The sequence below is a fragment of the Streptomyces sp. NPDC001002 genome, from assembly GCF_053599215.1.
Genome location: NZ_JBSFLV010000001.1, coordinates 224,827 through 280,667, shown reverse-complemented (window position 1 = coordinate 280,667; position 55,841 = coordinate 224,827). Strand labels below are relative to the sequence as shown.

The following is a 55,841-nucleotide window of genomic DNA, read 5'->3' as shown; positions in this document are numbered from 1 at the left end:
GGTACCCCAAGTTGTGGGAGCGCTTCAGGGGCTAGCCCCGTCGCTCACTCCGACTCTCAGGCTGCGTGCCTGCGGCGGGTCGTGTCCGTCGGGATGTAGGCCTGGTTCTGGTCCGCCCGTACCGCGTGGTGCATCGGGGCCGCGTTGGCCTGGTCGAGCGCGGACGCGGTGACGGCGGCCGGGCCGAGGATCACCGTGGCGACGGCGCATACGACCGCCCAGGGGCCGCGTGCGGACTTGGTCCAACCGGCCGACTTCTCCGTGGTGTTGGTCTGACTGCTGTTCATTTTCCCCACCTCCGGTCAGTGCGTGTGCATGACGATAGGAAGGCCGCCTCGGGGGACCCGGTGAGCCGCCTGCGAGAAACCTGTGAGCGCGGCACGGGTGGCGCCGTTCCGGTGCCCGTCGCCGGTCGTTCGCCTGGACTGCCCGTCCGGTACACCGGACCCGACTGGGATACGGGGAGCGGGTGGGGTTGGAGTTCACAGTCGTGACGTCTTGACCCGTCCGGTGCGCCCCGGCTTACGGTGGCCGCCGCCGAACAGGAGCGTCGTGCCCATGACCAGCCCGTACGTGAAGGGGATAACCCGCCGGGAGCACCTCGACCATCTCTGGCTGCACCCGGACGCGAGCCATCTCCAGATTCCCGAGTGGGCCGGCGTGAAGCCCGACTGGACGGCGGAGAGCGTCGGTTGGTTCGAGGACGACGAGATGGTCGCCGCCGCGCTCGTGCTGTACCGGGCGTTCCCCGGGACCGGGCGCTCTCTCGCCTACCTTCCCGACGGACCCGCGATCGACTGGCACAGCCAGCGCCCGGAGCGGTACCTGGACCCGCTGATCGAACACCTGGAGAAACAGGGCGCGTTCTCGGTCCGCATCGGGCCACCGCTCGTGGTCCGGCACTGGGACGCGGCCACCGTGGCGGCGGGCATCGCCGACCCCGCCGTACGGCATCTGCGGGATCTGCCCACGGACGGGATCGACGGGTACGCGCTGGACACCGCCGAGCGGCTCAGACGGCTGGGCTGGCGGCGGTGCAAGGAGAACGAGGGGAGCGGCTTCGGCCTCGGGCAGCCTCGCTACGGGTGCCGAATCCCGTTGGCGGGACGGTCCGTTGACGACCTGCGCCAGGGCCTGGCCCCGCACTGGCTGCAGGCCCTCCAGACGGCCGAGGGAGGCGGTGTCGGGGTCTTCTGGGGTTCGGCCGACGATCTGCCCTCCTTCCACCGCCTGTACCGCGCGACGGCCGAACGCGACGGTTTCAAGGCCCGCCCCTTGGACTACTTCCGGCGGATGTGGCAGGCGCTGAACGCCGAGGAGGCCGACCGACTGCGGATCTACCTGGCCGTCCACGACGACGAGGTCCTGTCGGCCGCGCTCATGATCGGCGTCGGCCACCACGTCTGGCACTCCTACCCCGCCTCCGGCCGCCGGGGCCGCGAACTCCGCCCCAGCAGCATCCTGTTGTGGCGCATGCTCTGCCAGGCCCTGGACGACGGCGCCCAGACGTACGACCTACGCTCCATCACCCCCTCCCTCGTCCAGGAGGACCGCCTCTTCGGCCGCCTCCTCTTCAAAACCGGCACGGGCGCCCAAGCAGTGGAGTACCTGGGGGAATGGGAACGCCCGGTGGGCAGCCAGGGAAAGGTCCTGCAACGGGCGTTGGCGGTCTATCTAGCCCGCAGGTAGAAGCGTCGGGGGGGGCAGGGGCGAAGCCCCGCCCCCCAGGGGCGCGGGGAACTGCGCGACCAGCCCCCACCACCCCGCACCCAACACACAACCGAGCGGGGGTCCGGGGGCGCAGCCCCCGGGATGGGACGGGTAGGGGCGGCGGGGGCGATCAACGCCCTTGAAGACGCGCCGCTTCCTCACGGATGAACGGAAGCTCAAGATACAGAGCGGCCCCAGGACAACTCGTCATGTACCCGTCCTTGTGCCCCGCCAACGCAGGAAGCCTCGCAGCCGTACCGGACGCATACCGGCTGAGGCTGTTACTGGACACCAGCCGAGCCACGCCCCGCGGATCGACATCCCCCAGCCCCAACTTCCACGCGGCCACCGCAGCGATCGCCCGCGTCATAGCGGCCGGCACCTCCGCCCCCGCCGTGAACGTCCCGATCGCCGCGATCCCAGCCGTCCGGTGGTTGAACCCCTGCGTATGCGCACCGGTGACGGGCCGGTCGACACCCCCCGCCCGCCCCTCGTACACCGTCCCGCACCGGTCGACGAGGAAGTTGTACCCGATGTCGTCCCAGTCGCGCGCACCGGTCTGCCCCGCGTAGAGATAGCGGATGATCCGGGGCGCGTCCGCGCAGGCGTAACCGTTGGGCGAGTCGGTGTGGTGGACGAAGACGGCGACGACCTTGTCGTCGTAGCGCGGAGGCGGCTGCGCGTGCCGCGAGAGCGCGTCCAGCCAGGCCGAGCGCGGCACGATGTGCGGCCGCGCGGCGGCGTGCAGGGTGACGGGCCGGGCCGCGACCGGACGCGGCGGCACCGACCGCCCGTGCCCGATGCCGTCGGCGCACAGCACGAGCCCCACGGCGGCGGCGAGCCCCGGCACACAGGCGACCGCGATCCGCACGCCGCGGGGCATCCGGGCCGCGACCGCCCGCCGGGTTCCCGGCGATCTTCGGACACGCATGACCCCACTCTCGGCCGGATCCGCTCCGACCGCGATGTGTGCTGTGCCACCCGGTGGAACCATCGTCCTGGTCCGAGGCGTTTTCCCGGTTGCACGCACGCGTGACGGCTTCCGGGGTGCCACGCGTGCGCGTGGCTGATCATCGGGACCGTCCCGCCCGTAATAGGGGGTCCGACAGAAAGGCGGCTCCGTGGACCTGCTCGACATCGTGCTGTTGCTGGTCGTGGTGGTGTACGCGGCCTCCGGCTACCGGCGTGGCCTCGTGGCCGGCTGTGTCTCGTTCGCCGGGTTCGTGGGCGGCGCGGTCATCGGCGTGTGGGTGCTGCCCTGGATGATGGATCTCGCGGACCCGGGGACGACGGCGGCGACGGTGACGGCGGTGCTGACCGTGCTGGTCCCGGCCGTGGTGGGGCACGAGTTGGCGGGGCGCCTCGCGCTGCGGCTGCGCAGGGAGCTGGACCAGGGGCCGCTGCGGGTGGCCGACGGGGTCGGCGGGGCGGTGGCCAACTCGGTGGCGGTGCTGATCGTGGCCTGGGTGGCCGCGAGCGTCCTGGGCGCGTCCTCCTCGTCCCTGCTGACGACGGCGATCCGGGACTCCCGGGTGCTGGGCACGGTGCAGGACGCCATGCCGGACACCACCCCGGGCTGGTTCTCGCGGGCCACCTCCGCGCTCACCGAGGCGGGCTTCCCGCAGGTCTTCAACCCGTTCGAGAACGAGTCGACGGCCGAGGTCGCCAAGCCCACCGGCGACAGCGTCACCGCGAGCGCGACGAACGCGGCCAAGCGCAGCACGGTGAAGATCGAGGGCGTCTCCGGCGACCAGGGCCGCGAGGGCAGCGGCTTCGTGTTCTCGGACGAGCACGTGATGACCAACGCGCACGTGGTGGCCGGCATCGACGACCCGACCGTGCGGATCGGCGGGGTGGGGCGGTCGTACGACGCACGGGTGGTGCTCTTCGATCCGCAGAAGGACGTGGCGGTGCTCTATGTGCCGGAGCTGAGCGCCCCGGTGCTGCGCTTCGACGACAGTGCCGCGCGCGGCGACTCGGCGGTCGTCGCGGGCTATCCGCAGGACGGCGATCTGAACCTGCAGGCGGCGACGGTCGCCAACCGGGTGCACGCGACCGGCCAGAACATCTACAACGACGGCACGGTGACCCGCGAGATCTACTCGATCCGCTCCACGGTCCGCCCCGGCAACTCCGGCGGCCCGCTGCTCACCACCGACGGCCAGGTCTTCGGCGTCGTCTTCGCCCGCTCCACCTCGGACAACGAGACGGGTTACGTCCTGACGGCGGACGAGGTCGCCTCCGACGCCCAGCGCGCCGCGAACGCGACGGCGGCGGTGGACACGGGCGACCTGGTCACGTCGTAGCGCGGCCGGTCCTTCAGAGCGAGCAGCCCATGAGTACGTCGTCGACGTACTCCCCCGCCAGCAGGAACTCCTCGGGCAGGATGCCCTCCACCACGAAGCCCTCGGCCTCGTAGAGCCGGCGGGCGGGTGTGTTGTGCCCGAGCACCCGCAGGGTCAGCCGGCGTGCGCCCTGGCGGCGGGCCTCGTCCCGTACGGCCCGCAGCAGCGCCCGTCCGACACCCGTGCCGCGCGCTTCCTCGGCGACGGCGAGACCCTGGATCTGACGGACATGGGCGTTGCAGACCAGCGGGGTCGGGTAACCGAGCCGTATGTAGCCGACGACCGTGCCGTCGAGTTCGGCGACCAGATGGTCGCGCGGGCCGAACCGCTCGTTGTAGAAGGGCTCGTAGGGCGGTTGGGGGCGCGGCTGGACGGAGTGCAGCGGGGACCAGGTGGCTCGGTCGAGGCGGCCCAGTGCCTCCTCGTCGTCGAGGGTGGCGCGGCGTATGTGCGGAACGGGCATGAGCGCCACCCTACGGTGGGGCACCGGTTCCAGACCGGGACCTTATGTACGCACCGGGCAGAATGGGAATCATGGAAAGTTCAAGAATCTTGGTGGCCGGCGCGTCCGGTCTCATCGGCAGCGCCCTGGTCACGTCCTTGCGGGCCGACGGGCACGAGGTGGTACGTCTGGTGCGCCGGGCGGCCGCCGGCGCGGACGAGGTCTGCTGGGACCCCGACGGGCGGTACGTGGACACCGCGGCGCTCGGCGAGGTCGACGCCGTGGTCAATCTCGCGGGCGCGGGAGTGGGCGACAGGCGCTGGACGGACGCGTACAAGAAGAAGATCCGTGACAGCCGGGTGCTCGGCACCACGGCACTGGCCGAGGCGGTCGCCTCGATGGACAAGAAGCCGCGGGTGTTCGTGAACGGCAGCGCGCTCGGCTACTACGGCGAGACCGGCGACCGGGCGGTCGACGAGAGCGCGCCGCCCGGGACCGGGTTCCTGCCGGAGCTGTGCGTGGAGTGGGAGGGCGCGACGGCGGCGGCGCGGGAGGCGGGCGTACGGACCGCGTTCACGCGCACGGGACTGGTCGTGGGCAAGCACGGCGGCGCCTGGGGGAAGCTGTTCCCGCTGTACCGGGCAGGGCTGGGCGGGCGGCTGGGCGACGGGCGGCAGTTCTGGTCGTACATCGCGCTGCACGACGAGGTGGCCGCGATCCGGCACATCGTCGAGACCGACGGTCTTGAGGGGCCGTTCAACCTGACCGCCCCGAATCCGCTGACGAACCGTGAGATCACCGCCGCGATGGGGCGGGTGCTGCACCGGCCGACGCTGTTCGCGGTGCCGGCGCCGGTGCTGCGGACCGTGCTCGGCGAGATGGCCGGGGACATCCTGGGCAGCGCGCGGGTCGTGCCCAAGCGGCTGCTGGAGTCGGGGTTCACCTTCGCCTTCCCGGACATCGAGGGGGCGATCCGGGCCGCGCTCTGAATCTCCGCGCGACCGAATGTGACCGCCACACGGCCGCCATGCGACCGCTGTGCGACCGTGCCCTGTCTCTGCGCGACTTCCCTTGACCGATCTCAGCCCTACCCTCGACCCGAACTCGGGTATTTCTGGGGCTTGTTGGGGGCATGACGTCCCCACCGGCCGCGCAACCGCGAGGAGGGGCACGTGCTTGATCCCGTGTACCGGGCGGACGTCGTCATCGTGGGAGCCGGGGTCGCCGGTCTGTCGGCGGCACATCGGCTGAGCAGCGCTGGAGTAACGGTCGCCGTCCTGGAGGCCGCCCCTTACGTGGGCGGTCGGATGTCCACCGAGAAGGTCGACGGGTTCCGGCTCGACCGCATCGGCCAGCTGCTGTCCACGGCCTACCCCGAACTGCGCCTGACCCCGGGCCTGGACGCGCTCGTCCTGCGTCCCTTCGCGCCGGGCGTCCTGCTGCACAGCGACGGCCGCCGGCACCAGGCGGGCGCCCAGATGAGCGCGGGGGGCGCAAGGGGCGCACTCCACGCCGTACGCGCCCTGGCGAGCGCCCCCGCCAAGAGCACACCCCGGTCGGGCTCCCCCCTGGGCACCGCCATCGACCAGGCGCGGCTGACCGCATCCCTCGCCCGACTGGCCGGCACGCCCGTCCAACGACTCCTCTCCCGCCCGGAGTTGCCCGCCGCACAGGCCCTCGCGGCACGCGGCACGCCCGCCCGTACCGTCGACGGCTTCCTGCGCCCGCTGCTGGCCGCCCTGCTCTGCGACCCCGAACTGACCACATCCAGCCGCTGCGCGGACCTGGCCCTGCGCTCCTTCGCGGCCGGCCGCCTGTGCCTGCCGGAGGGCGGCGCCGAGACGCTCCCGGAACTCCTCGCGCGCACACTGCCCCCAGACACCGTGCACACCGGCGTCCGGGTCACCTCGATCGCCACGAACACGGTGACGACCGCCGAACACGGCGAGATCCACTGCCGGGCGGTACTCCTCGCCACCGACGCCCGAGCCGCCGCCGACCTCCTGCCGGGCCTGCGCGTACCGGACTTCCACCCGGTGACGGTGGTCCACCACGCGACGGACGAGCCCCCGCGGACAGGCGCGGCCCTGCTCCTGGACGCCGACCGAGGCGGCCCGGTGGCCCACACGGCGGTGGTCAGCGCGGTCGACCCGTCCCGCGCCCCCGAGGGCCGCGTACTCGTCTCGTCCACGGTCCTGGACGCACCGCCCCAGTCCGTGGACACAGCGGTCCGCATCCACCTGTCCCGCCTCTACGGCACCTCCACCACCCGCTGGGAAACCCTCGCCGTCCACCACACCCCCGAGGCGGTCCCCACCATGCGCCCACCCCACGACCTCCACCGCCCGGTCCGCCTCCTGGCCGGCCTCTACGTCTGCGGCGACCACCGCGACACGAGCACGGTCCAGGGAGCCTTGCACTCGGCGCACAGGGCAACGGCGGCAATTCTGAGGGACTTGGGAGCGGCGGGCTCGATGCACAGGGCCGACCCGATGCCGACAACGCGGGCGGCGTAAGAGGCTTTTGCTTTTAGGGGCGCGGGGAACTGCGCGACCAGCCCCCACGGTGGCGCGCAGACCTCGAACCGGTCGGAGTTACGGCGGGATCTACCCCAGTGCCGCGACCTTGTCGCGATACCCCCGCACAGGCGCCGCATCCTTGTACGGCTCCAACCGCCGCTCAAAGTCCCGCACATACTCGACCGCTCTAACAGACCGCATCTCCACAGCCGCGCCAGCCGCCTCCGCCCCCAACTGACAGGCCTGATCAAGCTCCCCGAGCCCCAGCCGAGCAGAAGCAAGAACGACCCGACAGAACAGCCGACTACGAGCAAACGCAGGCGCCCTCAACTGAAGCGAACGCTCAGCGTGTTGCGCCGCCGCACGGAACTGCTGAAGATCCCGATGCGCATGCCCGAACTCATCCGCAAGCTGCGCCTCATCGAAGAACCGCGCCCAGTACGGCACTTCATCCCCCGCCCGAGCCGATTCCAGCGCCCGCTCGGCCCGTACGAGAGAGGCGGTACAACTGCGCACCTCGCCCAACACCCCATGCCCCCGAGCCTCAACGGCGTGCAGCAACGCCTGCACCACGGGCGGCGCGTTCGTCCCCACCCCCTGCTGCGCCACGCGCGCGAGCTGGACGGCCTCCCGCCCGTGCCCGAGATAGACGGCCTGTCGGCTCATGGTGACCAGCACGTACGACCCGTACGCCCGATCCCCCGCCGCCTGCGCGAGCCGCAACGACTGCACGAAGTACCGCTGGGCGAGCCCGTGCGCCGCGATGTCGTACGAGGTCCACCCGGCCAACCGGGTCAGATCAGCAGCGGCGGCAAAAAGGCGCCGACCGGTCTGCTCGCCGTACGTGCCGCGCAGCATCGGCTCGCACTCATGCTCCAAGTACCGCACGAGGGCCTGGCGGGCGTGGCCGCCGCCGTACATGTTGTCGAGGGTGCGGAAGAGCTCGCCGACCGAGCGGAGGGCGGCGATGTCGCCGGGGGTGACCTTCTGGCCGGGGCCGCGCTCGCCCTGGACGCGCTGGCGGGGGACGACCTGGCGGCCCTGGGAGGGGACCCGGGCAGGCTGCTCACCGCGGGCCACCTTGTCGTCGGCCCGGCCGATCAGCCAGTCCCGGCTGGGCACGACGAGCCCGGCCGGGGTGAACGCGATCTTGCGGAGCTCGGCGTGGCTGCCGGAGTCCTTGCGCCACAGCCCGCCCACGATGTCGACGGCCTCCTCGGGGCTCGCGGCGAATTCCAGCCCGGCGTACACCGGCGCGCACGCGTCGAGGCCGAGGTCTTGGGCGGAGAGCCGGCGGCCGAGGCGACGGGTGAAGACCTCGGCGATGAGGGCGGGGGTGGTGCCCCGGGGCTGCTGGCCGCGCAGCCACCGGGTGACCGATGTCTTGTCGTATCTCAGATCAAGCCCGTGTTCGAGACCGAGTTGGTCCACGCGACGGGCGAGCCCCGCGTTGGAGAACCCCGCTTCTGCGATGAGCGCGGCGAGCTGTCGGTTGGGAGTGCGCTGCGCGGGTCGTTCCGTCATCTGCGGTGCGGTCTCCTGCCTTTCGGGCCTCCAGGGGCCGCTACCGGCCCTGCTGTGCCCGGATTGCCTGTGAGCAGCCCTTATGGCCTTTGTGAACGGCGCGAATGTAGCGGAGAGTGAGCAGGCGATCGCACATTTCGACGTTCGTTCATCCGATCGTGTGAGGATTGGCCGCGGGGCTGACGCGAGACGGTCGGTCGTACAGTGGCGTAGGCACGTTTCGTGCCTTACGACTTCGCAGGGAGGCGTTTGCCGTGAGTGAGCTGCGGTTCGTCCGCATGGGGTTCGGTACCGAGGCCGTGGAGTACCAGGAGGCCTGGGACGAGCAACGCCGGGTGCACGCGGCGCGCTTCGCCGACGAGATCCCCGACACCGTGCTGCTCCTCGAACACCCGCCGGTGTACACGGCGGGCCGGCGCACGGCGGACAACGAGCGCCCCCTGGACGGCACCCCCGTGATCGACGTGGACCGCGGCGGCAAGATCACCTGGCACGGCCCGGGCCAGCTGGTGGGCTACCCGATCCAGCGGCTCCCGCGCCCGGTGGACGTCGTCGCGCATGTACGTCGCCTGGAGGAGGCGCTGATCCGCACCTGCGCGGAGTTCGGCCTGACGACCTCACGGGTCGAGGGGCGCAGCGGGGTGTGGGTGCTCGGCGACCCGGTCGAGCAGCGGCCGGCGCTCGGCGGGCTGTCGCTGGACTTCGACCCGCGCCTGGCGGACGACGAGTTCGACCCGCGCCTCAACGGACCCGAGTACGCGCCCTCCAATGCCGGCCAGCGCCGCGAGGACCGGAAGATCGCGGCGATCGGCATCCGCGTGGCCAAGGGTGTGACGATGCACGGCTTCGCATTGAACGTGAACCCGGACAACAAGTGGTTCGACCGCATCATCCCGTGCGGCATCCGGGACGCGGGGGTCGCCTCGCTGGCGGCCGAGCTGGGCCGGGACGTCACGATCGACGAGGTGCTGCCCGTCGTGGAACGGCACCTCAAGGACGTACTGGAGAACGCGGAGCTGAAGCCGCGGGAGATCGAGAAGGCGTCCGCCTGACGCGGGAATGCGCCCCTTTGGCCTGAGGTTGCCCTCAAGGCGGGGGCGGAAAGCACGGGCGTACCCTGGTGTACGCCGAAGAATCGAAGCTACAGGGAGCCGATGTGTCCGCAGTCACCCCAGACGGACGCAAGATGCTGCGCCTGGAGGTCCGGAACGCCCAGACCCCCATCGAGCGCAAGCCCGAGTGGATCAAGACCCGGGCGAAAATGGGCCCCGAGTACACGAAGATGCAGAACCTCGTGAAGAGCGAGGGCCTGCACACGGTCTGCCAGGAAGCCGGCTGCCCGAACATCTACGAGTGCTGGGAGGACCGCGAGGCGACCTTCCTCATCGGTGGCGACCAGTGCACCCGGCGCTGCGACTTCTGCCAGATCGACACCGGCAAGCCCGAGGCCCTGGACCGTGACGAGCCGCGCCGCGTGGGCGAGTCCGTGGTCACCATGGACCTGAACTACGCCACCATCACCGGCGTCGCCCGCGACGACCTGGAGGACGGCGGCGCCTGGCTGTACGCGGAGACGGTCCGTCAGATCCACCAGCAGACCGCCGAGCGCGAGGCCGGCCGCACCAAGGTCGAGCTGCTGGCCCCGGACTTCAACGCCGTGCCGGAGCAGCTGGCCGAGGTCTTCTCCTCGCGCCCCGAGGTCTTCGCGCACAACGTCGAGACGGTCCCGCGGATCTTCAAGCGGATCCGCCCGGGCTTCCGTTACGACCGTTCGCTGAAGGTCATCACGGCCGCCCGCGACTACGGCCTGGTCACCAAGTCGAACCTGATCCTCGGGATGGGCGAGACCCGCGAGGAGGTCAGCGACGCGCTCCGGCAGCTGCACGAGGCCGGCTGCGAGCTGGTGACCATCACGCAGTACCTGCGCCCGTCCGTGCGCCACCACCCGGTCGAGCGCTGGGTGAAGCCGCACGAGTTCGTGGAGCTGAAGGAGGAGGCCGAGCAGATCGGTTTCTCCGGTGTGATGTCGGGGCCGCTGGTGCGTTCCTCGTACCGCGCCGGGCGCCTCTACCAGATGGCCGTCGAGAAGCGGGGCGCGTACATCGCCTCGCAGGCCGTGTGAATTCAGGCACAAGAGGCTACCGCACAGTAACTACCGTATGACCGCGGCCCTGACCCGTCCTCGCAGTTGAGGGACTCGTCAGGGCCGCGTCAGTGTTTCGGGCCCGCGCGTCAAGGCTTCATTGGCGTTTGACCGGTCGGTCACGCCCTGGTAACACCAAACAGTGACCCTGGTATCACAGCATGTACACCCAAGATCAGAGCCGTTCCGAGGGGGGACCTCCACCATGCAGGCCGCGCCCGTCCGCGCCACAGCCATTCCGTCCTTCACCGACGCACTGCGTGCGGTCGAGTCGCTGCTTCTGAGCAGCGGCCAGCGCACCGCCCGGCGCAACGCGTGGACCTCCGTCCTGGAGGACCGTCGCCGCGCCAAGGACCGTGTCGAGGCCCAGCGGGTCCTCGAAGAGGTCACCTCCGCCCGTCTCTGAACCCCGCACTCCGCTTCCTCGTACCCTCCCGTCGGGCACTGCCGTCGTCGGCGCTCCCGGGGCCACGTAGACTTCACGGCATGGCGAGGAAGGACACAGCAGCGGACACCGCTGCTAACCCCGGGCGACTGAAGCAGATCGCTCTGACGTACAAGATGACCCGCAAGGCCGACAAGAAGATCGGTCTTGTACTCGCGGCTGTCGGCATCGGCATCTTCGGTGTTTTCCTCGCGATCGGCTTCTTGATCGGTCACCCCATCTATCTCGGCATCCTGGGCCTGTTGCTCGCCTTCCTCGGAACGGCGATCATCTTCGGGCGCCGGGCCGAGCGGGCCGCGTTCGGGCAGATGGAGGGCCAGCCGGGCGCCGCCGCGGCGGTGCTCGACAACATCGGCCGAGGCTGGACGACGACCCCCGCGGTGGCGATGAACCGCAGCCAGGACGTGGTGCACCGGGCCGTCGGCAAGGCCGGCATCGTCCTGGTCGCCGAGGGCAACCCGAACCGGGTCAAGAGCCTGCTGGCCGCCGAGAAGAAGAAGATGAACCGCGTCGTCGCGGACGTACCGGTGCACGATCTGATCGTGGGCACGGGCGAGGGCCAGATCGAGCTGAAGAAGCTGCGCACGGCGATGCTGAAGCTGCCGCGCGTGCTGACCGGGCCGCAGGTCACCGCGACCACCGACCGGCTGCGCGCGATGGGCGACCTGATGAGCAACATGCCGCTGCCGAAGGGGCCGATGCCCAAGGGCATGAAGCTGCCGAAGGGCGGCGGGAAGGCCCGCTGAGCGTCAGGCCAACGTCCTGAACGCCCGGTCGTAATAAACCATCGGGGATCCCTCCCCCAGTCGCACACCCGTCACCCGGCCGATCAGGACCGTATGGTCCCCGGCCGGGTGTCGTGCGTGTGCGGTGCAGTCCAGTTCGGACAGGGCCCGGTCGACCGTCGGCAGGCCGGCCGGGCTGAGGCCGAGGCCGCCGGACGCGAACTTGTCGGCGCCCTTGGTGGCGAAGCGCGTGGCCAGCGGCCGGTGGACCGGGGCCAGCACGCTCACGGCGAAGCGGTCGCAGCACTCGAAGGCGGGTGCCGAGTCCGCCGAGGTCGCCAGGCAGACCAGGACCATCGGCGGCTCCAGCGAGACCGAGCAGAAGGAACTGGCCGTGAATCCGCGCGGTGTTCCGTCCTCGCAGCACGTGGTCACGACCACGACACCCGAGGGGAAGCGGGCCATCGCCGCCCGGAAATCCTCGGACGCCAGCGCGGCTTCGGCTTCCAGTACTTCCTGACGCTCCGTCATGACGGTGCACCACCTGTGGGGGCTTCGCTCACCGACGGTGATCCAGATCGTCACCCGGTTCCAGATCGACTATGCGGTCACCGCCCCGGACCGGCAACCGGGGCCGGTCAGCGCACGGCCCCCGCCCGGTCCTCGCCGGACAGTGCCCAGGCGCCGTAGGCCGCGCCCGTGGTCTCGAAGGAGAGGGCGACGTGCGAGGCGGCGCTGTTCACGTCCCGCCAGAAGCGCTGGACGGGGTCGGACGAGGACTGTCCTGAGGTGCCGCCGGCCCGGAAGACCCGGTCGACGGCCGAGACCAGCAGTTCCACCGCCAGTGCGAGGTCCCGGGCGCCCCGGACCGCCGCCTCGCCCTCCGGCGGGGACTGGGTGCCGTCGGCGACGGCCGCCGTACGCAGGATCAGCAGTTCGGCGGCGTCGATCTCGGCCGCCGAGCGGGCCAGGGAGACCTGCGTCGAGGGCTTCTCGCCCACGGACTGTCCCCGGCGGTCGACGCGCGACCCGGTCCGCGCGATCCAGGCCCGCAGCGCGCCCCGGGCGGCGCCGACCAGCGGGGCGGCGAACGGCAGGGCGTTCACGGCGTGCATCGGGACGAGGTGGCAGCGCGCGTCGGAGGCGGGCGCCCGGCCCGCGTGCACGGCCGACCGCGCGAGGGTCCGGTGCTCGGGCACGAAGACGTCGGAGAGGAGAAGGGTGTCACTCCCCGTTCCGCGCATCCCCACGGTGAACCAGCTGTCCTCGATGGTGAAGTCCTCCCGCGGCACCGCGAAGAACCGCACCTCGGGCCGCGCCTCGGGATCCACCGGGCCCTCGGCGGGTACGGCCGCGCAGGCCAGCGCCCAGTCGGCGAAGTGCACCCCGCTGATGTACTTCCACTCACCGCTCAGCAGCCAGCCGCCGGCCACGGGCTCGGCCTTGCCGGACGGCATGAGCGCGCCGGCCAGCAGCGCGTCCGGTCCGTCCGCCCAGATGTCGGCCTGGCCCTCCTCGGGCAGGAACGCCCCGTACCGCCCGGCGTAGGCCGCGAGCGAGGCCGCCCAGGCCGCCGAGGTGCAGCCCTCCCCCACCAGGCCGACCGCGGAGGTCAGTTCGGTGAAACCACCGGCGTCGCCGCCATGGGCCGACGGTACGAAGTGCCGGGCAAACCCGGCGTCCCGTACCGCCTGGACCACCCGCGGCGAGAGCCGCCTGGCGGTCTCCGCCTCCTGTGCGCACCGGGCCGCGATCTCGGCGACCATCGGCGCCCGGGCCACGATCGTCGACTTGTCGCCTGCTGGCATCCTGCCCACCACCTCCGTCGGGAACGGCGCCAGTGTCCCGGGACCGGGCCGTGGCCGAGGTGACCCCGGGCCGTGCGCGGCGCGCAGTCACCCGCCCGGCGCGGCAAAGGGGCGCCCGGATCACTCCGGGCGCCCCTTCGTCGTACACGTTCCGGGCGTCGTACACGTTCCGGATCTCGTGGTCGGGCTAGATGCGGACCTCCACCGTGCCCGCCAGTCGGTCGTGCAGGCCGCGGCCGTCGCGGTCCCAGATCAGGGCGGGGATCGCGACGCAGAGCAGGGCCGTGCGCAGCAGGGCGCGGGCGGGGCTGACGCGGCCGGTGGACAGGGCGGCCACGCGCAGGCCGAACAGGCGCTTGCCCGGGGAGAATCCGACGGTGCCGACCGTCAGGACGCCCATCACGAAGAAGACGAGCAGGGCCCAGTTGCCGGTCGCCTGGTCGTAGCCGTGCGTGATGAGGCCGTATGCGATCAAGAGGCTCAGGCCCCAGTCGACCACGAGGGCGCCGAGGCGACGGCCCGGGCGGGCGATCGAGCCCGGTCCCTCCTCGGGCAGACCGAGCTGCTCGCCCCGGTATCCGAAGTCGACACCGGCTTGCTCGGCGGCCGCGCGGGGGCCGGAGAGCCACGAGCCGATTGCATCCCTGTTGTCCACGCGTCCACGGTACTGCCCGCGTTTCGGGATGCGGACGGGTGGGGTCAACCGGGCGAGGTCCGGTTAACTTGTGTGAAACAAATGGGTCACGCCCGAGAAATCACGCGTCCCTAGGGTCGAGGTCAGCGTGTGCCACCGCACTGGCAGCACGAACGAACTACCACCCCGGCGGGACGGTCGGGAGTAGGAGGAGCTGGATGTTCCAGAACGCCGACGAGGCCAAGAAGTTCATCGCGGACGAGGACGTCAAGTTCATCGACGTCCGCTTCTGCGACCTGCCGGGTGTCATGCAGCACTTCACGGTGCCCGTCGAGTCGTTCGACCCGGACGAGGAGCTGGCCTTCGACGGATCCTCGATCCGCGGCTTCCAGGCCATCCACGAGTCCGACATGGCGCTGCGCGCCGACCTGTCGACGGCGCGCGTGGACGCGTTCCGCCGCGACAAGACGCTGAACATCAACTTCTTCATCCACGACCCGATCACGGGCGAGCAGTACTCCCGCGACCCGCGCAACGTGGCGAAGAAGGCCGAGGCGTACCTGACCTCGACCGGTATCGCGGACACCGCGTACTTCGGTCCCGAGGCCGAGTTCTACGTCTTCGACTCCGTGCGCTTCGCGACCACGGCGAACGAGTCCTTCTACCACATCGACTCCGAGGCCGGCGCCTGGAACACCGGTGCGCTGGACGACAACCGCGGTTACAAGGTCCGCTACAAGGGCGGTTACTTCCCGGTCCCGCCGGTCGACCACTTCGCCGACCTGCGTGCCGAGATCTCCCTGGAGCTGGGCAAGGCCGGTCTCCAGGTCGAGCGCCAGCACCACGAGGTCGGCACCGCCGGCCAGGCGGAGATCAACTACAAGTTCAACACTCTGCTCGCCGCGGCCGACGACCTCCAGCTCTTCAAGTACATCGTGAAGAACGTCGCCTGGCGCAACGGCAAGACCGCGACCTTCATGCCGAAGCCGATCTTCGGTGACAACGGCTCGGGCATGCACATCCACTCGTCGCTGTGGGCGGGCGGCTCCCCGCTCTTCTACGACGAGGCGGGCTACGCGGGCCTGTCGGACACCGCCCGCTACTACATCGGCGGCATCCTCAAGCACGCGCCGTCGCTGCTGGCCTTCACCAACCCGACGGTGAACTCGTACCACCGCCTGGTGCCCGGCTTCGAGGCCCCGGTCAACCTGGTCTACTCGCAGCGCAACCGCTCCGCCGCGATGCGTATCCCGATCACGGGCTCCAACCCGAAGGCCAAGCGCGTCGAGTTCCGCGCGCCCGACTCCTCCGGCAACCCGTACCTCGCCTTCTCCGCGCTCCTCCTGGCGGGCCTGGACGGCATCAAGAACAAGATCGAGCCGGCCGAGCCGATCGACAAGGACCTCTACGAGCTGGCCCCCGAGGAGCACGCGGGCGTCGCCCAGGTCCCGACCTCCCTCCCGGCCGTCCTCGACCGCCTTGAGGCCGACCACGAGTTCCTGCTCGCGGGCGACGTCTTCACGTCCGACCTGATCGAGACGTGGATCGACTTCAAGCGCACGAACGAGATCGCACCGCTGCAGCTGCGTCCGCACCCGCACGAGTTCGAGCTGTACTTCGACGTGTGATCGGACCGTAGACAGAAACGCTTGGGGCCCGCCATCCGCGAGGGTGGCGGGCCCCGTCGCGTGGTGTCGTCATGCGGCAGGTGGTTCGGGGACGCGCCATGTGATGTGGAAGCGCTCGGCGTCAGGGAGCCCGAGCGGGCCTGCGGGACCGATCGCCTTGACGAGGTAGCCGAAGACCATGTGGTGTGCCTCTTCCGAGACCTCGTCCCAGGTGTCCGGAGTCACGGTCATCACCTCGCGCATGAGGCTCATGTCGGACTCGGACTCCAGCATCTCGGCCCGGTCGTCACGGTCCATCGTCTCGTCGGTGCGCATCGCCCGGATCGACGACGCGAGGAGATTCGGCTCACGGCTCAGCCGGCGACGAATCTCCTGGCAGCCGTACCGGAATGCCGTGTAGGCCTCCATGGCCTCCCGATCGGGATTGATGTATCCGTACGGCGATCCCCTCTCCGCGCCTACGTAGTCGCCCTTCAGCATGTGCAGCAGGAGACGCAGCACGTGTTCGGCTCCCTGTTGCTCCACCTGCATCGCGACCAGCCGGACCCATTCGTCCTCCGACACCATCGGCTCGTGCGGAGCGGCGAGCGACGGATGGATCTCGATGGCGTTGAAAGGGTTGAGCAACGCGCCCATGACCAGCTCCGGGGTCCACTTTCCGTCCTCACCTCCCCAACCGCCGTGGAGGAGTTCCTGGAACGACTTCAGTGCACCGCCCTCCCCTTCGTGCACCGCGCGCCACAGCGACAGGAACCTGGCCCTCTCCGACTCCGCGTCCCGAGGCGGACTGCACCGCCCGGCCAGGACCATGACGATGTCGTGGACGGTTTCCCAACGCGGCACACGTGTCCCGTTGAGGGCGGCCCGTACGGTTTCGTGGCTGGCGCCCGACAACAGGTCGTCGCGGCCACGGATGAGCGTGCTCACCCCTCGCATGCTCGCCCCCGCCGCGCGGCGCAGTTCCTGCAACGCCTCGACCAATTCCTGATGGCGGGCCGCCGGTTCGGGCGATGGGGTGGAGTCAGCCACCTGTTTTTCCTCCCACTCTGGGTGTCAAGTCCGGCGAACACCGTAGAAGGCGCAGGCGAGAGCCGTGTCAGATTCCGTCAAGTTTCCGGCTCTGCCCGCCACACCATGACTCGCGGCCGTTGCACGAGGTGAGCATGGAGAAGGCGCCGATGGAGCGCCTCGCCCGAGGAGTTGCCACTCATGCACATCCCTGCGTACGCCCGTGACACGATCCGCGCCGCGCTGCCCAGCATGCCCACGTCCCGTCAGGTGGGCGCCCTGGACTGCTGTCTTTGCGACGAGCCGTTCGACGAGGCGCGGGGACCCGTACCACTCGGCCCGACACCGACGTCCGGACTGTTCGGCTGCGGCCCCTGTCTGACTCGGCTGGTGAAACAGGCCCGTCGGTCGCGCGATGCCCGGCTGGTCCGGGACGCCGAACGGGCCAGGGACGCCGCCGCCGCATGGGAGGCGGAACGCGAACGGTATTCGTCCGGTATCACGAGCGTGCGCGAGGCGGCCGAGGCGGTCGGCCGACTTGCGGCGGAGGGCGCCGTGGAGCCGCTGCGGATCGCCTGGCTGTATGTGTCGCTGGAGTCGGCGTACGCCTGGGCCCCCGAGGGCATCCCCGAGCCCCCGGAGTCCCTGGATTCCGACGCCGCGGAACTGCGGGACGAACGTTTCCGGCTCGACCTGGAGATGATCTCCGCGCGCGAAGCGGTGGCCGACCGACTCGTCTATCACCTGATCAACGAAGCCGCACCCGCCGAGCCTGACCTCTGCGCGGAGCTGGAATGCCCCGACGACTGCTCCGGACGGCACGACACCGAGCACATCGACTGCGGACCGGACGCGATCTTCGAGGACCTGGCGGAGCACCGTGTCGAGATCGAGCGTCCCGAGGAGCCGTCGTCCGGCATGGCGCGGGTGGAGGCGAAATCGGACCCCACCAACATGACCGAAGGCATGGTCACGGCGCTGAGGTACTACGGCATCGACACCGAGGACGCAGAAGTCCTTGTCAGCGCGGCGGCGGTAGGTCTGGTGCTTGACGCGTGGTGGGACGAGCCGCTGGAAGCCATTCAGGCGTCGCCTCAGGGGCCGACCGACGGCGAGATGTTCGCGCAGAGTGTCGATCTCCAACGTCGAGCCAGGGCCGCCCTCCTTCGGGCACGGGAAGACGGCCCGGACGCGCTGCTCGCCTTCCAGGCGGTCGCGTCGGACATCGACCTTCCGTGGGCTGGTGGTTCCGGCTTCACGCTGCGAGCGAGCGGCATAGCGACGGAGGAGTTCGTCGAGAACCTGGACAACCGGGTCTGGTACACGACGGAGATGATGCGAGAGCGAGGCTGGCGGGAGGGGGTCCTGCACCGAGCTCTCTCCGCCGCGTCACGTGGCTCTGACCAGTTCGGCATGCCGGGCTGGCCTGCCGCCGTCGACGCTGCCGTGGAACGTCTTGCCGCTCTGGACCGGTCTTCCGCTCCGGAGGCCCTTGTCGACCTCGCCAAGGCGAAAGCCATTCTGCTCACGGCACCCGACCAGTTGGGCGTGGCAGCACTGGACTGGCTCGTGTCGCGGGTGTTGGGCGGGCACGCGGATTCAGGGGAGCACAGTGAAGTGGGATGACATAACCCTGGCCATCCTTGCCGCGTCCGGCAGCGTCACCCTGCTGCTGGCACAGATCGACGATGTGCTGGCCCAGCTGCCACGACTCATCCGTGCCTGGCGGCGGGTGCGACGGGAAATGACCGACGGCCGGGGTTCCCAGGAAGACGCCCCCTCGGAGGAGTCCTCGGTAGGAGGGGACACCGAGTGACCCATGCTGCGCCCCGCACCGCCAACGTATAGTTCTTGCACAGCTGTTCGACAGTGGTGGCAGAGGCGACGGGGGACACGGGGATGCCCGAACAGGACGATGACGAGCGGGAGTTCGACATCAGGTGGGCGGACGGGGCCGAGCACAAGGAGCCCTCGGCTCGGGCTCGGATGCTCGCCGCGCGGTGGAAGGAGAATCCTCCCGCGCCGCAGCCCTTCCGCGCCGACCCCGGTCCGGCCGGTCCGCGCAGGTCCTCGTGGCTGTCGACGACGATCGTGCTGGGAGTCGTCGCCGCGATCATCCTGCTGCTGGGGTACGCGCAGTTCCGGGCGCCGTACTAGACGCGGACTCCGGGGACGGTTTCACAGCCGGGCTTTGCTGCTCCTAGGGCTGATCGGGACCGCTTCATGGGAGTGGCCGGGTGCACACTGGCGGTAGGGACGAGTGCCTTACTGCGGGGTGATGCACATGCAGAGCCGATTCCGGAGCGACCGGCGGTTGACCGTGCGGATGACGGTCACCATGTTCCTGCTCGGATTGTTGTACGTGGCGTTCGTCGGCGCGTTGATCGTGCTGCTGAAGTCGTGGGTGCTGGTCGTCGTGATCATCGCCGCGATGTTCGTGGCGCAGTTCTGGTTCTCCGACCGGATCGCGATGTTCGCCATGCGTGGGCGGGTCGTGGAGCGCGAGGAGTATCCCGAACTGCACGCGGTCGTCGACCGGCTGTGCGCGCTCGCCGACATGCCCAAGCCGGTGGTCGCCGTGTCCGAGATGGACATGCCGAACGCCTTCGCGACCGGGCGCAGCCCCGAGCACGCCGTGGTCTGTGTGACCACGGGGCTGCTGCGCCGGCTGGAACCGGCGGAGCTGGAGGGCGTCCTCGCGCACGAGCTGTCGCACGTGGCGCACAAGGATGTCGCCGTGATCACGATCGCGTCGTTCCTCGGGGTGATCGCGGGCCTGATCGTGCGGTTCGCCTTCTACTCGCAGATCTTCGGCGGTGGCCGCCGGGACCAGAACACCGCGATGATCTTCGCGGCCGTGATGGGCGTCTCGGCGGCGGTGTACGCGATCAGCTTCCTGCTGATCAGGGCGCTGTCCCGGTACCGGGAGCTGGCCGCGGACCGTGCGGCGGCGCTGCTGACCGGGCGGCCCTCCGCCCTGGCCTCGGCGCTGACCAAGGTCTCCGGCGACATCGCGAGGATCCCGACCAAGGACCTGCGGACCGCGCAGGCCTTCAACGCCTTCTACTTCACCCCGGCGACCGGCAAGGAGCCGGGCATCGAGCGGCTGTTCTCCACCCACCCGTCTCTGGAGCAACGACTGGACCAACTGGGGCGGATCTCCGCCGAGTTGGGTGAGGCGGCGACCCCCGGAAAGGCGTGAGAATGGGGCTGCTGGACATTCTGCTCGGGCGCAGCAAACCGGCGCTGCCCGATCTCGACCGGCTGTTCGCGCTGCCGTCGGCGGCCGTGACCCTGGAGGCCGCGGCCGGTTTCACGCCGACCGGCGGCGGCGCGGTGTGCTTCGCCACCGTCGAGGGCGCCGCGTTCGAGCAGACGCACCGCGAGGTCCAGGCCCTGCTCGACGCGGACGCGGACCGCGACGGTCCGCCGGTGGAGCTCAGCCAGGACGGGTTCGGGTACTCCTGGCTGGTGTCCCAGCGCTCCCCCGACCAACTGTCGCAGCTGGTCAACGACTTGCACGCGGTGAACAGCTCGATGGAGGTCAACGGCTTCGGCCCGCAGCTGCTGTGCTCGCTGGCCGGTTTCCAGGACGAGGCCGGCCGGCGGCTCGCGCTCGTCTATCTCTACAAGCGCGGCACGTTCTATCCGTTCGCGCCGCTGCCCGGCGAGGGACAGCGGCGCGACAACGCGCTGGAGCTGCAGGTGAAGGCGGCTCTCGCCGGTGATCTGCGGATGGAGCAGGATCTGAGCCGGTGGTTCCCGGTGTGGGGTGCGCCCGGGCTGTGAGGCACGGTCGTCACCACCACCCGTGTCACCACCACAGGTCTCAGCCGCTCTTCTCCTTCGACTGGCGACGGGACTCCAGGGGGCGCTCGCGGCGGTAGCGGCGCTCCCACCTGGCCTGTTCGTCACGGCGCTTGCGGTAGGCCTGGTAGCTCTGGGGCATGGACCCCGACGACGAGCCCCCGCTCGACGCGGACCGCGAGGTGGTGCCGCTCCGCCCGTACTGCAGGTACAGGAAGAGGACGGCGGCCGCGGCCAGCCACCAGGCGTGGTTCTCGAATCCTAGAAGGACCAGGACGACTGTCCCGGATATCAGCATGGTGCCCATCACGGGCCTCCGTGGGCGTGGGTTTCCGAGCGGTGTGGGTGTGCCGACGAGGCGCTGGGGGAGGACGTCCGTCGAGCGGTGCGTAGAGACTAGCCCCGGGTCCGCGAGGTGATGCCCGTCCTGCGGAAAGCGGTGGTGGCCAGCTCCGTAACGTGTCTCCAGAGTAGGGACGCGCTCACACGCAGTGCATCTCCTTTTCCCGCGCGGGGAGTTGAGCGGCGCACACGGACACCGGCACCGCCCGGGACCCCCTCGCCCCTCCGTCGCCGCGTCACACCTCCGGCGTCGCGCGCACCACGCCCGCCGCGACCGCCGCGCTCAGCGCCGCGTGATCGGCGGCGGTCTGGTCGGCGTAGTGGAACGCGAAGTCGGCGACGGCCCGTTCGAAGGTGTCGCCGCCGCCCAGGTAGGCGGCGATGGCGACGCGGTCGCCGGAGCGGGCGTGGGCGCGGGCCAGGGCGGTGCCGCACAGACGGGCGTAGCCGAGCAGATCGGCCGGGCTCATCCCGGCGACGTCGGCGGAGCCCTTCATGTCGCGTAGCTGGCGCCAGTAGAAGGCGCGGCCCTGCGGCCCGGTCATCCAGCCGAGGAAGATGTCACCGGCGGCCTGCAGCAGCCGCTGCCCGGCGACGACCCGGTGCCCGGGATGGACGTACGGCCCGTTCGGCAGATGCTCTTCCAGTACGGACTTCCGCGCCTCCTTGATCTGGAGGAACAGCGGGTCGTCCTGGTCGCGCCCTGCGAGCAGCACGATGAAGCAGCGGGTGCCGACGCTGCCGACGCCGACGACCTTGCGGGCCGCGTCCACGAACCGGTAGCGGTCGAGCAGCAGTCGGCGTTCCTCGGCGAGGGTGGAGCGGTAGTCGCTGAAGATCTTGCGCAGGGAGGCCATGTCGGAGGCGCCGGCCGGTTCGAGCAGCGGCGGGTCGTGGACGATACGACGGCGTCCGTCGACGGTCTCGGTGAGCTTGCCGACGGCCTGCAGGCTGGTGCGGCGGCGGGCGCGGGTGAGGCTGGAGGCGACCGTGCGGCGGCGGCGCGCGGAGCGGACCAGGGGCAGCAGGCTCTCGGCGTCGATGTGCTCGTACCAGACGGCCAGTTCACCCTGCCGGGCAAGGCGCCGCATGGTGGCCCGGTAGGCGGCGACGGCCTCCACGACGGCCCGCCGCACCTTCGCCTCCGGGTGCCCGTTCTCCCGCCCGGCCACGGCGACGGAAGCCGCGAGCCGTTGTACGTCCCACTCGAAGGGGCCGGGGAACGTCTCGTCGAAGTCGTTGAGGTCGAAGAGCAGGGTGCGTTCCGGGGAGGCGTACAGCCCGAAGTTCAACAGGTGGGCGTCGCCGCACAGTTGCACGGTCAGCCCGGTGTGCGGACGGGACGCGAGATCGCCGGCCATCACGGCGGCGCCCCCGCGCAGGAAGGCGAACGGCGAGGCGCTCATCCGCCCGTACCGGATCGGCAGCAGCTCGGGCAGCCGGTCGCGGCCCTGCCGCTCCAGTACGCCGACGGGGTCGGCCCGGTCGACGGGCGGGACCCACTGGGCATGCGCGGAACGGGAGACGCGCTTACGTGCGGCCCGGCCGCGCTCGGCACGGGTCACGGGCGTGTTCATCGCGTCCACCGCTGCATGCGGAACCTGCCCATCGCGGCTCCTTCGTCTCCGGTTGTCTCCTACTGCGGGCCTAGGTCGCAGTCAAGGCGGCAGCGGGGCTGCGCGCATGCCGGGTACGGCGATGGAGTGAGCGAGGGTGACTTTTGGGTGAACGGAAGGTGGCGGGACGGGCGGCCGTCGAGAGGTCGTCGGGGGGCGTTGTCAGTGGCGCCGGGCAGGATGGGATGCGCTGGTCGGTGTTCGGGGAGGGTGGAGTCGGCAATGGGTGACGGGGTGCGGTACATCGGACCGGACGAGCGAAGGGCGCGGCTCGCGTCGCGGCACCGGCTGATCGGTCCGACGCGGGCGTCGAGCCCCGAGGAGGTCGCGGCCTCCCTCGTCGCGCTGCACGGCTCGGACCCGGCGACGGTGTACCTGGCCCTGGGCGCGCGCCTCACGGACGCGACGCGAACCGTCCCGGCCACCGAGCGGGCGCTGTACGAGTCCCGGTCCCTGGTCCGTATGCACGGCATGCGGCACACGGTGTTCGTGTTCCCCACGGATCTCACGGCCGTGGTGCACGCCTCGACGGGCCTCGCGGTGGCCGCGCGCGAACGGGCCTCGCTGCTCAAGGACATGGCGAAGGCGGGGGCACCGGACGCCGCCTGGCTGAAGGAGGTCGAGGAGTCGATGCTGTCCGCGTTGGCGCTGCGCGGCCAGGCGACGGCGACCGAACTGGCCGCGGACGAGCCGCGGTTGAAGGAGCGGTTCACTTACGCGGCCGGCAAGAGCTACGAGGGCGTGCACACGGTCTCGACCCGCCTTCTGCGGGTGCTGGGCGTGGAGGGCAAGGTCGTCCGGGGCCGGCCGCTCGGCTCCTGGACGTCCAGCCAGTTCCGCTGGGCGGTCGCTCCCGAACACGCCGAACTCGACCTGGCCGAGGCCCAGTCGACCCTCCTGACCCACTGGCTCAGAACCTGCGGCCCGGCCACGGAGGCGGACCTCAAGTGGTGGACGGGCTGGAAGGTGACCGATGTCCGCCGCGCGCTGAAGGCGATCGGAGCGCGGGAGGTGTCGCTGGACGAGGGTACGGGCTACGTGGTGGCCGACGACATCACGCCGGTCGCCGCCCCCGCGGAACCCTGGGCGGCCCTGCTCCCCGCCCTCGACCCCACGGCGATGGGCTGGCAGCAACGGGACTGGTACCTCGCCCCCGAACTGCGCCCCCACCTCTTCGACTACAGCGGCAACGTGGGCCCGACGGTGTGGTGGAACGGCCGGGTGGTGGGCGCGTGGGCCCAGCGGGCGGACGGCGAGATCGCGTGGCGGGTACTGGCCCCTGGCGGGGTGGGACGGGAGGCGGAGACGGCGATCGGGGTGGAGGCGGAGCGGTTGCGGGGGTGGGTGGGCGAGACAAGGGTGACGCCGCGCTTCCGCACGCCGGTGGAGAAGGAGTTGGCGAGGTAGAGGGTCTTGAGGGGTGGGGCACCCCTCAGCGCCGGTCGGCGTCTTTGTTTTTCAGCCCGTCCGGCGCTTGAGGACGAGGCCGTTCAGGCCGAAGCGGGGGCCTGGGGGCGGCAGCCCCCAGACCGACGGCAACGACAGCGCCGGGCACCAACAAAAGACACCTCACCCGGCGCAAACGCTCACCGCGTGTACCGCATCAACGCCCGCACCATGTGACACGTAGTGTCCGACGGCGGATGCACGCCGATCATCTCCGCGGCACTCCGAATCGTCTCGTTGCGCGCCTGGTTGGGCATATACACGCCCGAGTCGAGCAGCGCGATCGCGAGCCGCATCGCCTTGAGACGACGGTTGTGCGAGACGTACCACTCGCGCGGACGCCCCGGCGGCAACGGACGCTTCTCCACCGGGTCGTACGGCAGGTCGAGCAGGACGGGGCGCTTTGCAGTGGACTGCATGGGCAGGGGCTTCGGCTTCAGGGCGGCAGCGGGCACAGGCATCCTCCTGTCGCGATCAGGGCGTCCACCGGAGGCCATGGCACCCCCGGCGATTCCCTCGAACACTGCTTCTATTCTACCGCCCACCACTGACAAAAGCCCCTGACCACAAGCCCGTTCGAGGTCGCGGCGACGCAAGTGAACGACGGTTCCGACAAGGCCCTCCGTAACGCGAATGTGACGTACGTTACGTCGGTGACTCCTGTCACCGATGAGTAACTCCCGTTCGGTATCTCGTAAGTAGCGACGAACCACCCCCTAGCTCATCAGGAGTCGCGGATGTCGCGCAGGAGAACTCTCGGCACGAAGAAGAAGATCGCGCTGCTGGTCACCGCAGCGGCGGTGGCGGGCGGTGGCGCCTTCGTCATGGCGAGCACCTCGAACGCCTCGCAGAGCCCCAAGACCTTGTCGTCCGCGGCGGATTCGACCGTCTGCCTGGGGCTGGCCACGGCCCTCGGCAACAACCAGACGTTCATCGACGGGCAGCGCGCGAATCCCGACGCGCAGTCCGAGGCGCGGATCGCCAACCGCGAGGCGGTCATCGCGCAGATCAAGGTCCAGCAGGAAGCGTCCGGTTGCACCGTTGGGGAGTCGGCTCAGGGCTCCCAGACGTCGCAGCCGCCCGCGCAGGGTGGACAGCAGGACGACGCGGCGGCCCAGCCTTCGGAGCCCGCGGCGAGCGAGCCCGCGGACGACGCGGCCGGTGACGACGCCGCCGCCGGCGGTACCGGACAGCAGGTGTGCAACGGCTCGACCGTGACCCTGTCCGGCGAGGCCGGTGCGCCCGCCGCCTCCAGCAACCAGTTCCCGGCGGGGACGACGCTGCGAGTCACCAACCTGGACAACAACAAGTCCACGACGGTGAAGGTGACTTCGGTCTCCGGCAGCTGCGCCCTGTTGAACAACGCGGCCTTCGAGCAGGTCCGCGAGCCCGGCAAGTTCTTGATCCGTCGCGCGCTGATCGAGAAGGTGGGGTGAAGCTCAACGAGATAGGAACTCCGTGAGGCGGCGGCCGAGTTCGGCCGGTGCGGACTGCGGCAGCGCATGGTGCGAGACATCCGGAAGCACGACCGTCTCCACCCGCGGCAGCAGCGCACCCGCCCTCGCCGCCACCCGGTACGTGTCATGTGTCCTGCTGTTCCCGGCCAGGAGCAGCAGGACCGGCATGTCCAGGCCGCGCAGCGCGTCCGGCGCGGGGCGCGGACCGGTCACCGGCTTCGACACGGAGGGGAAGCCGGCGGCCGCCTCCTGAAGGCGGAGCCAGTCGGGGTCGAGGCGCACTCCCCCGCTCTCCCACTCCAGGAAGGCCCGCACCCGGCCGCCCGTCGGCCGCAACAGCATCGGCAGCGCGTGCAGCAGGTACGACGCCCGGAACCCCGCGAAGCACCCGGTCGGATCCAGCAGAAACAGGCTGCGGACGCGTGCGGGTGCGTGCAGCGCGTAGTGCAGCGCGATCCAGCCGCCGTACGAGTGCCCGCCCAGGTCCAGCCGCTCCCCCGCTCCGATGCCGAGTCCCTCGACCACCGCGTCCAGCCAGTCGGTGAGGTCCGCGACCGTACGAGGATGCCGGTCGGCGGCGAGCGTGCCGCGCCCCGGGGCGCCGACCAGGTCGACGGCGTACACGCGATGGGTGGCGGCGAGTTCGGCGGCCTGCGCGTACCAGGACGCGGAGGTCGCTCCCCCGCCGCCCGGGAGCAGCACGAGCGGCGGGCCGTCGTGCGGGCCGCACGCGTTGACGTACGCCGTACCGAAGGGGGTGGGGACGGTGATCGCCTCCCGCGCGACCGGCCACTTGGCCATGACCTTGTCGTACGCGGTGTCGTACGCGGCGAGGAATCCGTCGGTGTCGTACCTGCTGCCCGTGTTGCCCGTGTCCTTCATTCCGTTCACGTCTCCCCTATTATCTCGTTGAGCGAGATACTCGGTCAGCGAGATGATAACCGGAGGACGAGCCCGTGGAGAAGCAGCCGCAGCCGCAGCCGCAGCCGCAATCACAGTCACAGCCGCGGCCCCAGGGGCCCGAGCTGGAGATCGTCCATCTGCTGCGTGCCGTGACCGTCGAACTCGGCCTGCACAGCGCCCGGTTCGCGAACCGCAACGGCATGCACCCCACCGACGTACGCGCCTTGATCGCTCTCATGGACGCCTCGCGGGCCGGTGAGGAGCTGACGGCCGGGCGGCTGGGTGCGGCTCTCGGGCTCAACTCGGCTGGGACGACAGGGCTGTTGGACCGGTTGGAGCGGGCCGGGCATGTGCGGCGGGTGCGTGCGGAGGGCGATCGGCGGAAGGTCGTGATCGAGGTGGACGCGGCGGCGGTCGAGCTCGGGTGGGCCTTCTTCGGGCCGTTGATCGGGCGGACGGTGGAGCTGCTCCAGGGGTACGACGAGCGGGAGCGGGCCGCGATCCGGGGGTTCCTGGAAGGGGTGCGGGAGGCGGCGGGCGAGGACGCCTGAAGCGGACCTCCGTGCCCAACCCCATCGCATACGAGCCGTCGTACCCCCTCCGCTCTGCGACTGCGAACGGCCGTTCCCGGCCCCGTGGCCGCCCGGGGCACGTGAAGCGCGCCACAGAGCGGCCGGGTAACACGGGGTTCACAGTCGGGCAATGATCGGGAAATCGCCTGTTGACAGGCTGCCGGGCATCGAACGCGGCGTACCGGTGCCGCACCGCCGCAGCACCCGCGAGCGCGTAGACGCATCCCCGAAGGAAGTGGCCCGTGACCTTCAAGGCTGAGTACATCTGGATCGACGGCACCCAGCCGACGGCGAAGCTCCGCTCCAAGACGAAGATCCTGGCGGACGACGCCAAGGGCGCCGAGCTGGGCATCTGGGGCTTCGACGGCTCGTCGACCAACCAGGCCGAGGGCCACGCCTCGGACCGTGTCCTCAAGCCGGTCTTCACCTGCCCCGACCCGATCCGCGGCGGCGACGACGTCCTCGTCCTGTGCGAGGTCCTCAACATCGACTTCACGCCGCACGAGTCGAACACCCGCGCCGCGCTGACCGAGGTGGCCGAGAAGTTCGCCTCGCAGGAGCCGATCTTCGGCATCGAGCAGGAGTACACGTTCTTCAAGGACGGCTACCCGCTCGGCTTCCCCAAGGGCGGCTTCCCGGCCCCGCAGGGCGGCTACTACTGCGGTGTCGGCGCCGACGAGATCTTCGGCCGTGACATCGTCGAGGCCCACCTGGACAACTGCCTCAAGGCGGGGCTCGCGATCTCCGGCATCAACGCCGAGGTCATGCCCGGCCAGTGGGAGTTCCAGGTCGGCCCGGTCTCCCCGCTGGAGGTCTCCGACCACCTGTGGGTGGCCCGCTGGCTGCTCTACCGCACCGCCGAGGACTTCGGCGTCTCCGCGACCCTCGACCCGAAGCCGGTCAAGGGCGACTGGAACGGCGCGGGCGCGCACACCAACTTCTCCACCAAGGCGATGCGCGAGGGCTACGACGCGATCATCACCGCCGCCGAGTCGCTGGGCGAGGGCTCCAAGCCGCTCGACCACGTCAAGAACTACGGCGCCGGCATCGACGACCGCCTGACCGGCCTGCACGAGACCGCCCCGTGGAACGAGTACTCCTACGGCGTCTCCAACCGCGGTGCCTCGGTCCGTATCCCGTGGCAGGTCGAGAAGGACGGCAAGGGGTACATCGAGGACCGCCGCCCGAACGCCAACGTCGACCCGTACCTGGTGACGCGGCTGATCGTCGACACCTGCTGCTCGGCGCTGGAGAAGGCCGGCCAGGTCTGATCCGCCCGAGTACATGCGAAGGGGCGTCCACCGGCCACGGTGGACGCCCCTTCGCATGGGCCGGTGCCCCCTGCCATGCGTCCAAGCTGTGAGAGGAGACTCCTGTTGCGGGCCTGTGTCTGCTTCAATGGGCCCATGACCGGCTTCCAGAATCACACCGCGACGGGTCGCCATGACCTGGAGCCGTTCTGGCCGTCCCGTCAGCACCACGACTTCGACCGGGTGTGTTGCCGCGCGATGAACGCGCCGGCCCTCTAAAGCCGCACCTCAGGCCTTCGGCCGGCGCGCCACGAGTACGTCCCTCGACGAAACCTCTCGCGCGAAAGAGCTGATCTCTCATGGCGATCGTCCGTTCTCTCCCCACCGCCGCCGTTCCCACCGCCACGCTCGACGCCCCCGCCCCGAACGCCGCGCGCAGTCATCTGCGCGCCGTGGACCGGGACGAGGTGATCGACGTCGCGGAGTTCCTGCCGCCGGGTGCCACCTGGCTGCCCGCACCCGCGCACACCCTGCCCACCCTGCCGGGGCAGCCGCCGATGGTCGGCTACCTCGTCCTCATCCCGGCCGACGGCCCGCACCTCGCCGCCCGCCCCGGCCTCGCCGAGGCCCCCGCGCTGCCCGAGGCGCCGGACGCCGCCGACCCGCTCGTCCGCATCGACCCCGTGCAGCGCACGGCCGCGGTGGACGGGGTCGAACTCGACCTGACGTACCTGGAGTTCGAGCTGCTCGCCCACCTCGTGGCGTTCCCGAACCGGGTCCACACCCGCGACCAGCTGGTCACCACGGTGTGGGGGTACGGGCATGTCGGCGACGGCCGCACGGTCGACGTGCACATCGCCCGGCTGCGCCGCAAGCTGGGCGCCGAGCACCGCAAGGCGATCCAGACCGTGCGCCGGGTCGGCTACAAGTACACGCCGCCGACTGGCCGCTGATCTGCCGCCTTTGATCTGCTGACGGCAGAGGACCGTTCCGTCCCGCGGGCGAACCGGGCAGAGTCACCGGCATGAGACTTCTGGTGCTGGGTGGTACGGAGTTCGTGGGGCGGGCCGTCGTCGAGGCGGCCCTCGGGCGCGGCTGGGACGTGACCGTCCTCAACCGGGGACGGCAGGTACCCACGGCCGGGGTGCGGTCACTGCGAGGTGACCGCACCGCCCCCGGCGGGCTCGCCGCCCTCGCGGAGGGCGAGTGGGACGCCGTCGTCGACACCTGGTCGTCGGCGCCCCGGGCGGTCCACGAGGCGGCGCGGCTGCTGCGGGGCCGGGCCGGCCGGTACGTCTACGTGTCGAGCTGCTCGGTGTACGACTGGGCCCCGCCCGCCGGGTACGCCGAGGACGCGCCGCTGGTCGAGGGCGCGGAGCCCGACGCGGACGCCACGGAGTACGCCCGCGACAAGCGGGGCGGCGAGCTGGCCGCCGTCGAGGCCTTCGGCGCGGACCACTCCGTACTCGTACGCGCCGGGCTGATCCTCGGCCCGTACGAGAACGTCGGACGGCTGCCGTGGTGGCTCGGCCGGATCGCGCGCGGCGGCCCCGTCCTCGCGCCGGGACCGCGGGAGCTGCCGCTCCAGTACGTCGATGCCCGCGACCTCGCCGAGTGGGCGCTCGGCGCGGTGGAGCAGGAGCTGAGCGGGCCGTACAACCTGATCAGCGCGCCGGGGCACGCGACGATGGGCGAGCTGCTGGAGGCGTGCGTCCGGGTCACCGGCTCGGCGGCCGAGCTGCGCTGGACCGAGCCGGAAGTGATCCTCGACGCCGGCATCGAGCCCTGGACGCAGCTGCCGGTCTGGGTGCCACCGGGGTCCGACATGCACGACGCGCTGCACAGCGCGGACGTGTCGCGGGCGCTGGCCACGGGACTCTCGTGCCGTCCGGTCGGCGAGACGGTGGCCGACACCTGGGCGTGGCTGCGGTCGATCGGCGGGACGGTGGCGGTACGACCGGGCCGTACGCCTCCGGGACTCGACCCGGAGGAGGAGGCGAAGGTACTGGGCCTGCCCACGCCCTGAGACTCAGGAAAGGACGGGGTGGGGCTGGCACCACCCCCCGCCGGGTGGTTCGGCCCCGTGACCGGGGGCGGGGGGCTCGGCGAGACTGGCGGCATGGAGACCAAGAGCGGGAACAGCAGGGCGCGGTCGGTCGTGGTGGACGGGGTCAGGGCGCTCGCGCTGGCCGTCGTGTCGCTGGCCGGGGCGCTCACGCTGTTCGTCCTGTCCCTCGTGTCGATCCTGCTCATCGTGCTGGGCGTCGGGATCGTCACGACCCCCTGGGTGCTGACCGGAGTGCGGGCCTTCGCGGACTGGCGGCGGGTGGTGGCGGCCGAGTGGTGCGGGGTGCGGATCCCGCCGGCGTACCGGCCGCTCCCCCAGGGCGCGAACCCGTGGACGCGCACCTTCGGGATGCTCCGCGACCCGGCGACCTGGCGGGATCTGCGCTGGCTGGTGGTGGACATGACCGCGGGGTTCGTGACCGCGCTGCTGCCGGCGGTGCTGCTGCTGTATCCCTTCGAGGGCTTCGCGCTGGCGTTCGGGCTGTGGCGGGTCTTCACCGACGGTACGTACGTCGGCTGGTGGTACGGGTTCGTGCCGGTGAGCGGGCAGGCCTCCGCGCTGCTGGCGGGGCTGCTGGGCGCGGTCCTGCTGGTCGGCGCCTGGTTCCTCACGCCGGTCCTGCTGCGCTTCCACTTCCTGCTGACCCGTTCCGTGCTCGCGTCCGGGCAGGGTGAACTCGCCGAGCGCGTAAGGGTGTTGACCGAGACCCGGCGGGACGCCGTCGACACCTCCGCCGCCGAACTGCGCCGGATCGAGCGCGACCTGCACGACGGCGCGCAGGCCCGGCTGGTCGCCATGGGCATGGACCTCGGCACCATCGAGGCGCTGATCGAGAAGAACCCGGCGAAGGCACGGCAGTTGCTCGCGCAGGCCCGGCAGAACTCCGTGGACACCCTCGCCGAACTGCGCGACCTGGTGCACGGCATCCACCCGCCGGTGCTCGCCGAGCGCGGACTGGGCGACGCCGTAAGGGCGTTGGCACTGCGGCTGCCCGTACCGACCGACGTCACCGTGGAGTTGGCGGGGCGGGCGGAGGCGCCGGTGGAGTCGGCCGCGTACTTCGCGGTGAGCGAGATCCTCACCAACACGGTCAAGCACGCGGACGCCGAGCGCGTCTGGGTCGACCTGCATCACACCGACGGCAGGCTGAGGATCACGGTCACCGACAACGGAAAGGGCGGCGCGGCGATCGGCGCCGGCTCCGGGCTCGCCGGGGTCGAGCGGCGGCTGGGTACATTCGACGGCGTCCTGGCCGTCAGCTCTCCCGCGGGCGGTCCCACCATGGTGACCATGGAGATCCCTTGCGTGTTGTCCTAGCCGAAGACCTGTTCCTGCTGCGCGACGGTCTGGTCCGCATGCTGGAGGCGTACGACTTCGAGATCGCGGCGGCCGTCGAGACCGGCCCCGAGCTTGAGCGGGCGCTGGCCGAGCTGGCGCCGGACGTGGCCGTGGTCGACGTACGGCTGCCGCCCACGCACACCGACGAGGGGCTGCAGTGCGCGCTGCGGGCCCGCCGGGACAGACCGGGGCTGCCGGTCCTGGTGCTGTCGCAGCACGTGGAGCAGTTGTACGCGCGGGAGCTGCTGGCCGACGGGACCGGCGGGGTGGGCTATCTGCTCAAGGACCGGGTGTTCGACGCGGAGCAGTTCATCGACGCGGTGCGGCGGGTCGCGGCGGGCGGCACGGCGATGGACCCGCAGGTGATCCAGCAGCTGCTGTCGAGGCGGGCCGCAGACGACCGGCCGCTGGGGCGGCTGACACCGCGCGAGGTGGAGGTCCTGGAGCTGATGGCGCAGGGCCGGTCCAACGCGGCGATCGCCGGTCAACTGGTCGTGACGGAGCGGGCGATCGCCAAACACACCTCGAACATCTTCACCAAGCTGGATCTTGAGGTCTCGGACGACGACAACCGGCGCGTACTGGCCGTACTGGCCTATCTCGACCACGGCCGCTGACCACTTCGGGTGAGATCACGGCAACTCCTCGTAGGGTCGCGGGAGTTGAAACCCGAGTTTCCCATCAACCTCTCATTAATTTGTGAGACCGCTGAACACCTCGGTGGCCCCTTGCGTATCAAAGGGCGCCGCTTCACTCCTGTCGGGCGCCTTGATGCCCCGCCAAGCCCGCAAGGAAGTCAGAGGAGTTCCATGGGACGCAACAATCGCAAACGCCGTACGCCGCTGGCCACCAAGGCCATAGCCGCATCGGCGGCCCTAGCGCTCGGTGGGGGCGGGCTGATCTGGGCGAACTTCTACGCCTCGGCGCACGAGTCGAACAACTCCGGCCAGAACCAGACCAAGGCCGCCAACGCTTCTTCCGTGGCCACGATCTCCTGCCCGGACGTCGGCCAGAAACTGACGAACGTGCCGCAGGCTGCACGCAACGGCGTGGCGAAGGAGCTGGCGCTCCTCGACAAGCAGATCACCGAGGCCTACGCCCGGCTCGCCTCCACCCGGCAGGCGCAGGCAGGCGACGCGAACTTCGTGCAGAACGCGATCGTCGGCCCCCTCAAGGAGAAGCGGACCGCGACCCTCAACCGGATCCGGATCGACATCCAGCGGGTGGGCGGCCAGGTCGACGCGGCCGGGCTGAGCGCGCTCGCCGCCTGTACGACGCAGACCGCCAACCAGACCACCGCCGGCGGTGGCCGGGGCAACAACGGCGGCCGTGGCAACAACAACGGCCAGAACAACGGTGGCCAGAACAATGGCGGCCAGAACAACGGCGGTCAGGCCACGGCGGCGCCGAGTGCCAGCGCGAGCGCCCCCGCGAACATCGGCGGACAGGCCGGCAACGGTCCGGTGGCCGCGGACTTCGTGGACATCACGAAGGTCGCGAACAACGTCCTGGCGAAGCCCCAGCAGCAGCAGGCGGGCTCCACCGGTACGTTCACCACCAAGTGCGGTGTGAACGCGAACAAGAACCACAACACCGACAACGTGATCGTGGCGCCCGGCGTGACCAACGGCGCGCACCACCTGCACGACTACGTCGGCAACCAGAAGGTCGACGCGTTCGCCACCAACGACTCGCTGGCCGCTGAGCAGACCACCTGCCAGAACCAGAACGACTCGTCGGCGTACTACTGGCCGGTCGTCCGTATCCAGGACGGCACGCAGGACTTCGACCAGAACGCGGACGGCGGTGGCAAGGAAGGCAACGTCGGCAAGATCCTGACCCCGGTCCAGGCCGAGATCAAGTACGTCGGCAGCCCGGCCAGCAAGGTCACGGCGATGCCGCAGTTCCTGCGCATCATCACCGGTGACGCCAAGACCACGACCAACGGTCTGGCCAACGCCAACGCGCACTGGAGCTGCACCGGCTTCGAGAACAAGGTGCAGCTGACGGAGCAGTACCCGATCTGCCCGCAGGGCAGCAAGGTGGTCCGCACCTTCGCCTTCCAGAGCTGCTGGGACGGCACGAACATCGACAGCGCCAACCACCGCACCCACGTGGCCTTCGCCGACCCGGCGAGCGGTGTCTGCGGGAACGGCTTCAAGGCGATCCCCCAGCTGACGATGCGCCTGGTGTACAACATCACCCCGCCCACCCTGCAGAACGGTCAGGTGAAGAACGCCTACGCGGTGGACGGCTTCCCCGAGCAGCTGCACAAGTCGGCCACGGACCACGACGACTTCATCGCGGTCTTCAAGAACGGCCTGGCGAACAAGATCGCCAACTGCATCAACTCCGGCAAGAAGTGCCAGTGACGCTGTGACGGATCCGGCACCGGGAGACCGGTGACCGGGACCGGTAAAAGGTGAAGAAGCGGGCGGTGGGAGAATCTCCCACCGCCCGCTTCGCCGTTGTATGCCGGTGTGCGCCGAGCCGTTCAGCTGGTGTGCTTGCCTCAGCTGGTGTGCTTGCTGTGGTCGGTGCCGATCTCCTCCTCGCCGCCCAGCGTGCCCTGCAGCGCCTTGACCACCTTGTCCTCGCCGACGGCGACCCACTTGCGGCCGACGAGGTAGAAACCGCCGTAGTCCTTGGCGTCGTTGATCCATTCGCGCTGGCCGCGGTCGGTGGCGAAGGTGGCGAAGACGAACTTGCCGGCGGAGGTCTTGCAGATCGCCTGCCGGACCTCGTCGGAGTCGATCTGCATGTCCGGCGTGCACTTCGCCTTGGCGGCCAGGCTCTCCAGGCTGCCGGTGGCGGTGACCGGCACCTTGGCCGCCGCGTCGCTGTCGCCGGATCCACAGCCCGCCAGCGCCAGGGCGGTCGCGGCGCCCGCCACGGCGAGCATCGGTCGGGTCAACCTCATCTGTTCCTCCGGTCGCTCTGCTGGCCCAAGGGCCCGTCCCCTTCGATACGGCTGTGAGGCGCGGTGCGCTCAAATCCGGTGTCGTCGTGGGTACGCCTGTGCGAACGTATGCCCCGTGGACCAAGACTGGGAAGTTCGTGTGACCGCCGCCTGGGCCGGCTTCGACGACTACGCCGAGGAGGAGGCCGCCGATTTCCGCGCGGCCATCGACGCCCTCGCTGCCGAGCTGCCCGCCGGCAGCCCGCTGGGCCTCTTCGAGCGGGCCTGCGCCTGGGACTCCACGGGCCACTCGGACAAAGCGGTGCCACTGTACCGGGAGGCCCTGGCACGCGGCCTGAGCGAGGCCAGCCGGTACAAGGGCCGGCGCGCCAAGATCCAACTCTCCAGTTCGCTGCGGAACATCGGCCAGGCCGAGGAAGGCGTCAAGCTGCTGACCCCCGAACTGGACGCCCCCTCCGACGAGTTGGACGACGCCGTACGGGGCTGTCTCGCGCTGTGCCTGTCCAGCCTCGGCCGCGACCGCGAGGGCCTCTCCCTCGTCCTGGGCGCGCTGGCCCCTCATCTGCCGCGCTACCAGCGGTCGATGGCGAACTACGCGCGGGCCCTGGTCGAGCCGGAGGCGTAGGACCCCTGTCGTCCGGCTCATCCCCTGGTCACCCGGGTGGCGGTGACCAACCCCCGATTCGCTCGTTTTGCTGAACGTGCAGCCACAGGATGTCGCCCCGCGCCCCTCAGCCTCCTCCGCCGACCCGGTCGTCGATGTCGAGCAGGCCGAGGCCGCGCTCGTCGAGCACTACCCGCGCCTGGTCCGGCTCGCCTATCTGGTGCTCCCGCCGAGCCTGGGCCGCAACCGGCGCGTGGTGACCGCGCACTCCCTCGCCCAGCGCGCGCTGCCCCGGGGCCGGGCGTCGGCCGCCGCGGTGATCCCGGCCCAGTCCAAGGGCCGGGACGGCGATCCCGGGTACGCCTTCGTCCGCCTCCAGGTGCTGCGTACGGCGCTGGAGGCGGGGCGGCCGCTGCGGTTCACGGCGCTGCCCAAGCGGTCCCAGCTGCCGCCGCTGCTCCCCCAGGTGTGGGGTCTGCGGCTGTTCCCGCGCTCGGGCGGCGCCGACGAACTCACCCTGGACCAGCGGCTGTCCGCCCTGTCCGGACCGGCCCGCGCCGCCTATGTGCTGCGCGGCCTGGAGCGCCTGCCCGACGGTGATGTGAGCAAGGTCCTGGCCGCCGCCGGGGTCGCCGACCCTACGGCCGCCCTGCGCGAGGCCGACGAGGTACCGGCGCAGTACGCGCTGCTCGGCTCCCCCGAGTTCGACCCCTGCGCGCTGCACGCCCGGCCCACCGACCTGATGCGCCGCCGCCAGCACGGCAAGGCCGCCCTGGCCGCCGCCGCGGCGCTCGCCGTGTGCGGGGCGCTGCTCGGCCTGCCCGGCGACGGCTGGGCCCCCGACGGCGCCGCCGCGCCCGTGTACGCGCAGAACCCGGCCGCCGAGGCCGCCCTCGACCCGGCGAAGCTCACCAGGGTCGCGCCCACCGCCTGGGAGTCCGCCGCGCGCACCGACTTCTCCGTCTGGCCCGCCCGCGGCGACCTCACCGGCGACACCGCGCTGCTGCGCCGCGCCCTCGCCGTCTGGGCCCGTCCCGGCGAGAGCGTCCAGGTCTCCGCGACCCCGGGCACCCCGTCCGGCGGCCCGGCCGGACCGCCCCAGCTGCTGTACGCGGGGACCGTCGACAGTGCGCACGTGGTGATCCTCTACGACGGTCTGCGCATCGCCCGTTACGCCGAACCGGCCGACGGCACCAAGGGCGCCGCCCTCGACTTCGCGCGCGTGGACGGCGCCGACCGCACCGAGTCGAGCGCGCTGGTGCTGGGCCGCGCCGACGGCAATGTGCGCTATCTGACGGCGCCCTGGGTGACGAAGGCCGTCGAGCGGGACCTGATGAAGCCGAACGCGGGCGCGATGGACCTCGACCTGGCCGAGGGCATCACGGCCCCGATGGCCGGCCCGGCCCAGCAGACCGGCGCCTGCACCTCGTGGAACGTGCTCCAGCTGACCGACGCCACCGGCACCCGGCTGCTGACCGACCTCGGCGAGCTGATCCCGGCCCACCTCACCACCGGCCGCCCCGGCTCGGCCAAGGAGGCCTCCGGCGCCGAGGCGCTGCGCACCTGGGCGCCGTACGCCTGCTCGCTGGGCGCGGTGCGCTCGGCGGGCGTGCGCAGTGTCAACGCCTGGGCCTACGCCGACCAGTCGCTGCCCGACGCGAGCGGGACGGCTGAGTGGGTGTGCACGCGCGCGGAGACCTGGCGGGGCGGCGGCACGCGCGTGCTGGCGCAGTTCCACACGCCGGGCGGGGTGTACGGGGCGGTCGCGGCGAAGGCCGAGAACGTGGCGGCGTGCGGGCCGAAGGACCCGAACGTGCTGGCCGGGGTGCTCTGGAAGTCGGAGGCGGGCGGCTGGTACCTGCTCGCGTCCGGGAGCCGGGGGACCTCGTCGATCAGCGCGACGGGCGGCATCAGCGCCACCGCCCAGGGCGGGCAGCTCGCGGCGCGGGCCCAGCAGGGGGCGCAGGCCGAGCTGAAGGGCACCTTGGCGGACGGGCGGACGATCAGCGGGCTGCGGTAGAGGGCCTGTTGGGCGGGGCCGCCGACGGGCTGGAGGGCCGACCGGCGAGCCCTAGCTGACACTCGCGTCAACAAGTCCTCGCACAAGGGTTCCTCTCGGACTTACTCGTCAGTACATTGACGCCATGTCTAACACGCCGCTCAAGGCCCGGAACGTGTCGTTCTCGTGGGAGGACACGCCCCTGCACTGGGTGCCGGGCGATCCGTACACCACGCACACCATCAACGTGCTGCATCTGCTGCTGCCGGCCGGTGAGCGCTGGTTCGTGCATGTGTACAAGCAGGTGCTGCCCTACATCCGGGACGAGCGGCTGCGCGAGGACGTCATCGGGTTCATCGGGCAGGAGGCGATGCACTCGCAGGCGCACGACGAGGTGCTGCCGCATCTGCGGGAGCAGGGGCTCGATCCGACGCCGTACACCGCGCAGGTCGACTGGCTCTTCGAGAAGATGCTGGGCGACCGGACGCTGCCGCCGGGCCGGGCCCGGAAGTGGTGGCTGCTTGAGCGGGTCGCGATCATCGCGGCGATAGAGCACTACACCGCGTTCCTCGGCAACTGGGTGCTGAACGCCGAGGAGTTGGACCGGCGCGGCGCCGATCCGACCATGCTGGACCTGCTGCGCTGGCACGGTGCGGAGGAGGTCGAGCACCGGTCCGTGGCCTTCGACCTGTTCATGCACGTCGACGGGGACTACCGACGCCGGGCCCGGACCTGGGCCACGGCGTTCGGGGCGCTGGTGTTCCTGTGGCAGCGCGGGATCCGTTTCTTCATGGCGAACGACCCGACGCTCGTCGACGGCAGGGCCTCCTTCAAGGAGTTCTACCGGTGCGGCAGGCGCGGCACCCTGCCCGCGACCGGGGACGTGCTGCGGTCCGTGCCGCGCTATCTCAGCCGCGCCTACCACCCCTCGCAGGAGGGCTCGACCGAGCAGGCGCTCGCCTATCTGGCCTCCTCCCCCGCGGCCACGGCGGCCGAGAAGAGGGCCGTGTGATGCCGAAGCCGCTCGGAGTCGTGGTCGTCGCGGGGACCGCCCTGCTCGTGCGGCGGGCGATGCGCCGCCGGATCCAGGCCTCGCCGCTGTGGCCGATGCCCGCGCTGGAGCGGCCGGTGTCCGGGCAGCCGCGCTCGCGGGTGCTCAGGCTGCTGGTGGCCGGGCACGAGACGGTGGCCGACGGGGTCGTGCAACTGCGGCTTGAGGGACGGGACTTGCCGCGGTGGGAGCCGGGCGCGCACCTCGATGTGGTGCTGCCGTCGGGGCTGGTGCGCCAGTACTCGCTGTGCGGCGATCCGGCCGACACCTCGTCGTACACGGTCGCCACCCGGCTGGTCGAGGACGGGCGGGGCGGTTCGCGCGAGGTGCACGAACAGGTGTGGGAGGGCATGGAGTTGGAGGTGCGGGGGCCGCGGAACCGCTTCCCGCTCGTCGACGCCCCGGCCCATGTCTTCATCGCCGGCGGCATCGGGATCACGCCCGTACTGCCGATGCTGCGGGCGCTCGGGGACGGCGGTGAGTGGCGGTTGCTGTACTGCGGGCGCACGCGCGCCTCGATGCCGTTCCTGGCCGAGATCGAGCAACTGGGCGCGGGCGGCCGGGTCACCGTCGTCGCCGAGGACGAGGCCGGACTGCCCGATCTGGACGGGCTGTTGGCGGATGTGCCCGAGGACGCGGCCGTCTACTGCTGCGGCCCAGAGGGGTTGATGTCGGCGGTGGCCGAGCGGGTCCCGCGGGTCCACCTGGAGCGCTTCGCACCCCGCGTCTCCGCCGACGGAAACAGCGAGTTCGAGGTCGAACTCCGGCGCAGCGGGCGGACGTTGACCGTGCCCGCCGACTCGACCGTGCTGGCCGCCGTACGCGCCGAACTGCCCGACACGGCGTACTCCTGCGCCCAGGGATTCTGCGGAACCTGTCAACAGCGGGTGCTGGAAGGGGAGGTGGACCATCGGGACGAGTTGCTGACGGACGCGGAGCGGACCGACTCGATGCTCATCTGCGTGTCGCGTGCGCGAAGTGATCGTCTCGTGTTGGATATGTGAGCACGCCCGGCCGGACCGGCCCGTTCCCGGCTGGATCCGATCGGTAAGGTGTTCGCATGACTACCGGGGTACGCCGCAGAATGGGAGTCGAGGAGCGGCGGCAGCAGTTGATCGGCGTCGCCCTCGAACTGTTCAGCCAACGCTCGCCCGACGATGTGTCCATCGACGAGATAGCTTCGGCGGCGGGCATCTCGCGCCCGCTCGTCTACCACTACTTCCCCGGCAAACTCAGCCTGTACGAGGCCGCGTTGAAGCGGGCCTCGGAGGATCTGGCGGCCCGTTTCGCCGAACCGCAGGAGGGCCCGCTCGGCAATCGGCTGCTGCGGGTGATGCGCCGCTTCTTCGACTTCGTCGACGACCACGGGCCCGGTTTCTCGGCGTTGATGCGCGGCGGTCCGGCCGTCGGTTCGTCGGCGACGAACGCGCTCGTCGACTCCGTACGGCAGGCCGCGTACGAACAGATCCTGTCGCATCTGGGCGTCGAGGAGCCGCCCGCGCGGCTGGAACTGGTCGTCCGTTCCTGGATATCGCTCGCCGAGTCGACCGCGCTGATCTGGCTGGACGGACGGCGCATCCCGCGTGGGGAGTTGGAGGCGCAGCTCGTGCACGACTTCGCCGCGCTGGCCGCGGTGAGCGCGGCCTACGACGAGGAAATGGCGGGCCTGGTACGGGAGATGGCCCTGGGCGAGCCGGCCGACAGCCCCTTCACGGAGCTCGCCACCCGGCTCATCGCCCTGGCCTCGTGAGCTGACTCAGCGCTCGAACTTGCGGTAGGAGGCGTCGAGTTCGCGTACCTCGGCGGAGGCGTGCAGCACAAACCCGTCGTCCTCGATGTACTTGCGCAGCAGCTCCAGGACGGCCTCCGTGAGCTTCGCCTTGGTCTCGTCGGTGCGCCCGGCGAGCAGGCCGATGGTGACGTGGATGACCGCGTGCCCGGCGTCCAGCGGGTCCTCGTAGCCGAACGCGGTGACGGTGCTCTCCCGGAACTGCGTCTTGCACGCCTCCGGCTTGGCGGCCGCGATCTCGACCGTCGCGGTGTGCAGGTCGCGGGCGAATCCCTCCTGGTCGAAGAAGAGGGCGGCGGAGTGGTCGACGGTGATCTGCGGCATGGGTACTCCCCGTTCTAAGGTGTCGGGCCCACCCTATTTGGTCAGGCGCAGGGCCAGCATGGCGATGTCGTCATCGCGGTCGTGGCCGAAGGAGGCCAGCAGGGTGTCGCACAGGGCGTCCAGGCCGGGCAGGGCGCCGGTGGCGGCGGCCCGGAGCTGTTCCATCGAGACCTCCAGGTCGACGCCCCGGGTCTCGATCAGACCGTCGGTGACCATGAGGAGCCGGTCGCCGCGCTCCAGGAACAGCTCGGTGGGCGTCGGATGCGGCAGCCCGAGCCCGAGCAGCGGGCCTGAGGCCTTGGCGTACTCGGCGCTGCCGCTGTCCCGCAGGATCAGCGGCGGGATGTGACCGGCGTTCGCGATCCGGATCCGTCCGGTTCCGGGGTCGAGCTGGACCAGGCAGACGGTGGTCGTGAGCTCGGGGTGGTAGCGGCGCAGCATCCGGTCCAGGCGCTCGGCGAGCACGCCCGGGTCGCTCTCCTCGACGCAGTAGGCGCGCAGCGCGTGCCGTATCTCGACCATGACGGTGGCCGCGTCCAGCGAGTGCCCGACGACGTCGCCGACCGCGGCGAGCACTCCGTCGTCCAGGCGCAGCGCGGCGTAGAAGTCGCCGCCGATCTCGGTCTCCCGGGAGGCGGGCACGTACCGCACGGAGACTTCGACGCCCGGCAGGTCGGGCAGCTTGTGCGGGCGGGGCAGGAAGCTGTGCTGGAGGGTGAGGGCGACATGCCGCTCGACCTGGTACATGAGCAGCGGTTCGGCGGCCAGCGCGGTGGCCTGGGCGAGCTGCGCCAGCAGGGCCTCGCCCTCGGGGCCGAGGCGGCGCATCCCGCGCGCGGGGGCGGCCAGGCAGACCGGGGCCCGGCCGTCCTGGGTGAGGACCAGCGCGAGGCGGGCGTCGTGCTGCACACCTGGCCGGAAGAAGCCGGTCGGCCACAGCGGCGAGGGCACGGTGGTGAGCTGCACGTCGGACTGGCCCCGGGTGAGCCGGCGCAGCAGCGCGGAGATCGCCCGGTGGGCGCCCTCGTCGGGCAGGGCGACGGCGGTGCGGTCCCGTGACAGGCCGCGGTAGAGCCGGTCGTCCTGGTCGAGGACGAAGACGGCGGCCGGGGTGCCGGTCAGCCGGGCCGCGCCGTCGGCGGCCGCGTCGGCGAGTTCCTGCGGGGAGCGCGCCGACTGGATGCCGACGATGGTCTCCGAGAGCTGGGTCAGCCGCCGGACCAGGGCCTTGTTGTCGGCTCGCAGCCGGGCGGAGCGGACGGCGGCCCGGACGACCGCCTCGATCTCCTCGGGCTCGGCGGGCACCGTCAGATAGGCCTCGTCGCCGGTGTCCAGACCCTGGCAGCGGACGGCGGGGGCCACCAGCGCGGCCGAGAAGTGCACGACGGGAATGCCCGCCGTGTACGGCTGTTCCTTGAACCGGCGGCACAGCTCGAAGCCGCTCATGTCCGGCAGGCCCACGTCCACCAGGGCCACATCGGGCAGCGTGCCCTTGCGCCGCCGCTCCGCGAGTTCGTCGAGGGCCTCGCCGCCGCTGCCCACCGCGACGACCCGGTGGCCGGCCCGGCTCAGCACCGAGCCCATGGCATACCGACTGGCGGCCACATCGTCCACGACCATGACCGTCGTACCTGTCGGCTTCTCGTCGACGTCCATCTGCCCCGCCCTGGACCCGTACCGTGGGGCAGACCCGGGTTCGAGGTCTGCCCCACCAAGGTAATGCCCTTATCGCGGGCTGCGGGAGAATACGGTCACGGTTCGGGCAGGAACGGTGAACGTGCCCGAATCCCGCGCGTACCTGGCGGACTTCACGACCGTGTCCGTCCCCGCCGCCTGCACCGGATGCAGCCGGTAGCCGGTACCGGCCAGCGCGCCGACCCGCTGCTCCTGTTCCTTCGGCGTCGCGTTGAACACGACCACGAGATCACCGAGTTCCATGGTGATCACCCCGGGCGTCTCGTCCTTCCCGGACAGCGGGAAGGACAGCTTCGCCCGCACCTGTCCGGCCGTGCCGAGCGAGAAGACCGGCTCCGTCGTACGGATCTTCAGCAGATCCCGGTACGCGGCCGAGGCGCCCTCGATCTGCGCGCACCCGACCTTGACCGTGCTCAACAGAGGCTTCGCGTACGGCCACTTGGACGCGTTGTCGGCAGCCATCGGCAGCCCCCGCCCGAAGCCGTTGCCGTCCGCGCAGTTCCAGTGGATCGCGTTGAACCAGTCACCGCTGTCGAAGGAGTTGCGGTCCAGGGACTTGGAGCGCAGCAGGTCGGTGCCGGCCTGGGACAGGGCCGGACCCTGCGAGAGGGTGGCCGTCGCCATCGCCAGGACCTGCATACGGGCCCGATCGGCGGCGCTCGTCGAGGCGGGCAGCTTGTAGGCCAGGGCGTCGAAGAGGGACTCGTTGTCGTGCGCGTCGGCGTAGGCGAGGGCGTCGCCGGGCGCGTCCGCGTACCCGGCGGGCTGGCCGTTGTAGTCGACCTCGGCACCGGTGACCTCCTTGCCGTCGGTGTCGGTGAAGGTGAAGGCCTTCAGATTGCCGGACAGACCGACCTTGATCAGGTCCTGGTAGTGCAGCAGCCTGGCCTTCTGCTCGGCCGAAGTGCCGTTGCTCGTGGACGAGTTGGGGTCGGTGTAGAGCCCGGACGCGAAACCTTGCACACCCGGGTCCTCGTCGAAGGGCCCGCCGCCGCGCACCGCGTCACGAGCCCGGTCGGAGAAGGTCGCGATGCCCGTCCCGGCCATGTTCTTCTGCGTGGCCTGCACGAAGCGGGCGTCGTCGGCGACCTCGCCGAAGTTCCAGCCCTCGCCGTACAGGATGATCTTCTTGCCGTCGACGCCGTCCTTGGCGAAGGTCAGCGCGTCCAACGCCTTGCGCACGGCAAGGATGTTGGCCTTGGGCTGATGCCCCATCAGGTCGAAGCGGAAGCCGTCGACCTTGTACTCCTTGGCCCAGGTGACGACCGAGTCGACGACCAGCTTGCCCATCATGGCGTTCTCGGTCGCGGTGTTGGCGCAGCACGTGCTGTTGGCGACCGAGCCGTCGGCGAGCAGCCGCTGGTAGTAGCCCGGCACGACCTTGTCCAGAACGCTGGTGTCCGCCTGCCCGGCCGCCGCCGTGTGGTTGTAGACGACGTCCATGACGACCCGCAGACCGTCCTCGTTCAGCGACTTGACCATCTTGCGGAACTGCACGGTACGGGCGGTGCCGTCCGGGTCGGTGGCGTACGAGCCCTCGGGGACCGTGTAGTGGTACGGGTCGTAGCCCCAGTTGTAGGCGTCCTGCGCGGCCGACTTCGCCACGCACGCCTGCTGCTGGTCGGAGTCGGCCGGGTAGGAGGCGAGGTCGCAGTCGGGGCCGGCCTGGTCCGCCTTCTTCTCGGGGATCGTGGCGATGTCGAAGGCGGGCAGCAGATGCACGTAGGACGTGCCCGCCTTCGCCAGCTCGCGCAGGTGCTTCGAACCGTCGCTGCCCTTGTCGGTGAAGGCCAGATAGCTGCCCCGGTCCTTCGCCGGCACGGTCTCGTCCGCGACGGAGAAGTCCCGGACGTGCAGCTCCTGGATCTGGGCGTCCTTCAGCGGTACGGCCCTGGGCTTGGTGTACGTCGACCAGCCGCCCGGCGCGAGGGACTTGTCAGCCAGGTCGACGACGAGGCTGCGCTCGGAGTTCGCGGTGAGGGCGACCGAGTAGGGGTCGGTGACCTTGTTGGTGACGACCTTCCGGACGGTCGGCGCCCACACCTTGACGACGTACCGATAGGGCTTGTTCTGCCAGGACTTGGGGCCGGTGACGGACCAGACGCCGGTGGAGTCGTCACGCTTCATCGCCTTCAGCGAGCCGTCGAGCTCCAGCGCCACGCTCTGCGCGGTCGGCGCCCAAACGGCCAGCGTGGGGCGGCCGTTGTGGAAGGTCGGGCCCAACTCGGCCTTCGTGGCGGTCGGGTAGAGGTCGTCCAGTACGCCCGCGATCTGCACGCCGGTCGCCGCCAGCACGGCTCCGTTCGCAGCGCGTTGGGAGGCGACGAGCTGGCCGTCGAGAGACGCACGCACCCGGTCGCGGTCGCGTGGGTCGACCGACCAGGCCGTGTAGTCCTTCAGGTGGGGGAACTTGGCCTTCTGGGCGTCGGTGAGGGTGGTCTTCGTCAGCCGCAGCCAGCGTTCGTCGTCGCTGGTCAGCGTCCCGTCCTGGACGGCGATCGAGCCGTCGTGGGAGGACAGGAGCTGGGTGGAGGCGGCCGCGTCGGAGCCGTTCCAGGCAACCGTGTTCCGGTCGATCCAGATCGCCTTGGAGGTGGTCAGGTCGAGGGCCGCCGCACTGCCCGCAGGCTGGGGCAGGAGGTACTTCTCCTGCCCGTTCAAGAGCCACACCTCATGGCCGTTGGATTTGAGGTCCAGCGACTGGTCGGTGGGGAGGTCCTTCTCGTCGCCCTTGTGGAGGATGTAACTGAGGCTGGTGGCACCGGCGTTGAGCGGCACCTCGAAGACAGCGCCATAGGCGTCAGTCTTCACCGGCTTGAGCGGGCTCGACCAGTCGGTGGGGTTGGCGGCTCCGGTCCAGACGTGCAGGCCCCAGCCGTCGTAGTTCCCGTCGGCGCGGTGGTAGTGCAGGACCGCTTTGGTCGTGTCCTGCGCCGGGTAGTCGGGGCGCGTGGTCTGCACGGCCTCCTTGCCCTGCTCGATCCAGACCTCGCCGGTCTTGGTGACGTCGATCGAGCGGTCGGCGGAGACGTCCTTGTTGCCGTCCTTGTCGATGACGAGGAAGCCGACGTTCGAGGCGCCGGGCTTCAACTTGACGTAGGCGAAGGCCCCGTAGGCGTCCCGGCCGACGAAGGGGTGACTGTCCGGCCAGGTCGTCGACTCGCCGTCGGCGAGGTCGCCCCAGGCGTACAGGCCCCAGTCGGCGTAGTCGCCGTCGGTGCGCTTGTAGTGGACGATCGCGTAGTCGCGGGAGGAGGCGGAGGGGGGCTCCTCGGTGGGCGGGGTGCCGGAGGTGGAGGCGGCCGTCGCGCTCGCCGTGCGTCCGGTCGAGTCGACGACAACCGCCTTGTAGCGCAAGGCTGTTCCGGCCGGTACGTCCTTGCCGACGGTCTGCGTCACCTTGTACGGGGCGTGGTCGGCGGAGCCGAGCGTGCGCCACTTGCCGTTGCCGGTCTGGGCGGCGAAGACGACACGGTTGAGCCCGCCGCCGGTGACGTCGGCGGAGAGTTCGACCGTGCCGGTGGCACCCGCGTCGGGGGCCTTGAGGGTGATCGTCGGCGCGGTGGCGGGCTTGGCCGGCTTGCCGGTCGCCTTGAGGACGATCGCGGAGCCGGCCGGGACGGTGACGGTGATCCGCCGGTCGGCGTCGGAGGTGACGGTGGCCGAAGTGCCGTAGATTCCACGGAAGTTCATGGCCGCCGAGCCGGTCGCGAAGGTGGCCGACTTAGCCTCGCCGGCGTTGTTGAAGGCGACGACGTACTCGGTCTTGTCAGCGCCCGTGCCGGTGGCGTTTCGGGAGAAGGCGTAGATCCCGGAGCCGTCGGCCGCGTAGCGCTCGGTCTGGACGCCGTCGGTGAGGGCGGGGTTGGCCTTGCGCAGCTTGGCGAGAGCGCTGATCTGCTCGTAGAGCGGTGCGCTCGTGTCGTAGGCGTCGCTCGCGTGGGTGCGGTCGGTGCCGATCTCGTCGTCGTCGAGGTAGTCGGCGACCTTCGAGGCGAACATCGTCTGGCGGGCGTCCTTGTCGCCGCCGGAGCCGGTGAAGCCCTGCTCGTCGCCGTAGTAGACGACCGGGTTGCCGCGGCTGAGGAACATCAGCTCGTTGGCGAGTCTGTCCTTGGCGAGGAGCTCGGCGTCGGTGGCCTGCGGGTTGTCCTGTTTGAGGAAGTACCCGACGCGGCCCATGTCGTGGTTGCCGAGGAAGGTGACCTGTTCGTAGGCGTTGGCCTTGTCGGTCGTGTACTTGTAGTCGTCGCCGAAGACCGACGCCAACTTCTGTGCGCTGCCGCCCTGGGAGGCGTAGGCGCGGGCCGCGTCCTGGAAGGGGAAGTCGAGGGTGGCGTCGAGGCGGCCCTGGGTGACGTACGGGGAAGTGATCGACGTGTCGGCGGAGTAGACCTCGCCGAACATGAAGAAGTCCCTACGGCCCTGCTGGGCCGCGTACTTGTCCAGCGCGGTCGCCCACTGCGTCCAGAACTCCATGTTCACGTGCTTCACGGTGTCGATCCGGAAGCCGTCGACTCCGAAGTCCCGTACCCAGCGCTGGTAGATCTTCTCCATGCCGCTGACGACCTCGGGCCGCTCGGTCCACAGGTCGTCGAGGCCGGAGAAGTCGCCGTAGGTGGCGTTCTCGCCGGCGTAGGTCGAGTCGCCGCGGTTGTGGTACATCGTCGGGTCGTTGAGCCAGGACGGGACCTTGACGTTCTTCTTCGCGGCGGGGACGGTCGGCGTCCGCGGGAAGGAGTCGCCGTCGACGGCGGGGAACTCCCGCTTCCCGTCGGCGTAGTCGGCGTCGTCGAAGGGCTCGCCGTCCTTGGTCAGGTACGGGAAGGCGCCCTTGGAGAGGTAGTCGTAGGACTTCTCCTCGTAGTCGACGACGTCCGCCGTGTGGTTGGTGATGACGTCGAAGAAGACCTTCATGCCCTTGGCGTGCGCCTTGGATATGAGAGTCGTCAGGTCCTGGTTGGTGCCGAAGTGCGGGTCGACCTGGGTGAAGTCGGTGATCCAGTAGCCGTGGTAGCCGGCGGACGCGTCACTGCCGGTCCCCTGCACGGGCTGGTTCTTGAAGATCGGGGCCATCCAGATGGCGGTGGTGCCCAGGCCCTTGATGTAGTCGAGCTTCTTCGTCAGACCCTTGAGGTCGCCGCCCTGGTAGAACCCTTTGTCGGTGGGGTCGTAGCCGGTGCTGAGGCGTGAACCCGTAAGGCCGCCCCGGTCGTTGGCCGTGTCGCCGTTGGCGAAGCGGTCCGGCATGACGAAGTAGAACTGCTCGCGGGTGTCGTCGTGCCGGGCGGGCTCGGCGGCCAGCTTCGCGTCGGACGGGGGTGCGGGCGGGGCGCCGGCGTGTGCGGCGAGCGGCTGCACCAGCGCGAGGGCGAGGGCAGCGACGGCGACGGCCGCGACGCGTCTGACATGGATCACCGGTGTGAACTCCTTGCGATGACGACTCTGTCGGGTCCGACCCCGGCGTGACCGTATCGCCGACGCAAGGGTTGCAGCAATAGACGTGAAACATGCGGAAAGAACTTTCAGCGGGGGCGGGAGATTTTCCTGCGAACTTCTCCGAACAAAACCGCCGCACCGCGCATCGAACTCTGTGTACGGGAACAGAGGAACGAGCAGGAGTGGAGCACCATCACCATGAACGAGCACCCGAACGCCGCCGACCGGGCCATCACCGACCAGCCCGGCCCCGCCAAGCACCGCGCCGAGCGCAGGTTCGGCCGCCCCGTGCTGGCCGTGGCCGCCGTCGCCGGACTGGGGCTCGCGGCCTGGGCCGGTACCGCGCAGGCGGCAACCCCCAGCGCCGCCGCGAAGGCCACGCCGACCTGCTCCGCCGCCGCGCTCAAGGCCTCCTTCGGCAAGCAGCTCGCCGGCGGGATGAACCACCAGGGTGTCGTCATCACGCTGCGCAACCTGAGCGGGAAGACCTGCGCGCTGCGCGGCTACCCCGGCCTGGGCCTGGAGAACTCCGCGCACAAGAAGCTCACCACCCACACCCACTGGGGCAACACGTGGTACGCGCACAACCCCGGCAAGAAGACCCTCGTCCTCAAGGACGGGCAGAGCGCCGAGGCCGTCCTCGCCTGGACGCACGCCAACACCGGCACCTCGGGCGCGACGCGCGCCTCCTTCCTGGAGATCACCCCGCCCGCCGCGACCCAGCACAAGACGCTGGCCTTCCCCCAGTGGGTCGACCACGGCGACCTCTCCGTCACCGCGTTCGCCCGGCACATCAACGTCTCGTCCTGACCTCCGCGGCACGGACGGCGGCGGTGACCCCGCTCGCACCCCCGCCGTCCGTCAGATCCGCGCAGCTCAGCAGGCCGACTTGCCCGCGTAGATCGCCAGTGCCGTGTTGCTGCCCAGGGTGGCCGTGAACTGGCCCGAACTGTTCACCGTCACCGTCGTGTTGTTCTGCACGTTGCAGTACGTGCCCGCCGCCAGTGACGTCTGGTAGGTGCGGGACAGGCTGCTGGACTCGTGGTTGATGGCGACATAGCCCTTGCTGCCGCGCCCGAAGGCGATGGCGTCGTTGCCGTTGTCCCACCAGTCCGTCATGGCCTGCCCGCGGGTGGTGTTGCGGAAGGCGACCATGGACTTGATCTCCGGCCAGGCGTGCTGGCACTTCCAGCCGTCCTGCCAACAGGCCGTCACCGAGCCGCCGTTGGGCGGTCCGGCGTCCGCGTCCGACCACTCGTAGCCGGAGTTGATGTCCGGGGCGCCGTACGGGTAGGCGAGCATGAAGACGTTGGCCAGCGTGTAGTTGGCGCCGTCCTTGTAGTTGAGCGTGGAGCCGTTGCGCTCGGTGTCGTGGTTGTCGACGAAGACACCGGCGACCGAGCTGCTCAAGTACCCCCAGCCCTCGCCGTAGTTCTTCAGGTACGCGAGGTTCTCGTTGTTGAAGACCCGCTTGAGGTCGTAGGCGTACCGGAACTCCTGCACGTCGCCGTTGCCCGTGTACTCGGTGGGCTGGACGGCCTCCCCGCTGCCGTAGATGACCTCCTGCTTCCAGTACGCGGAGGGGTTGGTCAGGCGGGACTTGATGTTCGCCAGGTCGGCGGTGTCGATGTGCTTGGCCGCGTCGATGCGGAAGCCGTCGACACCGAGGGTGAGCAGGTCGTTCATGTACCCGGCGATGGCCGACCGGACGTAGTCCTCACCGGTGTCCAGGTCGGCCAGGCCCACGAGTTCGCAGTGCTGGACGTTCCACCGGTCCTGGTAGTTCGAGACCTGGGAGGTGCAGTCGTCGAAGTCGTAGGAGGAGTACAGACCCGGGTAGTTGTACTTCGTGTACGACGACCCGCCCGTGCCGGTGCCGCTGCCCGCCGACATGTGGTTGATGACGGTGTCGGCGACCACCTTCACCCCGGCCGCGTGGCAGGTGCTGACCATGTTCTGGAAGGCCGTGCGGTCACCGAGCCGACCGGCGATCTTGTACGACACCGGCTGGTACGACGTCCACCACTGCGAGCCCTGTATGTGCTCGGCGGGCGGGGAGACCTGGACGTAGCCGTAGCCGGCCGGGCCCAGGGTGTTGGTGCACTCCTTGGCGACCGAGGCGAAGTTCCACTCGAAGAGGACGGCGGTGACGTCCTTGGTGCCGGGCGGCGAGGCCTGCGCGGGCGTCGGGGTCATGACAAGGGAGAGCGAGAGGGGGAGGGCGGCGGCCGTGAGGGCGAGGCCGCCGGAGAGGGTTCTGCGTGCCATGCGGGGGCTCCTTCACCATTGAAGGTTCTTGCTGAAAACTTTCAACTACCTTGCGGTGACGGAGATGTTAAGGGCCCGCCGCCCAAAAGGGCAGCGGGCCGTGTGAAGTTGCTGCAAGAAATTACGGCGTCGTGGTCCACCACACCGTCGTGTCGGCGGGCACCTTCGCCTCGCCGTCCGCCTCGGTGATCTCCCCGCTGGCGAGCAGGACCCGCCCGTGCGCCGGAGTCGTCACCGACTCCCCGCTGGTGTTCGCGACACACACGAACTCCCCGCGCCGGAAGGCGAGTACGCCCTCGGGAGCCCGCAGCCACTCGACGGAGTCCCCCGCGCCCAGGTCGGGCTGGGTACGACGGGCGGCGAGCGCGGCCCGGTACAGCTCAAGCGTCGAGCCGACCTTCCCGGTCTGCGCCTCGATGCTCAGCTCCCCCCAGCCGTCCGGCTGCGGCAGCCAACTCCCGCCGCTCCCGAAGCCGTACGACGAGCCCTCACGCGTCCACGGGATCGGCACCCGGCAGCCGTCGCGGAAGCCGTCCTGGCCCGCGCCCCGGAAGTACGCCGGGTCCTGGCGCACCTCGTCCGGCAGGTCGACGACGTCCGGCAGGCCGAGCTCCTCGCCCTGGTAGACGTAGGCGGAGCCGGGCAGCGCGAGCATCAGCAGGGTGGCCGCGCGGGCCCTGCGCAGACCCAGCTCCCGGTCCCCCGCCGTGCGGATCTGGGTGCCGAGGCCGGGCGGGTTGGCGAAGCGGGTGGCATGGCGGGTGACGTCGTGGTTGGACAGCACCCAGGTGGCGGGGGCGCCGACGGGACGCATGGCCTCCAGCGTCCGGTCGATGACCGTGCGCAGTTCCTTCGCGTCCCATTCGGTGCTCAGGTACTGGAAGTTGAAGGCCTGGTGGAGTTCGTCGGGGCGGACGTAGTTCGCGGTGCGCTCGACGGTCGGGGTCCAGGCCTCGGCGACGAAGATGCGTTCACCGGCGTACTCGTCGAGAACGGTTCGCCACTGACGGTAGATCGCGTGCACGCCGTCCTGGTCGAAGAACGGCATGACATCGTTGCCCAGCAGCTTCAGCTGATCGTGCGAGCCGAGGTCGGGCAGGCCCGGCGCCTTGACCAGGCCGTGGGCCACGTCGATGCGGAAACCGTCGACGCCCATGTCGAGCCAGAACCGCAGGATGGAGCGGAACTCGTCGCCGACGGCCGGGTGTTCCCAGTTGAAGTCGGGCTGTTCCGGGGCGAAGAGGTGGAGGTACCACTCGCCGGGGGTGCCGTCCGGTTCGGTGACCCGCGTCCAGGCCGGGCCGCCGAAGATGGACTCCCAGTCGTTGGGCGGGAGTTCGCCGTTCTCGCCCTTGCCGGGGCGGAAGTGGTAGCGGTCGCGCGACGGCGAGCCGGGGCCCTCCGCGAGTGCCCGCTTGAACCACTCGTACTGGTCGGAGGAGTGGTTCGGGACCAGGTCGACGATGATCCTGAGGTCGAGCTCGTGGGCGTCCCGGATCAGCGCGTCGGCGTCCAGCAGGTTGCCGAACATCGGGTCGACGGCCCGGTAGTCGGCGACGTCGTAGCCGGCGTCCGCCTGCGGCGAGGCGTAGAACGGGCTGAGCCACACGGCGTCGACGCCGAGGTCTCTCAGGTACGGGAGTCGGGAACGTACGCCTTCCAAGTCGCCCATGCCGTCGCCGTTGCTGTCGGCGAAGCTGCGCGGGTAGACCTGGTAGATCACCGCGTCCCTCCACCAGTCGCTGCGCGTGGCCTTGGCGGAGTTGGATGCCGGGGCGATGACGTCGTGCTGCTGGGTCATGGCGTCCTTGGTACGTAACGGGGTTCTGGGCATGGGGAGTTGGAGACGAGGCGGCCATGGTGTCAGCGGGGTCGGATGGACACCGTGGCCGCCTCAGTTTTTGGGAGCGGCGCCGTCGTGGCTGGTCGCGCAGTTCCCCGCGCCCCTAAAAGCTAAAGACGGGGCGTTGGCGGACCCTGCTATCCCTTTGTGCCGCCTGCTGTCAGGCCTGTCACCAGGTTCTTCTGGACGAGGTAGAAGAACGCCGACACCGGTATCGCGATCAACACCGCCGTCGCCGCCATGAGGTTGCGCTGGGCGTCGTGTTCGCTGACGAAGCTCTGGAGGCCGACGGCGAGGGTGTACTTCTGGTCGTCCAGCATGAACGTCGTGGCGAAGGCGACCTCGCCGAAGGCGGTGATGAAGCTGTAGAACGCGGCGACCGCCAGACCCGGCTTGGCGAGCGGCAGGATCAGCCGCGCGAACGTGCCGAAGGGGGTCAGCCCGTCGACGCGTCCGGCCTCGTCGATCTCGAACGGGATGGTGTCGAAGTACCCCTTGAGGAGCCAGGCGCAGTACGGCACCGCGGTCGAGCAGTAGACGAGGATCAACCCAAGGTAGCTGTCGATGAGTTGCAGGTCGGCCAGGATCTGGTACATCGGCACCATGAGTACGGCCACCGGGAACATCTGGGTGACCAGCAGCACCCACATGAACTTCCGGTAGCCCGGAAAGCGCATCCGGGACACGGCGTAGCCGGTGGTCGCGGCGACGAACACGCCGAGCAGCGTGGTGCCGAGCGAGACGATCAGCGAACTCTTCAGCCAGTCGAAGAAGTTGGTGTGCTGAAGGACGAACGAGTAGTTGTCGAACGTCATCTTGGACCAGATGCCGCCGGGGTGCAGATAGTCGTCCTTGTCCGGGCCGAGCGACAGGAACACCAGCCAGGCGACCGGGAACAGCGCGATGACGCTCGCGCCGAGCAGGATGCCGTGGGAGGCGAGTGAGCCGGCACGGCTGTTCTCGCCGCGGCGCCTGGTGCGGGCCGGAGCCGGGGGCGCGACGGTGGCGGGGGTCTCGACAGTGGTCGTACTCATGGAAGCTCCCGCCTCAGATCGCGAGTTGCTGGTCGTTGCGGCTGAGCCAGCGGCGGTAGAAGGAGGTGAAGACGATCAGGATGGCCAGCAGCAGGATGCCGTAGGCGGCGGACTGCGCGAAGTCGCGCGGCTGTTGGCCGAAGCCGAGGTAGTAGGCCCAGGTGACCAGGATCTGCGCGTCCGGGGCGGTGTTGCCGAACAGCAGGAAGATGACGGCGAACTGGTTGAAGGTCCAGATGATGCCGAGGAGTACGACGGTGGAGCTGACGGACCGCAGGCCCGGCAGGGTGACGTACCGGAAGCGCTGCCAGGCGGTGGCGCCGTCCATCTCGGCAGCCTCGTACAGGGTGCCGTCGATGGACTGGAGGCCGCCGAGCAGGGAGACCATCATGAACGGCACCCCGCACCAGGTGTTGACCATGATGGCGGCGAACCGCTGCCAGAAGGTGTCCTCCAGCCAGGCGGGACTGGGCAGGTGCAGTGCGTCCAGGGCGGTGTTGATGATGCCGCCGTCCGCGAGCATGAACCGCCAGCCGAAGACGGTGACGAAGGTCGGCACGGCCCAGGGCAGCACGAGGATCAGCCGGTAGAAGGTGCGGCCGCGCAGCTTCTGGTTGAGCAGGAGTGCCAGGCCCAGGCCGATCGTGTAGTGCAGGGCGACACACAGCGCGGTCCAGACGATGGTCCAGATGAAGTGCGACCAGAAGCGGTCGTAGGACGTCGGGCCGAACAGGATGTCCTTGTAGTTGTCGAGCCCGATGAACTTGTAGGTGGCGTCGATGTGGTTGACGCCGATCGTGCGCGCGGTGTTGAGGCTGTTGGCGTCGGTGAGGGTCAGGTAGAGGCCGTACACCAGGGGGTAGAGCACGAGGACGCCGAGGACGATCGCCACCGGGGCGATCATCGCGTACGCGTACCAGTACTTCTGGTAGCTGCGCCTGAAGCGCCCGTCCCGCGGCGCTCGGTCACCGCGGCGCTTGCCGGTCGCGCGGTCGATGGCGACTGTCATGGTTCAACACCTTCTGAAAGACAGGCCGGTGACCGCCGGATCGCTCCCCCGGTGCTGACAGGGCGATCCGACGGTCACGCGGGGCTCACTTGCTGAAGTCCGGCACCAGCTTGGCGATGGCCAGTTCAGCGTTGCTGAGGCCCTTGTCCAGCGACTCCTTGCCGCCGGCGATCTTCGGCAGTTCGGTGTCCAGCGGGGTCCACAGGGAGCTGTACTCCGGGAGCGCGGGCCGCGGTTGGGCGGCGGGCAGGACGGTCTGGAAGCCGGCGATGCCCGGGTCGGCCTTGACCTCGGCGGTGTAGGCGTCGTCGCGGGTGGGCAGCGTGGAGTTCTTCAGCGCGATCTGCGACTGGGACTTGGCGGAGGTCATGAAGTTGACGAACTTCAGGGCCGCCTTCTGGTGGGCGGAGTCCGAGCCCGCGTAGACGGACAGGTTGTGGCCGCCGGTCGGGGCGCCCGCCTTGCCGGTGGAACCGGCCGGGACGGTGGCGATGCCGAGGTTGGCCTTGTCCTTGAAGGCGCTGCCCTTGTAGAAGTTCGTGATCTCCCACGGGCCCTGGATGATCGCGGCGACCTTGCCGTTGACGAACGCGTCCTGGATGTGGGCGTAGGCGTCGGCGGTGGTGTCGGCCTTGTGCAGGCCCTTGCCGGAGAACAGCCCCTGCCAGGTGCCGTACGCCTTCTTGGCGGCGTCCGAGTCGACGGTGATCTTCTTGGCGGCGGCGTCGACGGTGTCGGTGCCCTCGCCGTAGAGGAAGCTCTGCGCGTAGTAGGCCTGGGTGGAGCCCCAGTAACCGTCCACGCCCGTCTTGGACTTGATGGTCGCGGCGGCGGTCTTGAGGTCGTCCCACGTCTTGGGCGCCTCGATGCCGGCCTTCGCGAAGAGCGCCTTGTTGTAGACCAGCGCGAGGGTGTCGGTGACCAGCGGGACGCCGTAGGTCTTGCCGTCGTACTGCGCCTGCGTGATCAGGTTGGGCTGGAACTTGGCCTGGTCCGCGAGGGCTTCGGTGCCGTCCAGCGGCAGGAAGTAGCCCTTCTTCGCGAAGGCGGGGGTCCAGCCGACCTCGGAACGCAGCACGTCCGGGGCGCCCGTGGCGCCGGCGGCGGTGTCGAACTTGTTCTGCGCCTGGTCGAACGGGACGTTGACGTACTTGACCTTGATGCCCTTGTTGGCGGCCTCGAACTGCTTCGCCAAGGCCTGGTAAGTGGGCGCCTCGTTGGTGGCGTTGGAGGTGTCCCACCAGGTGATGGTGACCGGGCCGTCCGCCTTGTCGCCGCTGTCGCTCCCGCCGCACGCCGTCGCCGCGAGAGCGAGGGACGCCATCAGCGCGGTGGCCGCTATGCCACGCCGCATGAGTTCTCCTTGAGGGTGAAAGCCCGTGTGCTGCTGCCGACTGCGCCGTTGCGGCGGCCGGGCGATTGGGAACGTAACAGCGTTGCAAGGAAGACGAAAGACCTTGCAGCAAAAAACTGCAAGACGACCGGAGAGTTACTCGCGTGTGACCTGACCTTGATCGCCTGGAGGCACCTATTGAAGCGGCTGAGCGGGTCGGCGACACTTGTGCAAGACTCTGCAAGCTCTTGCCGTGTACCGACCAGGACATGAGGATCGCTATGAGGCAGCAACCCACGGCGGGCCGACGGCCGGTACAGTCCACCCCCGTGACCACACGGCTTGCCGACATCGCCGCCCAGGCGGGGGTGAGCGAAGCGACGGTCAGCCGGGTCCTCAACGGCAAGCCGGGCGTCGCCGCCACCACCCGCCAGTCCGTGCTCGCCGCGCTGGACGTGCTCGGCTACGAACGCCCGGTCCGGCTGCGGCAGCGCAGCGAGGGTCTGGTGGGGCTGATCACCCCGGAGCTGGAGAACCCCATATTCCCGGCCCTGGCCCAGGTCATCGGACAGGCGCTGACCAGGCAGGGCTACACCCCCGTGCTCGCCACCCAGACCCCGGGCGGGTCCACCGAGGACGAGCTGACGGAGATGCTGGTGGACCGTGGGGTCGCCGGCATCATCTACGTCTCCGGACTGCACGCCGACACCACGGCCGACATGGAGCGCTACGACCGGCTGCGCGCGCAGGGCGTGCCGTACGTGCTGGTGGACGGCTTCTCGCCGAAGGTGCAGGCGCCGTTC

General features: G+C 70.3%; 53 protein-coding genes (2 of these 53 only partly in view). 32 read left to right on the top strand and 21 right to left on the bottom strand.

From position 1 onward, the window contains the following. Positions 1-35, top strand: partial view of a DUF4240 domain-containing protein gene (locus ACWDR3_RS01310; RefSeq protein WP_450349813.1) — the final stretch only. It extends 484 nt beyond the left edge of the window; 35 of the gene's 519 nt are visible here — the last part of the coding sequence; the start codon falls outside the window, past its left edge; the stop codon is at positions 33-35. A gap of 21 nt (positions 36-56) precedes the next feature. Here the strand turns inward: ACWDR3_RS01310 and ACWDR3_RS01305 are convergent, their stop codons facing one another. Next, on the bottom strand, positions 57-287 hold the full coding sequence (locus tag ACWDR3_RS01305; RefSeq protein WP_450349793.1) for a hypothetical protein: 231 nt from the start codon (positions 285-287) through the stop codon (positions 57-59). A gap of 271 nt (positions 288-558) precedes the next feature. On the opposite strand from ACWDR3_RS01305, the gene ACWDR3_RS01300 reads away from it, so the two are divergent. Continuing rightward, complete coding sequence (locus ACWDR3_RS01300; protein WP_450349792.1) at positions 559-1,689, top strand: lipid II:glycine glycyltransferase FemX; 1,131 nt, start codon at positions 559-561, stop codon at positions 1,687-1,689. A 151-nt stretch (positions 1,690-1,840) separates the two neighbouring features. Here ACWDR3_RS01300 and ACWDR3_RS01295 read toward each other — a convergent pair whose 3' ends face one another. Further along, positions 1,841-2,593: a peptidoglycan recognition protein family protein gene (locus ACWDR3_RS01295; RefSeq protein ID WP_450349811.1), complete on the bottom strand. Its 753-nt coding sequence runs from the start codon at positions 2,591-2,593 to the stop codon at positions 1,841-1,843. Positions 2,594-2,831: 238 nt separating this feature from the next. Between ACWDR3_RS01295 and ACWDR3_RS01290 the strand changes: the two genes are divergently transcribed. Beyond that, a complete protein-coding gene (locus ACWDR3_RS01290) occupies positions 2,832-4,016 on the top strand; it encodes a MarP family serine protease (RefSeq protein ID WP_450349791.1) in 1,185 nt (394 codons plus the stop codon). Positions 4,017-4,029: 13 nt separating this feature from the next. Here the strand turns inward: ACWDR3_RS01290 and ACWDR3_RS01285 are convergent, their stop codons facing one another. Next, entirely contained in the window at positions 4,030-4,518 is a 489-nt protein-coding gene (locus ACWDR3_RS01285; protein ID WP_450349790.1) for an N-acetyltransferase family protein, read from the bottom strand. 71 nt (positions 4,519-4,589) lie between these two features. On the opposite strand from ACWDR3_RS01285, the gene ACWDR3_RS01280 reads away from it, so the two are divergent. Both ACWDR3_RS01280 and ACWDR3_RS01275 read left to right on the top strand, forming a co-directional pair. Then, entirely contained in the window at positions 4,590-5,486 is an 897-nt protein-coding gene (locus tag ACWDR3_RS01280) for a TIGR01777 family oxidoreductase (RefSeq protein ID WP_450349789.1), read from the top strand. A gap of 183 nt (positions 5,487-5,669) precedes the next feature. After that, on the top strand, positions 5,670-7,013 hold the full coding sequence (locus tag ACWDR3_RS01275; RefSeq protein ID WP_450349787.1) for an NAD(P)/FAD-dependent oxidoreductase: 1,344 nt from the start codon (positions 5,670-5,672) through the stop codon (positions 7,011-7,013). A 90-nt stretch (positions 7,014-7,103) separates the two neighbouring features. Here ACWDR3_RS01275 and ACWDR3_RS01270 read toward each other — a convergent pair whose 3' ends face one another. Beyond that, complete coding sequence (locus ACWDR3_RS01270; protein ID WP_450349786.1) at positions 7,104-8,540, bottom strand: regulator; 1,437 nt, start codon at positions 8,538-8,540, stop codon at positions 7,104-7,106. Positions 8,541-8,794: 254 nt separating this feature from the next. Between ACWDR3_RS01270 and lipB the strand changes: the two genes are divergently transcribed. The 4 genes from lipB to ACWDR3_RS01250 all read left to right on the top strand — a co-directional run bounded on the left by lipB (position 8,795) and on the right by ACWDR3_RS01250 (position 11,874). Next, on the top strand, positions 8,795-9,592 hold the full coding sequence (lipB, locus tag ACWDR3_RS01265; protein WP_450349785.1) for a lipoyl(octanoyl) transferase LipB: 798 nt from the start codon (positions 8,795-8,797) through the stop codon (positions 9,590-9,592). A 104-nt stretch (positions 9,593-9,696) separates the two neighbouring features. Continuing rightward, complete coding sequence (gene lipA / locus ACWDR3_RS01260; RefSeq protein WP_450349784.1) at positions 9,697-10,662, top strand: lipoyl synthase; 966 nt, start codon at positions 9,697-9,699, stop codon at positions 10,660-10,662. 226 nt (positions 10,663-10,888) lie between these two features. Continuing rightward, positions 10,889-11,089: an SCO2195 family GlnR-regulated protein gene (locus tag ACWDR3_RS01255; protein ID WP_280877450.1), complete on the top strand. Its 201-nt coding sequence runs from the start codon at positions 10,889-10,891 to the stop codon at positions 11,087-11,089. Between the two features lie 80 nt (positions 11,090-11,169). Continuing rightward, positions 11,170-11,874 (top strand): DUF4191 domain-containing protein, encoded by a 705-nt coding sequence (locus ACWDR3_RS01250; RefSeq protein ID WP_450349782.1) that lies wholly within the window; start codon positions 11,170-11,172, stop codon positions 11,872-11,874. Between the two features lie 3 nt (positions 11,875-11,877). Here ACWDR3_RS01250 and ACWDR3_RS01245 read toward each other — a convergent pair whose 3' ends face one another. The 3 genes from ACWDR3_RS01245 to ACWDR3_RS01235 all read right to left on the bottom strand — a co-directional run bounded on the left by ACWDR3_RS01245 (position 11,878) and on the right by ACWDR3_RS01235 (position 14,316). Further along, entirely contained in the window at positions 11,878-12,384 is a 507-nt protein-coding gene (locus ACWDR3_RS01245; RefSeq protein ID WP_450349780.1) for a flavin reductase family protein, read from the bottom strand. Positions 12,385-12,491: 107 nt separating this feature from the next. Continuing rightward, a complete protein-coding gene (locus tag ACWDR3_RS01240; RefSeq protein WP_450349779.1) occupies positions 12,492-13,661 on the bottom strand; it encodes an acyl-CoA dehydrogenase family protein in 1,170 nt (389 codons plus the stop codon). A 187-nt stretch (positions 13,662-13,848) separates the two neighbouring features. Next, a complete protein-coding gene (locus ACWDR3_RS01235) occupies positions 13,849-14,316 on the bottom strand; it encodes an RDD family protein (protein WP_450349777.1) in 468 nt (155 codons plus the stop codon). A gap of 197 nt (positions 14,317-14,513) precedes the next feature. Between ACWDR3_RS01235 and glnA the strand changes: the two genes are divergently transcribed. Further along, entirely contained in the window at positions 14,514-15,923 is a 1,410-nt protein-coding gene (gene glnA, locus ACWDR3_RS01230) for a type I glutamate--ammonia ligase (RefSeq protein WP_450349775.1), read from the top strand. A gap of 69 nt (positions 15,924-15,992) precedes the next feature. Here glnA and ACWDR3_RS01225 read toward each other — a convergent pair whose 3' ends face one another. Then, a complete protein-coding gene (locus tag ACWDR3_RS01225) occupies positions 15,993-16,952 on the bottom strand; it encodes a hypothetical protein (RefSeq protein ID WP_450349774.1) in 960 nt (319 codons plus the stop codon). A gap of 180 nt (positions 16,953-17,132) precedes the next feature. Between ACWDR3_RS01225 and ACWDR3_RS01220 the strand changes: the two genes are divergently transcribed. The 5 genes from ACWDR3_RS01220 (at position 17,133) to pspAB (ending at position 20,720) form a co-directional block, all read left to right on the top strand. Beyond that, positions 17,133-18,557, top strand: coding sequence for a hypothetical protein (locus tag ACWDR3_RS01220; protein ID WP_450349773.1), 1,425 nt, complete (start codon positions 17,133-17,135; stop codon positions 18,555-18,557). Continuing rightward, complete coding sequence (locus ACWDR3_RS01215; protein WP_450349772.1) at positions 18,544-18,747, top strand: hypothetical protein; 204 nt, start codon at positions 18,544-18,546, stop codon at positions 18,745-18,747. The genes ACWDR3_RS01220 and ACWDR3_RS01215 overlap by 14 nt, the downstream gene beginning before the upstream one ends. A gap of 83 nt (positions 18,748-18,830) precedes the next feature. Continuing rightward, a complete protein-coding gene (locus ACWDR3_RS01210; RefSeq protein WP_450349770.1) occupies positions 18,831-19,088 on the top strand; it encodes an SCO2583/SCO2584 N-terminal domain-containing protein in 258 nt (85 codons plus the stop codon). Positions 19,089-19,215: 127 nt separating this feature from the next. After that, positions 19,216-20,133, top strand: a complete 918-nt coding sequence (gene htpX, locus ACWDR3_RS01205; RefSeq protein ID WP_401728998.1) for a zinc metalloprotease HtpX — start codon at positions 19,216-19,218, stop codon at positions 20,131-20,133. A 2-nt stretch (positions 20,134-20,135) separates the two neighbouring features. Then, positions 20,136-20,720 carry a PspA-associated protein PspAB gene (gene pspAB, locus ACWDR3_RS01200; protein WP_450349768.1) on the top strand — a complete coding sequence of 195 codons (585 nt, stop codon included), beginning with the start codon at positions 20,136-20,138 and terminating at the stop codon, positions 20,718-20,720. A 40-nt stretch (positions 20,721-20,760) separates the two neighbouring features. On the opposite strand, the gene ACWDR3_RS01195 is transcribed toward pspAB, so the two are convergent. Both ACWDR3_RS01195 and ACWDR3_RS01190 read right to left on the bottom strand, forming a co-directional pair. Continuing rightward, complete coding sequence (locus tag ACWDR3_RS01195) at positions 20,761-21,045, bottom strand: hypothetical protein (RefSeq protein WP_450349767.1); 285 nt, start codon at positions 21,043-21,045, stop codon at positions 20,761-20,763. Positions 21,046-21,316: 271 nt separating this feature from the next. Further along, positions 21,317-22,657, bottom strand: a complete 1,341-nt coding sequence (locus ACWDR3_RS01190; protein WP_450349765.1) for a DUF2252 domain-containing protein — start codon at positions 22,655-22,657, stop codon at positions 21,317-21,319. Positions 22,658-22,918: 261 nt separating this feature from the next. On the opposite strand from ACWDR3_RS01190, the gene ACWDR3_RS01185 reads away from it, so the two are divergent. Continuing rightward, positions 22,919-24,103, top strand: coding sequence for a winged helix DNA-binding domain-containing protein (locus ACWDR3_RS01185; protein ID WP_450349764.1), 1,185 nt, complete (start codon positions 22,919-22,921; stop codon positions 24,101-24,103). Between the two features lie 179 nt (positions 24,104-24,282). Here the strand turns inward: ACWDR3_RS01185 and ACWDR3_RS01180 are convergent, their stop codons facing one another. Continuing rightward, entirely contained in the window at positions 24,283-24,597 is a 315-nt protein-coding gene (locus ACWDR3_RS01180; RefSeq protein ID WP_450349763.1) for a hypothetical protein, read from the bottom strand. 282 nt (positions 24,598-24,879) lie between these two features. Here ACWDR3_RS01180 and ACWDR3_RS01175 point away from each other — a divergent pair, with 282 nt between their 5' ends. Further along, positions 24,880-25,578: a hypothetical protein gene (locus ACWDR3_RS01175; RefSeq protein WP_450349762.1), complete on the top strand. Its 699-nt coding sequence runs from the start codon at positions 24,880-24,882 to the stop codon at positions 25,576-25,578. 3 nt (positions 25,579-25,581) lie between these two features. On the opposite strand, the gene ACWDR3_RS01170 is transcribed toward ACWDR3_RS01175, so the two are convergent. Next, entirely contained in the window at positions 25,582-26,481 is a 900-nt protein-coding gene (locus ACWDR3_RS01170) for an alpha/beta fold hydrolase (protein WP_450349810.1), read from the bottom strand. A 143-nt stretch (positions 26,482-26,624) separates the two neighbouring features. Here ACWDR3_RS01170 and ACWDR3_RS01165 point away from each other — a divergent pair, with 143 nt between their 5' ends. The 8 genes from ACWDR3_RS01165 to ACWDR3_RS01130 all read left to right on the top strand — a co-directional run bounded on the left by ACWDR3_RS01165 (position 26,625) and on the right by ACWDR3_RS01130 (position 34,102). Further along, positions 26,625-27,053, top strand: a complete 429-nt coding sequence (locus ACWDR3_RS01165) for a MarR family winged helix-turn-helix transcriptional regulator (protein ID WP_450349808.1) — start codon at positions 26,625-26,627, stop codon at positions 27,051-27,053. 263 nt (positions 27,054-27,316) lie between these two features. Beyond that, complete coding sequence (gene glnII / locus ACWDR3_RS01160; protein ID WP_450349760.1) at positions 27,317-28,345, top strand: glutamine synthetase; 1,029 nt, start codon at positions 27,317-27,319, stop codon at positions 28,343-28,345. A 135-nt stretch (positions 28,346-28,480) separates the two neighbouring features. Then, positions 28,481-28,603: a hypothetical protein gene (locus ACWDR3_RS01155; RefSeq protein WP_280877465.1), complete on the top strand. Its 123-nt coding sequence runs from the start codon at positions 28,481-28,483 to the stop codon at positions 28,601-28,603. 80 nt (positions 28,604-28,683) lie between these two features. Further along, on the top strand, positions 28,684-29,277 hold the full coding sequence (locus ACWDR3_RS01150; protein WP_450349759.1) for a winged helix-turn-helix domain-containing protein: 594 nt from the start codon (positions 28,684-28,686) through the stop codon (positions 29,275-29,277). Positions 29,278-29,348: 71 nt separating this feature from the next. Beyond that, positions 29,349-30,350, top strand: a complete 1,002-nt coding sequence (locus ACWDR3_RS01145) for an NAD-dependent epimerase/dehydratase family protein (RefSeq protein WP_450349758.1) — start codon at positions 29,349-29,351, stop codon at positions 30,348-30,350. A 93-nt stretch (positions 30,351-30,443) separates the two neighbouring features. Further along, positions 30,444-31,709, top strand: coding sequence for a sensor histidine kinase (locus ACWDR3_RS01140; protein ID WP_450349757.1), 1,266 nt, complete (start codon positions 30,444-30,446; stop codon positions 31,707-31,709). Then, positions 31,694-32,347: a LuxR C-terminal-related transcriptional regulator gene (locus ACWDR3_RS01135; RefSeq protein ID WP_124004146.1), complete on the top strand. Its 654-nt coding sequence runs from the start codon at positions 31,694-31,696 to the stop codon at positions 32,345-32,347. The genes ACWDR3_RS01140 and ACWDR3_RS01135 overlap by 16 nt, the downstream gene beginning before the upstream one ends. Positions 32,348-32,539: 192 nt before the next feature. Further along, positions 32,540-34,102, top strand: a complete 1,563-nt coding sequence (locus ACWDR3_RS01130; protein ID WP_450349755.1) for a DUF1996 domain-containing protein — start codon at positions 32,540-32,542, stop codon at positions 34,100-34,102. Between the two features lie 140 nt (positions 34,103-34,242). Here the strand turns inward: ACWDR3_RS01130 and ACWDR3_RS01125 are convergent, their stop codons facing one another. Next, complete coding sequence (locus ACWDR3_RS01125) at positions 34,243-34,650, bottom strand: hypothetical protein (protein WP_450349754.1); 408 nt, start codon at positions 34,648-34,650, stop codon at positions 34,243-34,245. Between the two features lie 115 nt (positions 34,651-34,765). Here ACWDR3_RS01125 and ACWDR3_RS01120 point away from each other — a divergent pair, with 115 nt between their 5' ends. The 5 genes from ACWDR3_RS01120 to ACWDR3_RS01100 all read left to right on the top strand — a co-directional run bounded on the left by ACWDR3_RS01120 (position 34,766) and on the right by ACWDR3_RS01100 (position 40,054). Beyond that, the gene (locus ACWDR3_RS01120; protein ID WP_450349752.1) at positions 34,766-35,275 is read left to right on the top strand and encodes a tetratricopeptide repeat protein; all 510 of its coding nucleotides are present in this window, start codon (positions 34,766-34,768) and stop codon (positions 35,273-35,275) included. A 76-nt stretch (positions 35,276-35,351) separates the two neighbouring features. Continuing rightward, positions 35,352-37,274, top strand: a complete 1,923-nt coding sequence (locus ACWDR3_RS01115; protein ID WP_450349750.1) for a hypothetical protein — start codon at positions 35,352-35,354, stop codon at positions 37,272-37,274. Between the two features lie 124 nt (positions 37,275-37,398). After that, positions 37,399-38,265 carry a metal-dependent hydrolase gene (locus ACWDR3_RS01110; RefSeq protein ID WP_124004141.1) on the top strand — a complete coding sequence of 289 codons (867 nt, stop codon included), beginning with the start codon at positions 37,399-37,401 and terminating at the stop codon, positions 38,263-38,265. Further along, positions 38,265-39,308 (top strand): PDR/VanB family oxidoreductase, encoded by a 1,044-nt coding sequence (locus ACWDR3_RS01105; protein ID WP_450349749.1) that lies wholly within the window; start codon positions 38,265-38,267, stop codon positions 39,306-39,308. Before ACWDR3_RS01110 ends, ACWDR3_RS01105 begins: the two co-directional genes overlap by 1 nt. A gap of 56 nt (positions 39,309-39,364) precedes the next feature. Next, entirely contained in the window at positions 39,365-40,054 is a 690-nt protein-coding gene (locus ACWDR3_RS01100) for a TetR/AcrR family transcriptional regulator (protein ID WP_402347942.1), read from the top strand. A gap of 6 nt (positions 40,055-40,060) precedes the next feature. Here the strand turns inward: ACWDR3_RS01100 and ACWDR3_RS01095 are convergent, their stop codons facing one another. The 3 genes from ACWDR3_RS01095 to pulA all read right to left on the bottom strand — a co-directional run bounded on the left by ACWDR3_RS01095 (position 40,061) and on the right by pulA (position 47,530). Continuing rightward, positions 40,061-40,417, bottom strand: coding sequence for a 5-carboxymethyl-2-hydroxymuconate Delta-isomerase (locus ACWDR3_RS01095; protein ID WP_401728966.1), 357 nt, complete (start codon positions 40,415-40,417; stop codon positions 40,061-40,063). 33 nt (positions 40,418-40,450) lie between these two features. Next, positions 40,451-42,073, bottom strand: a complete 1,623-nt coding sequence (locus tag ACWDR3_RS01090; protein ID WP_450349747.1) for a SpoIIE family protein phosphatase — start codon at positions 42,071-42,073, stop codon at positions 40,451-40,453. 69 nt (positions 42,074-42,142) lie between these two features. Continuing rightward, positions 42,143-47,530, bottom strand: coding sequence for a pullulanase-type alpha-1,6-glucosidase (pulA, locus tag ACWDR3_RS01085; RefSeq protein WP_450349745.1), 5,388 nt, complete (start codon positions 47,528-47,530; stop codon positions 42,143-42,145). Positions 47,531-47,749: 219 nt separating this feature from the next. Between pulA and ACWDR3_RS01080 the strand changes: the two genes are divergently transcribed. Then, positions 47,750-48,361: a DUF4232 domain-containing protein gene (locus ACWDR3_RS01080; protein WP_450349744.1), complete on the top strand. Its 612-nt coding sequence runs from the start codon at positions 47,750-47,752 to the stop codon at positions 48,359-48,361. 66 nt (positions 48,362-48,427) lie between these two features. Here the strand turns inward: ACWDR3_RS01080 and ACWDR3_RS01075 are convergent, their stop codons facing one another. The 5 genes from ACWDR3_RS01075 to ACWDR3_RS01055 all read right to left on the bottom strand — a co-directional run bounded on the left by ACWDR3_RS01075 (position 48,428) and on the right by ACWDR3_RS01055 (position 55,059). Then, positions 48,428-49,819, bottom strand: a complete 1,392-nt coding sequence (locus ACWDR3_RS01075; RefSeq protein ID WP_450349742.1) for an alpha-amylase — start codon at positions 49,817-49,819, stop codon at positions 48,428-48,430. A 121-nt stretch (positions 49,820-49,940) separates the two neighbouring features. Beyond that, entirely contained in the window at positions 49,941-51,620 is a 1,680-nt protein-coding gene (locus ACWDR3_RS01070) for a glycoside hydrolase family 13 protein (protein ID WP_450349740.1), read from the bottom strand. 179 nt (positions 51,621-51,799) lie between these two features. Next, positions 51,800-52,696 (bottom strand): sugar ABC transporter permease, encoded by an 897-nt coding sequence (locus ACWDR3_RS01065; RefSeq protein ID WP_450349739.1) that lies wholly within the window; start codon positions 52,694-52,696, stop codon positions 51,800-51,802. A gap of 13 nt (positions 52,697-52,709) precedes the next feature. Beyond that, positions 52,710-53,705: a carbohydrate ABC transporter permease gene (locus tag ACWDR3_RS01060; RefSeq protein WP_450349738.1), complete on the bottom strand. Its 996-nt coding sequence runs from the start codon at positions 53,703-53,705 to the stop codon at positions 52,710-52,712. 85 nt (positions 53,706-53,790) lie between these two features. After that, a complete protein-coding gene (locus ACWDR3_RS01055; RefSeq protein WP_450349736.1) occupies positions 53,791-55,059 on the bottom strand; it encodes an extracellular solute-binding protein in 1,269 nt (422 codons plus the stop codon). Between the two features lie 308 nt (positions 55,060-55,367). Between ACWDR3_RS01055 and ACWDR3_RS01050 the strand changes: the two genes are divergently transcribed. Further along, a protein-coding gene (locus ACWDR3_RS01050; RefSeq protein ID WP_450349734.1) for a LacI family DNA-binding transcriptional regulator crosses the window boundary here: on the top strand, positions 55,368-55,841 show its start. Its footprint extends 561 nt past the window's final position; only the first 474 of its 1,035 coding nucleotides appear in the window; its start codon is at positions 55,368-55,370; its stop codon lies beyond the right edge, outside the window.

Excerpts from the sequence above, each read along its gene's own strand:
- ACWDR3_RS01105 (WP_450349749.1), top strand. The coding sequence starts at position 38,265 with ATGCCGAAGCCGCTCGGAGTCGTGGTCGTCGCGGGGACCGCCCTGCTC.
- htpX (WP_401728998.1), top strand. The coding sequence starts at position 19,216 with ATGCAGAGCCGATTCCGGAGCGACCGGCGGTTGACCGTGCGGATGACG.
- ACWDR3_RS01185 (WP_450349764.1), top strand. The coding sequence starts at position 22,919 with ATGGGTGACGGGGTGCGGTACATCGGACCGGACGAGCGAAGGGCGCGG.
- pspAB (WP_450349768.1), top strand. The coding sequence starts at position 20,136 with ATGGGGCTGCTGGACATTCTGCTCGGGCGCAGCAAACCGGCGCTGCCC.
- ACWDR3_RS01190 (WP_450349765.1), bottom strand. The coding sequence starts at position 22,657 with ATGAACACGCCCGTGACCCGTGCCGAGCGCGGCCGGGCCGCACGTAAG.
- ACWDR3_RS01100 (WP_402347942.1), top strand. The coding sequence starts at position 39,365 with ATGACTACCGGGGTACGCCGCAGAATGGGAGTCGAGGAGCGGCGGCAG.
- ACWDR3_RS01060 (WP_450349738.1), bottom strand. The coding sequence starts at position 53,705 with ATGACAGTCGCCATCGACCGCGCGACCGGCAAGCGCCGCGGTGACCGA.
- ACWDR3_RS01250 (WP_450349782.1), top strand. The coding sequence starts at position 11,170 with ATGGCGAGGAAGGACACAGCAGCGGACACCGCTGCTAACCCCGGGCGA.
- ACWDR3_RS01090 (WP_450349747.1), bottom strand. The coding sequence starts at position 42,073 with ATGGACGTCGACGAGAAGCCGACAGGTACGACGGTCATGGTCGTGGAC.
- ACWDR3_RS01080 (WP_450349744.1), top strand. The coding sequence starts at position 47,750 with ATGAACGAGCACCCGAACGCCGCCGACCGGGCCATCACCGACCAGCCC.
- ACWDR3_RS01075 (WP_450349742.1), bottom strand. The coding sequence starts at position 49,819 with ATGGCACGCAGAACCCTCTCCGGCGGCCTCGCCCTCACGGCCGCCGCC.
- ACWDR3_RS01255 (WP_280877450.1), top strand. The coding sequence starts at position 10,889 with ATGCAGGCCGCGCCCGTCCGCGCCACAGCCATTCCGTCCTTCACCGAC.
- ACWDR3_RS01220 (WP_450349773.1), top strand. The coding sequence starts at position 17,133 with ATGCACATCCCTGCGTACGCCCGTGACACGATCCGCGCCGCGCTGCCC.
- ACWDR3_RS01110 (WP_124004141.1), top strand. The coding sequence starts at position 37,399 with ATGTCTAACACGCCGCTCAAGGCCCGGAACGTGTCGTTCTCGTGGGAG.
- ACWDR3_RS01145 (WP_450349758.1), top strand. The coding sequence starts at position 29,349 with ATGAGACTTCTGGTGCTGGGTGGTACGGAGTTCGTGGGGCGGGCCGTC.
- ACWDR3_RS01295 (WP_450349811.1), bottom strand. The coding sequence starts at position 2,593 with ATGCCCCGCGGCGTGCGGATCGCGGTCGCCTGTGTGCCGGGGCTCGCC.
- ACWDR3_RS01280 (WP_450349789.1), top strand. The coding sequence starts at position 4,590 with ATGGAAAGTTCAAGAATCTTGGTGGCCGGCGCGTCCGGTCTCATCGGC.
- ACWDR3_RS01155 (WP_280877465.1), top strand. The coding sequence starts at position 28,481 with ATGACCGGCTTCCAGAATCACACCGCGACGGGTCGCCATGACCTGGAG.
- ACWDR3_RS01170 (WP_450349810.1), bottom strand. The coding sequence starts at position 26,481 with ATGAAGGACACGGGCAACACGGGCAGCAGGTACGACACCGACGGATTC.
- ACWDR3_RS01270 (WP_450349786.1), bottom strand. The coding sequence starts at position 8,540 with ATGACGGAACGACCCGCGCAGCGCACTCCCAACCGACAGCTCGCCGCG.
- ACWDR3_RS01150 (WP_450349759.1), top strand. The coding sequence starts at position 28,684 with ATGGCGATCGTCCGTTCTCTCCCCACCGCCGCCGTTCCCACCGCCACG.
- ACWDR3_RS01055 (WP_450349736.1), bottom strand. The coding sequence starts at position 55,059 with ATGCGGCGTGGCATAGCGGCCACCGCGCTGATGGCGTCCCTCGCTCTC.
- ACWDR3_RS01140 (WP_450349757.1), top strand. The coding sequence starts at position 30,444 with ATGGAGACCAAGAGCGGGAACAGCAGGGCGCGGTCGGTCGTGGTGGAC.
- ACWDR3_RS01245 (WP_450349780.1), bottom strand. The coding sequence starts at position 12,384 with ATGACGGAGCGTCAGGAAGTACTGGAAGCCGAAGCCGCGCTGGCGTCC.
- ACWDR3_RS01305 (WP_450349793.1), bottom strand. The coding sequence starts at position 287 with ATGAACAGCAGTCAGACCAACACCACGGAGAAGTCGGCCGGTTGGACC.
- ACWDR3_RS01195 (WP_450349767.1), bottom strand. The coding sequence starts at position 21,045 with ATGGGCACCATGCTGATATCCGGGACAGTCGTCCTGGTCCTTCTAGGA.
- glnA (WP_450349775.1), top strand. The coding sequence starts at position 14,514 with ATGTTCCAGAACGCCGACGAGGCCAAGAAGTTCATCGCGGACGAGGAC.
- ACWDR3_RS01210 (WP_450349770.1), top strand. The coding sequence starts at position 18,831 with ATGCCCGAACAGGACGATGACGAGCGGGAGTTCGACATCAGGTGGGCG.
- ACWDR3_RS01070 (WP_450349740.1), bottom strand. The coding sequence starts at position 51,620 with ATGACCCAGCAGCACGACGTCATCGCCCCGGCATCCAACTCCGCCAAG.
- ACWDR3_RS01095 (WP_401728966.1), bottom strand. The coding sequence starts at position 40,417 with ATGCCGCAGATCACCGTCGACCACTCCGCCGCCCTCTTCTTCGACCAG.
- ACWDR3_RS01125 (WP_450349754.1), bottom strand. The coding sequence starts at position 34,650 with ATGAGGTTGACCCGACCGATGCTCGCCGTGGCGGGCGCCGCGACCGCC.
- ACWDR3_RS01240 (WP_450349779.1), bottom strand. The coding sequence starts at position 13,661 with ATGCCAGCAGGCGACAAGTCGACGATCGTGGCCCGGGCGCCGATGGTC.
- ACWDR3_RS01130 (WP_450349755.1), top strand. The coding sequence starts at position 32,540 with ATGGGACGCAACAATCGCAAACGCCGTACGCCGCTGGCCACCAAGGCC.
- ACWDR3_RS01175 (WP_450349762.1), top strand. The coding sequence starts at position 24,880 with ATGTCGCGCAGGAGAACTCTCGGCACGAAGAAGAAGATCGCGCTGCTG.
- ACWDR3_RS01285 (WP_450349790.1), bottom strand. The coding sequence starts at position 4,518 with ATGCCCGTTCCGCACATACGCCGCGCCACCCTCGACGACGAGGAGGCA.
- ACWDR3_RS01300 (WP_450349792.1), top strand. The coding sequence starts at position 559 with ATGACCAGCCCGTACGTGAAGGGGATAACCCGCCGGGAGCACCTCGAC.
- ACWDR3_RS01065 (WP_450349739.1), bottom strand. The coding sequence starts at position 52,696 with ATGAGTACGACCACTGTCGAGACCCCCGCCACCGTCGCGCCCCCGGCT.